The 57,671-nt window shown below is 61.3% G+C and carries 43 protein-coding genes and 1 tRNA gene (1 of these 44 running past the window's edge); 31 read left to right on the top strand and 13 right to left on the bottom strand.

The genetic code is table 11. The features are described 5' to 3' along the window. The 11 genes from BFP89_RS00815 to BFP89_RS00765 all read left to right on the top strand — a co-directional run. On the top strand, positions 1–907 hold the 3' portion of the coding sequence (locus BFP89_RS00815; RefSeq protein ID WP_065883296.1) for a thiolase family protein. It extends 278 nt beyond the left edge of the window; 907 of the gene's 1,185 nt are visible here — the last part of the coding sequence; its start codon lies beyond the left edge, outside the window; it ends in the stop codon at positions 905–907. A gap of 485 nt (positions 908–1,392) precedes the next feature. Further along, positions 1,393–1,914 carry a fimbrial protein gene (locus tag BFP89_RS00810; RefSeq protein WP_065883295.1) on the top strand — a complete coding sequence of 174 codons (522 nt, stop codon included), beginning with the start codon at positions 1,393–1,395 and terminating at the stop codon, positions 1,912–1,914. Between the two features lie 50 nt (positions 1,915–1,964). Continuing rightward, complete coding sequence (locus tag BFP89_RS00805) at positions 1,965–2,525, top strand: fimbrial protein (RefSeq protein WP_065883293.1); 561 nt, start codon at positions 1,965–1,967, stop codon at positions 2,523–2,525. Between the two features lie 20 nt (positions 2,526–2,545). Beyond that, on the top strand, positions 2,546–5,149 hold the full coding sequence (locus BFP89_RS00800; RefSeq protein WP_176718382.1) for an outer membrane usher protein: 2,604 nt from the start codon (positions 2,546–2,548) through the stop codon (positions 5,147–5,149). After that, positions 5,146–5,907 (top strand): fimbria/pilus periplasmic chaperone, encoded by a 762-nt coding sequence (locus tag BFP89_RS00795; protein WP_065883291.1) that lies wholly within the window; start codon positions 5,146–5,148, stop codon positions 5,905–5,907. Before BFP89_RS00800 ends, BFP89_RS00795 begins: the two co-directional genes overlap by 4 nt. A gap of 17 nt (positions 5,908–5,924) precedes the next feature. After that, positions 5,925–6,506, top strand: a complete 582-nt coding sequence (locus BFP89_RS00790; RefSeq protein ID WP_065883302.1) for a fimbrial protein — start codon at positions 5,925–5,927, stop codon at positions 6,504–6,506. 10 nt (positions 6,507–6,516) lie between these two features. Beyond that, a complete protein-coding gene (locus tag BFP89_RS00785) occupies positions 6,517–6,999 on the top strand; it encodes a fimbrial protein (protein ID WP_065883289.1) in 483 nt (160 codons plus the stop codon). Positions 7,000–7,027: 28 nt separating this feature from the next. Further along, complete coding sequence (locus tag BFP89_RS00780; protein ID WP_065883288.1) at positions 7,028–7,507, top strand: fimbrial protein; 480 nt, start codon at positions 7,028–7,030, stop codon at positions 7,505–7,507. Between the two features lie 11 nt (positions 7,508–7,518). Beyond that, a complete protein-coding gene (locus tag BFP89_RS00775; RefSeq protein ID WP_065883286.1) occupies positions 7,519–8,055 on the top strand; it encodes a fimbrial protein in 537 nt (178 codons plus the stop codon). Positions 8,056–8,092: 37 nt separating this feature from the next. Then, entirely contained in the window at positions 8,093–9,064 is a 972-nt protein-coding gene (locus BFP89_RS00770) for a fimbrial protein (protein WP_065883284.1), read from the top strand. Positions 9,065–9,139: 75 nt separating this feature from the next. After that, on the top strand, positions 9,140–10,093 hold the full coding sequence (locus BFP89_RS00765; protein WP_065883282.1) for a DMT family transporter: 954 nt from the start codon (positions 9,140–9,142) through the stop codon (positions 10,091–10,093). A gap of 739 nt (positions 10,094–10,832) precedes the next feature. On the opposite strand, the gene BFP89_RS00760 is transcribed toward BFP89_RS00765, so the two are convergent. Beyond that, positions 10,833–12,221 carry a class II fumarate hydratase gene (locus tag BFP89_RS00760; RefSeq protein WP_065883280.1) on the bottom strand — a complete coding sequence of 463 codons (1,389 nt, stop codon included), beginning with the start codon at positions 12,219–12,221 and terminating at the stop codon, positions 10,833–10,835. 181 nt (positions 12,222–12,402) lie between these two features. On the opposite strand from BFP89_RS00760, the gene BFP89_RS00755 reads away from it, so the two are divergent. The 3 genes from BFP89_RS00755 (at position 12,403) to BFP89_RS00745 (ending at position 16,340) form a co-directional block, all read left to right on the top strand. Beyond that, positions 12,403–12,921 (top strand): DUF2059 domain-containing protein, encoded by a 519-nt coding sequence (locus BFP89_RS00755; protein ID WP_003175221.1) that lies wholly within the window; start codon positions 12,403–12,405, stop codon positions 12,919–12,921. Positions 12,922–12,927: 6 nt separating this feature from the next. Beyond that, on the top strand, positions 12,928–13,221 hold the full coding sequence (locus tag BFP89_RS00750) for a BolA family protein (RefSeq protein WP_065883278.1): 294 nt from the start codon (positions 12,928–12,930) through the stop codon (positions 13,219–13,221). Positions 13,222–13,358: 137 nt separating this feature from the next. After that, positions 13,359–16,340, top strand: coding sequence for an RHS repeat-associated core domain-containing protein (locus BFP89_RS00745; protein ID WP_065883276.1), 2,982 nt, complete (start codon positions 13,359–13,361; stop codon positions 16,338–16,340). Between the two features lie 54 nt (positions 16,341–16,394). On the opposite strand, the gene BFP89_RS00740 is transcribed toward BFP89_RS00745, so the two are convergent. From BFP89_RS00740 to BFP89_RS00730, 3 genes are read right to left on the bottom strand one after another with little or no spacing between them, the layout of a single operon-like run. Beyond that, on the bottom strand, positions 16,395–20,951 hold the full coding sequence (locus BFP89_RS00740) for a SpvB/TcaC N-terminal domain-containing protein (protein WP_065883274.1): 4,557 nt from the start codon (positions 20,949–20,951) through the stop codon (positions 16,395–16,397). Further along, the gene (locus BFP89_RS00735) at positions 20,948–25,768 is read right to left on the bottom strand and encodes a Tc toxin subunit A-related protein (protein ID WP_065883272.1); all 4,821 of its coding nucleotides are present in this window, start codon (positions 25,766–25,768) and stop codon (positions 20,948–20,950) included. Before BFP89_RS00735 ends, BFP89_RS00740 begins: the two co-directional genes overlap by 4 nt. A 2-nt stretch (positions 25,769–25,770) precedes the next feature. After that, the gene (locus BFP89_RS00730) at positions 25,771–28,593 is read right to left on the bottom strand and encodes a Tc toxin subunit A (protein WP_065883270.1); all 2,823 of its coding nucleotides are present in this window, start codon (positions 28,591–28,593) and stop codon (positions 25,771–25,773) included. Between the two features lie 184 nt (positions 28,594–28,777). On the opposite strand from BFP89_RS00730, the gene BFP89_RS00725 reads away from it, so the two are divergent. The 6 genes from BFP89_RS00725 (at position 28,778) to BFP89_RS00700 (ending at position 38,574) form a co-directional block, all read left to right on the top strand. Then, positions 28,778–31,684 carry an RHS repeat-associated core domain-containing protein gene (locus BFP89_RS00725; protein ID WP_065883268.1) on the top strand — a complete coding sequence of 969 codons (2,907 nt, stop codon included), beginning with the start codon at positions 28,778–28,780 and terminating at the stop codon, positions 31,682–31,684. A gap of 131 nt (positions 31,685–31,815) precedes the next feature. Beyond that, the gene (locus BFP89_RS00720) at positions 31,816–32,757 is read left to right on the top strand and encodes an oxygen-dependent tRNA uridine(34) hydroxylase TrhO (RefSeq protein ID WP_065883266.1); all 942 of its coding nucleotides are present in this window, start codon (positions 31,816–31,818) and stop codon (positions 32,755–32,757) included. 3 nt (positions 32,758–32,760) lie between these two features. Then, the gene (locus BFP89_RS00715; protein ID WP_065883264.1) at positions 32,761–33,399 is read left to right on the top strand and encodes a DsbA family protein; all 639 of its coding nucleotides are present in this window, start codon (positions 32,761–32,763) and stop codon (positions 33,397–33,399) included. 7 nt (positions 33,400–33,406) lie between these two features. Then, positions 33,407–35,191 (top strand): ABC transporter ATP-binding protein, encoded by a 1,785-nt coding sequence (locus BFP89_RS00710; protein WP_163001570.1) that lies wholly within the window; start codon positions 33,407–33,409, stop codon positions 35,189–35,191. A 71-nt stretch (positions 35,192–35,262) separates the two neighbouring features. Then, positions 35,263–37,725 carry an EAL domain-containing protein gene (locus BFP89_RS00705; protein ID WP_065883262.1) on the top strand — a complete coding sequence of 821 codons (2,463 nt, stop codon included), beginning with the start codon at positions 35,263–35,265 and terminating at the stop codon, positions 37,723–37,725. Between the two features lie 75 nt (positions 37,726–37,800). Next, the gene (locus tag BFP89_RS00700; protein WP_262411909.1) at positions 37,801–38,574 is read left to right on the top strand and encodes a TenA family transcriptional regulator; all 774 of its coding nucleotides are present in this window, start codon (positions 37,801–37,803) and stop codon (positions 38,572–38,574) included. 24 nt (positions 38,575–38,598) lie between these two features. Here BFP89_RS00700 and BFP89_RS00695 read toward each other — a convergent pair whose 3' ends face one another. Then, positions 38,599–39,525: a GGDEF domain-containing protein gene (locus tag BFP89_RS00695; RefSeq protein WP_065883259.1), complete on the bottom strand. Its 927-nt coding sequence runs from the start codon at positions 39,523–39,525 to the stop codon at positions 38,599–38,601. A 305-nt stretch (positions 39,526–39,830) separates the two neighbouring features. Further along, complete coding sequence (lldD, locus tag BFP89_RS00690; RefSeq protein ID WP_065883257.1) at positions 39,831–40,967, bottom strand: FMN-dependent L-lactate dehydrogenase LldD; 1,137 nt, start codon at positions 40,965–40,967, stop codon at positions 39,831–39,833. 100 nt (positions 40,968–41,067) lie between these two features. Between lldD and BFP89_RS00685 the strand changes: the two genes are divergently transcribed. Together BFP89_RS00685 and BFP89_RS00680 are read left to right on the top strand one after the other, a co-directional pair. Next, on the top strand, positions 41,068–41,970 hold the full coding sequence (locus BFP89_RS00685; protein WP_065883255.1) for a LysR family transcriptional regulator: 903 nt from the start codon (positions 41,068–41,070) through the stop codon (positions 41,968–41,970). A gap of 54 nt (positions 41,971–42,024) precedes the next feature. After that, positions 42,025–42,100 (top strand) — tRNA-Asn (locus BFP89_RS00680). A gap of 84 nt (positions 42,101–42,184) precedes the next feature. On the opposite strand, the gene BFP89_RS00675 is transcribed toward BFP89_RS00680, so the two are convergent. Both BFP89_RS00675 and BFP89_RS00670 read right to left on the bottom strand, forming a co-directional pair. Then, positions 42,185–42,553 (bottom strand): BrnA antitoxin family protein, encoded by a 369-nt coding sequence (locus tag BFP89_RS00675; RefSeq protein WP_065883253.1) that lies wholly within the window; start codon positions 42,551–42,553, stop codon positions 42,185–42,187. Between the two features lie 3 nt (positions 42,554–42,556). Then, a complete protein-coding gene (locus BFP89_RS00670; RefSeq protein WP_065883251.1) occupies positions 42,557–42,838 on the bottom strand; it encodes a BrnT family toxin in 282 nt (93 codons plus the stop codon). Between the two features lie 836 nt (positions 42,839–43,674). Between BFP89_RS00670 and BFP89_RS00660 the strand changes: the two genes are divergently transcribed. The 3 genes from BFP89_RS00660 to BFP89_RS00650 all read left to right on the top strand — a co-directional run bounded on the left by BFP89_RS00660 (position 43,675) and on the right by BFP89_RS00650 (position 46,563). Next, the gene (locus BFP89_RS00660) at positions 43,675–44,886 is read left to right on the top strand and encodes a YeeE/YedE family protein (protein WP_065883250.1); all 1,212 of its coding nucleotides are present in this window, start codon (positions 43,675–43,677) and stop codon (positions 44,884–44,886) included. Positions 44,887–45,020: 134 nt separating this feature from the next. Beyond that, positions 45,021–45,563 carry a cysteine hydrolase family protein gene (locus tag BFP89_RS00655; protein ID WP_065883248.1) on the top strand — a complete coding sequence of 181 codons (543 nt, stop codon included), beginning with the start codon at positions 45,021–45,023 and terminating at the stop codon, positions 45,561–45,563. Positions 45,564–45,567: 4 nt separating this feature from the next. Then, entirely contained in the window at positions 45,568–46,563 is a 996-nt protein-coding gene (locus BFP89_RS00650; protein ID WP_065883246.1) for a GlxA family transcriptional regulator, read from the top strand. Here the strand turns inward: BFP89_RS00650 and BFP89_RS00645 are convergent. The 3 genes from BFP89_RS00645 to BFP89_RS00635 form a co-directional block, all read right to left on the bottom strand. After that, positions 46,535–46,705 carry a DUF2986 domain-containing protein gene (locus BFP89_RS00645; protein ID WP_065883244.1) on the bottom strand — a complete coding sequence of 57 codons (171 nt, stop codon included), beginning with the start codon at positions 46,703–46,705 and terminating at the stop codon, positions 46,535–46,537. The two genes, BFP89_RS00650 and BFP89_RS00645, sit on opposite strands and share 29 nt — an antisense overlap. A gap of 86 nt (positions 46,706–46,791) precedes the next feature. Further along, positions 46,792–47,820 (bottom strand): alpha/beta hydrolase family protein, encoded by a 1,029-nt coding sequence (locus BFP89_RS00640; RefSeq protein ID WP_065883242.1) that lies wholly within the window; start codon positions 47,818–47,820, stop codon positions 46,792–46,794. Positions 47,821–47,920: 100 nt separating this feature from the next. Continuing rightward, positions 47,921–48,532, bottom strand: coding sequence for a transferase (locus BFP89_RS00635; protein ID WP_065883241.1), 612 nt, complete (start codon positions 48,530–48,532; stop codon positions 47,921–47,923). A 700-nt stretch (positions 48,533–49,232) separates the two neighbouring features. On the opposite strand from BFP89_RS00635, the gene BFP89_RS00630 reads away from it, so the two are divergent. Together BFP89_RS00630 and BFP89_RS00625 are read left to right on the top strand one after the other, a co-directional pair. After that, positions 49,233–49,535 (top strand): type II toxin-antitoxin system RelE/ParE family toxin, encoded by a 303-nt coding sequence (locus tag BFP89_RS00630; protein ID WP_065883239.1) that lies wholly within the window; start codon positions 49,233–49,235, stop codon positions 49,533–49,535. A gap of 1 nt (position 49,536) precedes the next feature. Beyond that, positions 49,537–49,893: an addiction module antidote protein gene (locus BFP89_RS00625; RefSeq protein ID WP_065883237.1), complete on the top strand. Its 357-nt coding sequence runs from the start codon at positions 49,537–49,539 to the stop codon at positions 49,891–49,893. Between the two features lie 54 nt (positions 49,894–49,947). Here BFP89_RS00625 and gudD read toward each other — a convergent pair whose 3' ends face one another. Next, a complete protein-coding gene (gudD, locus tag BFP89_RS00620; protein WP_065883235.1) occupies positions 49,948–51,273 on the bottom strand; it encodes a glucarate dehydratase in 1,326 nt (441 codons plus the stop codon). 19 nt (positions 51,274–51,292) lie between these two features. Then, positions 51,293–52,654: an MFS transporter gene (locus BFP89_RS00615; RefSeq protein ID WP_065883301.1), complete on the bottom strand. Its 1,362-nt coding sequence runs from the start codon at positions 52,652–52,654 to the stop codon at positions 51,293–51,295. A gap of 326 nt (positions 52,655–52,980) precedes the next feature. Here BFP89_RS00615 and BFP89_RS00610 point away from each other — a divergent pair, with 326 nt between their 5' ends. From BFP89_RS00610 to BFP89_RS00595, 4 genes are all read left to right on the top strand, one after another. Continuing rightward, a complete protein-coding gene (locus tag BFP89_RS00610) occupies positions 52,981–53,691 on the top strand; it encodes a FadR/GntR family transcriptional regulator (protein ID WP_065883233.1) in 711 nt (236 codons plus the stop codon). 13 nt (positions 53,692–53,704) lie between these two features. Continuing rightward, a complete protein-coding gene (locus BFP89_RS00605; RefSeq protein WP_065883231.1) occupies positions 53,705–54,400 on the top strand; it encodes a tRNA (adenine(22)-N(1))-methyltransferase in 696 nt (231 codons plus the stop codon). 261 nt (positions 54,401–54,661) lie between these two features. Then, entirely contained in the window at positions 54,662–56,719 is a 2,058-nt protein-coding gene (locus tag BFP89_RS00600; RefSeq protein WP_065883229.1) for a methyl-accepting chemotaxis protein, read from the top strand. Positions 56,720–56,786: 67 nt separating this feature from the next. Continuing rightward, the gene (locus tag BFP89_RS00595; RefSeq protein ID WP_065883227.1) at positions 56,787–57,413 is read left to right on the top strand and encodes a glutathione S-transferase family protein; all 627 of its coding nucleotides are present in this window, start codon (positions 56,787–56,789) and stop codon (positions 57,411–57,413) included. Positions 57,414–57,671 lie beyond the last annotated feature (258 nt).

Below are 57,671 nucleotides of genomic sequence, written 5' to 3'. Positions count from 1 at the left end.
CTTGCAGGCGATTGCCATTGCCGCCAACCAGATCGCGTCGGGTTGCAGCGACATCATTGTCGCCGGCGGCGTGGAGTCCATCAGCCTGACCATGAAAAGCGTCAACACCGACCACCTGATCAACCCGCTGCTCAAGGAGCAGGTACCCGGCATTTATTTCCCCATGGGCCAGACCGCCGAAATCGTTGCGCGTCGCTATAACGTCAGCCGCGAGGATCAGGACTTGTACGCCCTGCAAAGCCAGCAGCGCACCGCGCAGGCGCAGGCGGATGGGGTGTTCAACGATGAAATCGTGCCGATGGCGGTCAAGTACAAGGTTGAAGACAAGAATACCGGTGAAGTGCAGGTGCTCGATGGCGTGGTCGACCGCGACGACTGCAACCGCCCCGACACCACCCTGGCCAGCCTCAGTGGCTTGAAGCCGGTGTTTGCCGAAGACGGTTCGGTGACGGCGGGTAATTCGTCACAGTTGTCCGACGGCGCCTCGATGACCCTGGTGATGAGCCTGGAAAAAGCCCTGGCGCTGGGGCTCAAGCCCAAGGCGTTCTTTCGCGGTTTTACCGTGGCCGGTTGTGAGCCCGACGAGATGGGCATCGGTCCGGTGTTCTCGGTACCCAGGCTGCTCAAGGCCAAAGGCTTGCAGGTAGCGGATATCGACCTGTGGGAGCTCAACGAAGCGTTTGCCTCGCAGTGCCTGTATGCGCGTAACCGCCTGCACATCGACAACGCCAGATACAACGTCAACGGCGGTTCGATCTCCATCGGCCACCCGTTCGGCATGACCGGCTCGCGGCAGGTGGGACACCTGGTGCGCGAGTTGCAGCGGCGCAACCTGCGTTACGGCATCGTCACCATGTGCGTGGGCGGTGGAATGGGCGCAACCGGGTTGTTTGAGGCCGTGCGCTAGGCCTTGCTCGACCTTGCAACACACGCTGACAGGGGGAGCTTTGCTCCCCCTTTTTTGCATCTGTCGTTCAGGGAACTCTTGGCTCGCCGGTCAAATAGTTAGTTGCAAAACCGCCGTGAAGTTTATTGTTTTAAAGTGCATGTAGCCTTATTCTTACAGCTCTCTCCGTTGTTAAATAATTCTCATCTAACTGAGATGTAGTCCTATTCCTTCAGCTGTTTTTAAAGTTTTGGCAAATGGCCATAATTTTCCCGCAAGCCTTGATATACAAGGGCTACGTCATTAAGGGAAAGAGCTGGCTTACGACTTCAAGTGTGAAGTGGATACTTGCCCGGCGTTGAACGTGATCCTGAAATGCAATACAAGAAGTTGGAAAAGCACTTCAGGAATTCCCCTCGACGCATAGGTCAAACCGCTCTTTCAATCAGCCCTGCGCCGATCGGTGGCAAGGCTCCTTAATGACACTTGTAAGTGGGAATCTGTAGATGAAAACCAAAATGAAAACTGTGCTGTTGTCTGTCGGTCTGCTGGCGGGTTCGATGTCGATGGCGCACGCGGCGGATGGAACGGTGACGTTTATCGGGTCGGTCCACTCGGGTGCCTGCTCAATCAAGCCTGACTCCGTCGACCAAACCGTTCGCCTGGGTGCGATTGCAAAGCATCAGTTGCAAGCGGGTGGCAAATCGGAAGCTCGACGCGTGCTGATCGAACTGGAAGGTTGCGACCTGGCCGGCCTCACTGACAACACCGTCACCACGACCTTCACCGGCGCGCCCTCCACGGTAGTGCCCGGTGCGATCGGTACGGTCGGCGGTGCAGGCAACCTGGGCATCATGATGACCCATGGCGGTGATCTCGTTAAGTTGGGTGTGCCTACCGCCCCGCAAGTCATCAGCGTGGGTGACAACACGCTGGAGTTTGGAGCCTACGTACAAGGCGCCGCCACTGGGGACATCATTCCCGGCGACTTCAGCGCGGTCACCAATTTCACTTTGGCTTATCAGTAAGTTTCACCCCCGCCACCCAGTGTGGCGGGGGACGCTGACGGGAGATCCAGGTGAACACATTCATACGTCTGGCTATCGCCTCTTCATTAACGACATTCATCAGCCCTTGTGCTGTCGCCCAGGCGACTGCGCAAGGCGATGGGGTCGTGCTGCTGGGAGGGGAAGTGGTTGATTCCGCCTGCGGGCTGGAGCTTGCCAGTATCGATCAAACCATCGAGATGCCGCCCGAGCCGGTGGGTCGGCTGTTGCGCAACACGCGGGGCGAAGACCATCCGTTTCAACTGCGTCTGGTCAATTGCTCGTTGAGCCGCCCGGACCCTTCGCGCCCAGGTGCAAGCCTGCCGGATTGGGAACATATGCGCGTGACGTTCGAAGGCCCTACCGACAGGGCAGGGCTCTCCTTCGCAGTGTTTGGCGACTCCCAGGGGGTGGCCTTGCACATCATCGACGCCGCAGGCCAGGAGAGCCTGCCGGGGCAACGCATGGCGCCGGTTCCGCTGGCCGAAGGTGACATGACACTCAACTACCGGTTTTTCCTGGTCGGCAACGGCTTGCCATTGGTGGTCGGGGCTCACAGTGCCGCAGTGCGGTTCAAGTTGGAATACTTTTGAACAGTGATGGACAGGCTTGCATGTTGAATACGTCGAAGATCAAAAAAACGCTGCGTCCCGGGCTGTTCGGCGGGTTGATGTCACTGGCAGGCACGGCGATGGGCGCTGGGGATATCGAGTTCAATACCGACGTTCTCGACCTGAACGATCGCGCCAATATTGACTTGTCTCAATTTGCGCGCAGTGGATTCATTCTGCCGGGCACTTACTCGATGGCCGTGCACCTCAATGCCCAGCCTATTGCTGAGCAATCGGTGGCGTTCTATCCCCCCGATAACGACCCCAAGGGCAGCCAGGCCTGTTTGTCGAGCAGTCTGGTCGAACAACTGGGGCTGAAAGTGTCCGCAGCCGGCCAACGGCTGTGGTGGAAGGACGGCGAGTGCCTGGATATAACCAGCTTGCCCGGCATGGAGGTCAGGGGTGATTTGGCCACCTCTACCCTGAGCATCAACGTGCCCCAGGCCTACCTTGAATACAACGCTATCAATTGGGACCCGCCTTCCCGATGGGATGAAGGAGTACCGGGGCTGCTGGTGGACTACAGCCTGACGGCGCAGTCCAATTACCAGCGCAACGATGGCCGGCGGCAAAACCTCAGCGGCAATGGCACCGTGGGCGCCAATGCCGGTGCCTGGCGGCTCAGGGCGGATTGGCAGGGGCGCGTGGAGAAGGGCCGGCAGGAGGCCGCCGGCCCGCAAAAGCTGGAATGGAGCCGCTACTACGCGTATCGCGCCATTCCGGCGTTGCAGGCGCGCCTGGTGGTGGGCGAGAACTATCTGTATTCGGACCTGTTCGACAGCTTCCGCTTTACCGGCGCCGCGCTCAACTCGGATCAAAGCCAACTGCCCCCCAACCTGCGCGGTTACGCGCCGGAAGTGGTCGGTGTGGCCAGGACCAACGCCAAAGTCATCGTCAGCCAGCAGGGCCGTGTGCTCTACGAAACCCTGGTTGCGGCGGGCCCCTTTCGCATTCAGGACCTCAATGATGCGGTGACCGGCAAGCTGGATGTGCGGGTGGAAGAACAGGACGGTTCGGTGCATACCTTCCAACTCAATACCGCCGGTGTGCCTTACCTGACGCGCCCGGGCCAGGTCCGTTACAAGCTGGCGAGCGGGCGACCGTCCAACCTTCAGACGGGCTCCGATGGTGCCGTCTTCGGTACCGGAGAGTTTTCCTGGGGCGTGAGCAATGGCTGGTCGTTGTTCGGTGGCGGTATCACCGATAACAACTATCGGGCGTTATCCGTGGGCGCCGGGCGGGACTTGCTGGCGTTCGGCGCCGTCTCGCTGGATGTCACGCAGTCGCGTGCCAACGTATGGAACGAGACGCTCTCGGGCAAATCCTACCGTCTTCAATATTCGAAGAACTTCGAAGAGTACGACAGCCAGGTGACCTTCGCCGGCTACCGCTTTTCCGAGAAGAACTTCCTGAGCATGAGTGAGTACCTGGATGCCCGCCATTACGGGTTGAACGGCGAACTCGGCGGGCGAGGGGATTATCGCGACCCCAACGAGGGTTGGAAGCCTATCGGCGGCAGCAAGGCGCTGTACACGGTGACGGTCAACAAGCAGTTTCGTGACCTGGGCGCCACCGTCTACGCCAGCTACAACAAGCAAACCTACTGGGACCGGCCGGACACGCATCGCTGGAACGTGTCGCTGTCGCGCTACTTCAATGTGGGCACGGTCAAGAACATGAGCCTGTCCCTGAACATGTACCGCACCCAGGAATATAACTACAAGGACAATGGCATGGCGCTGACGGTCAGCCTGCCGCTGGGGCGTACCGGCACGCTGTCGCTGGACGCCAATCGAGCCGCCGGCAAAAACGGCTTTACCTCGCGCTACAGCGATCGTCTCGATGAGCGCAACAGCTACCAGCTCAGTGCCAGCAACACCTCCGCCAGCGGATACCTGAGCCATATGGGCGACAACGTCGACCTCGATGTGAGCGCCACCAGGCAGCAAGGCGGTTCCAGCAGCCTCGGCGTCTCCGCACGCGGCGGTGCCACGCTCACGGCCCAGGGTGCGGCGCTCCATCGAACCACCAGTACAGGCGGCACCCGCCTGATGGTCGACACCGCCGGTGTGCCCGATGTGCCGGTGCGCGGTTATGGCGCGCCGACTCGCAGCAATGCCTTCGGCAAAGCCGTGATCTCGGACATCAGCAGCTATCAGCGCACTGCCGCCAGTGTCGATCTGGAGCGTTTGCCGAGCAATGTCGAAGCCACTCAATCCGTCACGCAATTGACCCTCACCGAAGGCGCGATCGGTTATCGCTCGCTGGATGTGATTGCCGGTGAAAAGGCCATGGCGGTGCTGCGCCTGGCGGATGGCAGTTCGCCGCCTTTCGGCGCGACGGTGCAGAACCTCAAGCAACAGGACACCGGCATCGTGAATGACGGCGGCGAAGTCTACTTGAGCGGCATTCAGGCCGGCGAGCAGATGACCGTCAGTTGGGGCGGAGACGCGCGGTGCCTGCTCACGCTGCCGGCCACCTTGCCTGACGACGGTTTGACCGATGCCCTGCAACTGCGCTGCCAGCCGGTAGCCGCCGATCCATCCCTGCCCGAGCCCGCCGGGCTGTCCGGCACGCCTATCGATACGGAGAACACCGCCTCATGATGCCCACTACACGTCGCCTCTTCCCAGCCTTCGCGCTGTTGGCCCTGGCCTTGAGCCAGAACGCCAACGCTGCCGTGGGCCTGGACCGTACCCGTGTGATTTTCGACGGTGGCAAAGACGCCACCAGCGTGAATATCACCAACAACAATACCCAGTTGCCCTATCTGGCCCAGGGCTGGATCGAGGATGAAACCGGCAAGAAAATCACCTCGCCGTTGATTGTGCTGCCACCGGTTCAACGCCTGGAGCCGGGTAAACAAAGCCAGGTGAAGGTCCAGGCGTTGCCGGCGGCCAAGGCGCTGCCGCAGGATCGCGAGACGGTCTACTACTTCAACTTGAGGGAAATTCCACCGCGCAGCGATAAGTCCAACACCCTGCAGATCGCACTGCAGACCCGCATCAAGTTGTTCTACCGCCCGCAAGCCATCGAGCCGAGCCAACAGGACTTGTCCAACCCGTGGCAGGAAAAACTGACCCTGACCCGTGAAGGCGATCAATACCGGGTGAATAACCCTACGCCGTATTACGTGACGCTGGTGGATGCGCGTGACAGCAAGGACGGCAAAACCGTACCGGGTTTCGTGCCACTGATGGTTCCTCCCAAAGGCACCCTGGCCTTGGGCACCACCGCCAAGGCGTTGGGCACCAGCCCCTATCTGGCCTATGTGAACGACTACGGCGGTCGCCCGCTCCTGGCCTTCACCTGCACGGGGGACACTTGCACAGTGAACCGGCAGGCCGCGCCGGCGAATGAGTAATGGTGCGGGAGAACGTCATGACGTCGCAAAAAGTGAAAGTGCTGGGCGGCCTGTTATGGGCCTTGGCCATGGGCGCACAGGCCGCGGACGAGGAGGATGTCGAAGGCATGAGCGGCATGCTCAATGTGCTCGGGTCCATGCATGAGTCGCCGTGCAGCCTGGAAATGACCTCGCTGCACCAGACCGTCGATCTGGAGGCCGTGTCGACCAGCCAGTTGCAACGGCCCGGTGACCAGGCGACGCCCAAGGCGTTTCAACTGCGCTTCACCGACTGCCTGCGCACCGCCGGTCGTATACGCAATGAGCGTACGGGCAACCTGACCTGGAGCGCTTACCAGCCGGTGCTGTCGGTCACGTTCGAGGCGCCGGCCGATGCCGACGATTCACGCCTGGTCAGAGTGCAGGGCATTACCGGCATGGGCCTGCAGTTGACCGATGCCCTCGGCCGCGACGTGCAGTTGGGCTCGAGGGGCCAGCCGCTGTTTTTGCCCGTGGGCCGCAATACCCAGACCTGGCATGTACGGCCCACGCGCACCGCTGCGCCGTTGACCAGCGGGGCATTCAGGGCGGTGGTGGATTTCAGGCTCACTTATGAGTAAGGGTGCAACGATGGCTAAATCAATCGGCTTGATCGCCACCGGCGTGTTGCTGGCGGTCAGCCAGGGCCTGCAGGCCGACACCAATTTGACCATTCGCGCGGTGATCATCGCGCCCCCGCCGTGCGTCATCAACGGTGGCAGCACGCTCGACGTACCGTTCGGCAATGACCTGCTGACGTCACGGGTCGATGGGGTCAATTACCGGCGAGGGGTGCCGTATACCGTCACCTGCAATTCGCCTTTCAACAATGCGTTGAGCCTGGAGCTCAAGGGCACGGCGGCGGCGTTTGACAACCGCGCGCTCGCCACCCGCAAGGCGGACCTGGGCGTGCGGCTGTTCGTGAATGGCGCTGACTGGCCGCTCAATACCGCGGTGAATTTTACCTACCCCAATTTTCCCGTGGTGCAGGCGGTGCCGGTCAAACGTGCGGGCAGCCAGCTGACCGGCGGGGTCTTCGACGCGACTGCGACCCTGGTGGTCGATTACCAATGACGGTTACCGATAAAGAGAGGAACGACCCATGACAGCTTGGCAGCCGCGAGCGCTACTCGCCCTGTGTGCCATCGGCCTGTGCAGTGGCGCGTCGGCCAACTTGACGTTCAGCGGAACGCTGAACGAACCGCCTCCCTGCACGATCGATGCGGGCAACACCATCGAGATCGACTTTGGCGATGTCGGGGTAAAACGCGTCGATGGGGTGAGGTATCGCAGAGGGGTCGGCTACGTCATCAATTGCGGCGCCGACACCCTGCCGTGGACATTGAAGCTGAGCGTCAACGGCACGCCCACGGCGTTCGACGTTTCAGCGGTGCAGACCAGCGTGCCGGCGCTGGGCATCCGGGTTTTTCAGAACAGCCTGCCATTTGCACTCAATACGCCCATGGACATCACCTTGTCGTCACCGCCGACCCTTGAGGTCGTGCCGGTGCAACAGCCCGGAGCAACGTTGCCTCCCGCCAGGTTCACGGCGGTGGCCACGTTGTTGGCCGAATACCAGTAGGAGCTGAATCGATGCGATATCAAAGGGTTCAACAGGCAGGCCTGGCCGTTCTGCTCGCCGTCGGCCTGACCCCCGTGGGGCAGGCGGCGGACAATCTGCGTTTCAAAGGCAATCTGGTTGAAGAGGCCTGCACCCTGCGCCCCGGCGACGAGGCCATCACGCTGGAACTCTGGGACCTCACCAGCAAGTACCTCTATATCAACACGCGCTCGGTGGGAAAGCGTTTCAAGCTGCACCTGGAAGACTGCGATACCACGATCGGCAACTCGGTGACCATCACCTTCGGCGGTACGGAGAACAGAGAGCTTCGCGGCTTGCTCGCGCTGGACGGTGGCAGCGGCGCCTCGGGCATTGGCGTCGGCATGGAAACCCTGAGCGACAAACCCTTGCCCTTGAATACCGTCAGCGACAAACAGGTGTTGAGCGACGGCAGCAATGCCATCGAACTCAAGGCGTACGTGCAGGGCGAGCCGACCGCCATCAAGGATCAAACCATCGGGCACGGTGCCTACACGGTGACCTCAACTTTTACGCTGGACTATCCATAGGCTTTGGCTGGGTAGAGCAGAGCAACGAGAAATCAAGATGAAACGACTGTTTGGCGCTATGGTGTTTCTTGTTTTACTGGCTGTGACTACAACCGCGAGAGCAACGGATTGTCGGGTGAATGGCGGCGGTTGGATATTTGTAGGGGATGGAGGAACGCTAAACCTGCAAGTCCCCGTTACAGTCCAACTGAGTTCGGACAGAACCCGCATCATGCTCGAGGGCGTGAGATTGGAGTGCCGATTCTCCGGCTTTGGCGGTAGCCAACCTTGGTGGACAGACTACTGGGCAACGTCGGCAAGAGTCGGCCCGGCTTGGGTGCCGGGTCCGAAATTCACCCGCGAAGGTACCGGTTTGCGAATAAACGGAAGCTATCAAAATTCTCCAGTTCCGAACGCTATCCGAATCTCGACCATGCCAAATAACCTCATCGGTGTGCCTGTCGATGTAACGCCTTATATTTTGCTACGCAACGATCCGTCGAACGCTATTGATGTTCGAATAGGGGACGTCCTCGGCAGATTGAATCTGGAGCAGACAAACAATTACAGTTCGGGGAGTTCAACGCTGGCGCTGACCTACACGGCGGCCAACAATTTTTCCATCTCTCCGTCCACCTGCACGATCAATAACAACAATCCGATCAATATCGACTTCGGCACCGTCAACCAGCGAGCCATCGGGACTGACCCGCTGACAACATCCATCGTCAGCAACCGCAGGCTCACGTATTCCTGCCCGCAAGGCGGTATCAATACACCCATCACCATCACGTACAAAGGCACCCGTACCGGGTTCGATTCGCGCCTGCTGCTGATGACCAATGCCGATGTGGGCACGGCCCTGGTGCGTAACGGGGCTGCCGTACCGGTCAACGGTTCGTTCCTGACCCGCATCACCAACAGCTCGGGCGCCGATGACGTGACGTTTTCCCTGGTACGTCGAGCCGGCTCGCTGCCGTCCGCCGGCGCCATCAGCGGCAGCGGGGTACTGGTGATGGGGGTGCCCTGAACACAGCGTGATACCCAAAGCGCACCGCATGCCCCTAGAATGCCGGTTCCACTTCCTCTGGCATCTGGGGCACTCATGCACATCTCTTCGGGCCGCTGGGTCTACGGTTTTCTCCTGACCCTGTTGACCGCGCTGCTCTGGGGCATTCTGCCGATCAAGCTCAAACAGGTACTGCAGGTGATGGACCCGATCACGGTGACCTGGTTTCGCCTGATCGTCGCGGGCAGTTGCCTGTTCATCTACCTGGCGTTCACGCGGCGCTTGCCCAGCCGCCGGGTACTTGGCCCCAGGGGTGGCTGGCTGGTGGCGATGGCCGTGTGCGGGCTGGTGGGCAACTACGTGTTGTATCTGGTGGGTTTGAAGATGCTCAGCCCCGGTACCGCGCAACTGGTGGTGCAGATGGGGCCGATTTTCCTGATGATCGCCAGCGTGTTTGTGTTCAAGGAGCGTTTCAGCCTTGGGCAGGGCGTGGGGTTGGTGGTGTTGATCATCGGCTTCGGGCTGTTTTTCAACCAGCGCCTGGTGGAATTGCTGACATCGATGGGTACTTACACCGCCGGGGTGCTGACGGTGCTGCTGGCGACCACCATCTGGATGTTTTACGCCTTGGGGCAGAAGCAGTTGCTGACGGTGTGGAATTCGCTGCAGGTGATGATGGTGATCTATCTCTCATGTGCCGTATTGCTGACGCCCTGGGCGCACCCGTTGGAGGCGCTGCAACTGAGCCCGCTGCAAGGCTGGCTGCTGCTGGCGTGTTGCATGAATACTCTGGTGGCCTACGGCGCTTTTGCCGAGGCGCTGGCGCATTGGGAGGCGTCGCGGGTCAGTGCGACCCTGGCCCTGACGCCATTGGTGACCTTTGTGGCGGTGGCACTGGCGGCGTGGTTGTGGCCGGAGTTTGTGCAGGCCGAAGCGATCAACGCGTTGGGGTATTTTGGCGCGCTGGTGGTGGTGATGGGCTCGGCGATGGTGGCGCTGGCGCCGTCGCTGGTGGCGGGGCTCAAGGCTCGGCGTGCGCGGTTGGTCTAGGGGTATGAAGAGCCAACTGTGGGAGGGGGCTTGCCCCCGATGGTGGCATCGGGGCTAACCCGGCGTCCTGCCGGGTTACCCACGGATTCAAGCCTGCGTTCGGCCAGCGTGGTTTAACGGGGCGCCTAAGATCAAAAGCAAAAGCGCGGCGGCCTTAGAGCCGACCGGCATCATTTGCCAGTCCGCGATCCAAATGTGGGAGGGGGCTTGCCCCCGATGGCGGCCTCGGGGCTGGCCGGGATGTTGGATTGGACCGAGTACATATCCGTTTTTGTGGTAACGGCCACTTAGGGTTCCGCCCAACGGCGGCTCACTTTTGAAAAGCGCAAAAGTAAGCAAAACGCTCTTGCCCCACCACTCGGCACCTCGCCTGGGCTCGGTGTTCCCTCTCTCCGGCTTGAATCCGTGGGCCGCCGCAATGGGCCATCCATGGCCCAGTGCGGCTAACCCGGCGTCCTGCCGGGTTACGCACGGATTCAAGCCTGCGTTCGGCCAGCGTGGTTTAACGGGGCGCCTAAGATCAAGATCAAGAGCGGCTCGCTTCGCATCGTGGAGTGGGGGCAAGCTTTAATGCCGGTCAGTTAAGCGTACACCGCCTTCTGTAGGAGCGAGCTTGCTCGCGAAAAACGTCAACGATAACGCGTGTTTTCTGGATGAACGCGGTGTCTATGCGTTTTTCGCGAGCAAGCTCGCTCCTACAATGGGGATTAGGGCAAGCCTCTCTGCCAACCTTGGGTTCTCAGTGCCCGGCCTCCAGCATGTTTTCCGGGCGTACCCACTGGTCGAACTCTGCGTCGGTGAGGTAGCCCAGTTCCAGCGCCGCTTCCCGCAGGGTCAGCCCTTCGGCATAGGCTTTCTTGGCGATCTGTGCGGATTTGTCATAGCCGATATGCGGGTTGAGGGCGGTCACCAGCATCAGCCCACGTTCCAGGTGTTCGGCCATCTGTTCGGCGTCAGGCTCCAGGCCGGCGATGCAGTGTTCCTGGAAGTTGTTGCAGCCATCAGCCAGCAGGCGGACCGATTCCAGCAGGTTGTGGATGATCACCGGCTTGTACACGTTCAACTGCAAATGCCCCTGGCTTGCGGCGATGCCGATGGTCACGTCATTGCCGAGTACCTGGCAGGCCAGCATCGACAGGGCTTCGCACTGGGTCGGGTTGACCTTGCCGGGCATGATCGAACTGCCCGGTTCGTTGGCTGGCAATTTGACTTCTGCCAACCCCGCGCGCGGGCCGGAGCCGAGCAGGCGCAGGTCGTTGGCGAGCTTCATCAGGGCCACGGCGAGGGTTTTCAGCGCGCCGTGCAAGGTTACCAGCGGTTCATGGCCGGAGAGGGCGGCGAATTTGTTCGGCGCGGTGACGAACGGCAGTCCCGACAGCGCGGCCAGTTCGGCGGCAATCGCTTCGCCAAAGCCATGGGGGGAATTGAGCCCGGTGCCCACGGCGGTGCCGCCCTGGGCCAGCTCGCACACGGCGGGCAGGGCGCTGCGGATGGCGCGTTCGGCGTAGTCGAGTTGGGCGATGAACGCCGAGAGTTCCTGGCCGAAGGTGATCGGCGTGGCATCCATCATGTGGGTGCGGCCGGTCTTGACCAGCTTCATGTGCCGCGCCGCCAGCTCCGCGAGGCCGCCGGACAGCACGGTGATGGCCGGCAACAGTTGCTCGTGCACGGCCTTGACGGTGGCAATGCTCATGGCGGTGGGGAAGCAGTCGTTGGAACTCTGGGAACGGTTGACGTGGTCGTTGGGGTGCACCGGGCTCTTGCCGCCGCGGTTGCCGCCGGCCAGTTCATTGGCGCGGCCGGCGATCACTTCGTTGGCGTTCATGTTGCTCTGGGTGCCGCTGCCGGTTTGCCATACCACCAGGGGGAACTGGTCGTCATGCTGGCCGTCGAGAATTTCGTCGGCAGCCTGTTCGATCAGGCGGGCGATATCGGCCGGCAGGTCGCCGTTGCGGTCGTTGACCCGGGCGGCAGCCTTCTTGATCAACGCCAGGGCATGCAGCACCGCCAGCGGCATGCGCTGCTCGCCGATGGCAAAATTCACCAGCGAACGTTGGGTCTGGGCGCCCCAGTAAGCGTCATCCGGGACGTGGACTTCTCCCAGGCTGTCGGTTTCGATACGGCTCATCGGGCACACTCCTTCAGGTTCGTTTGCGCAGTTTAGGCTGTGATTGGCCAAGGGGGTTCCCTAAAAGACGTTTCATCGATCAAACCACACCCGACGCGGCCCGGGGTTGAGCCGCGAGGTTTTTTAGGCGCAGAATGGGCGCCCTTGGGGTCTTACCTCGCCAGCTAGAAAAGGAAACTCGATGACTCGTCTTCGTGCCATCTGTACCGCGGTTGCTCTGGTTTGCGCCAGCGGCCAGGTTTTTGCCGATACCGCCAGCCACAACGCCAGTGCCGAAGCCTTCCTTACCCTGGCCCACGCTGACAAGCTGGGTACCCCGGTGTACATGCAAGTGCAACAAATGTTCGCCCAGCGTTTCGAGCAGACCAAGGCGCCTGCCGCCAAACAGTCCGTACTCGACAGCTACCAGGCCAAGGCCAACGCCGCCCTGGACCAGGCCATCGGCTGGCCGAAGCTGAAACCGGACATGGTCAAGCTCTACACCACCAACTTCAGCGAATCGGAGCTCAAGGACCTGGTGGCGTTCTACCAGTCGCCTCTGGGCAAGAAAGTCCTGGAAAAAATGCCGCAGTTGACCCAGCAATCGGCCCAGATGACCCAGGCCAAGCTGGAAAGCGCAGTACCGGTGGTGAACAAGCTGTTGGAAGACATGACCAACGAGCTGGCGCCAAAAGCCGCCGCACCGGCCAAGAAGAAGTAAGCAGCAATGACTATGCAACAGCGTATCGAAACGGCGCTTGCCGCCCTGACCCCGGATCACTTGAGTGTGCTGGACGAGAGCCACATGCACAGCCGTGGGTTGCAGACCCACTTCAAGGCCGTGCTGGTCAGCCAGCAGTTCGAGGGGCTTAATCGCGTCAAGCGCCACCAGAAGGTCTATGCCACCCTGGGTGACCTGATGAGCGAGTTTCATGCGCTGGCGCTGCATACCTACACGCCTGATGAATGGGCGAAGGTCGACGCGGCACCGGCTTCGCCGACCTGCGCCGGCGGGCATTGAGCGCCGCCTCGACCCGCGCGAGCGGGTCGGGGCGATGCCAGTACCCGGACACACAAAACATCCTCCAGCACCACCTCGCTACCCCCCGTATCCCTAGGCTTTCAGGACTACTTATTCAGCAATAAGGTCTTGAGGTCATGTCTTATTCCATCCATCGACACACACCGTCCCTGGCGGCCATCGACCCGCGCGGGTTGATCGTGCGCAACATCGATTACCACCGCGCCAGCGCGGAGGATCAAGCGCAGGTGCGCATTCATCGTCAGGTCTTTGGCAGTACGGGCCTGATGATTGAACAATGGGATCCCCGCCTGTTGCAGTTGTCGCATTCACAACCTGGCACTGCGCCCAATCAACGCACGGTTTACAGCCTTGGCGGGCACGCGTTGCGCACCGACAGCGTGGATGCCGGCCGGCGGCTGACGCTTATAGGGCAGGCCGGGCAGGTACTGGACGAATGGGATGGACGGGGCGCTCACCAGGCTCATCACTACGATCGATATCTGCGACCGGTTGCTGTCTTCGAGCAGGCGGCCACTGACGGGCAAGCGCTGTGCGTCGAGCGTCTTGCCTATGCTTCATCTTCCAGTGAAGAGGCGTCACGCAATCGCTGTGGCCGGGTGGTTCGCCACGATGACGGCGGCGGCTCGCTGTTCCACGAGGCCTATGGGCTGCACGCGGAGGTCACGCAGCAGGCGCGACGTTTTCGACAGGCGGGCGCTGCGCTGGATTGGCCGCAGCCCGATGCACAGCGCGAGGCGCGCCTGGAGGCCGACAGGTTCCACACCACCATTGGGTTCAATGCGCTGGGTGAGCGCCTGCATCACACGGACGCCAAGGGCAATCGCTTCGACTACACCTACGGCATTGACGGCCAACCGGCGAGTATCTTTGTAACGCCCAGGGCCGGCGTGCGTACGCAGGTGCTGGGCCAGCGCCGTTACAATGCGGCGGGCCAGGTGCTCAGCGAACGCGCCGGCAACGGCGTGGTGCGCGCCATGCAATACCGTGAGTTCGATGGTCGCCTGCGGCAAATGACGGCCCGTTTGCACGCAGGCGCAGCGCTGCAAGACCTGCGCTATGAGTATGACAACGTGGGCAACGTGGTGCGCATCGACGACCTTGCCCAGCCGACGCAATGGTCCAGCAACACGCGCATCAGTTCGGCCAGCCTCTACGCGTACGACACGTTATCGCAACTGATCACGGCCACCGGCCGCGAAACCGCCGGCAACACGGGCGGCCCGGCGTTACCGGCAACGGTGGCGTTTGGCTCGACTGACGACAGCGTATGGCGTCGCTACACCCAGCAGTTGCGCTATGACGCCGCCGGCAATTTGCTCGAGATGCAGCACGTGCCCAGCAGCGGCACAGGCTTCACGCGGCAGATGAGCGTGGCCGCGGGCAGCAATCATTTTCTGCCGCAGGCCGATGGCAAGACCGCACCGGGGTTGGGGCAGGGCTTTGACCGTAATGGCAACCTGCAAGTGTTGGCAGGCGAGCAGAAGATGCACTGGGATGTGCGCAATCAACTGGTGCGCCTGACGCAGGTGCGGCGCGAGGGGAGCAATGACGATCAAGAGCACTACGCCTACGATGCCACGGGCCAGCGCATTCTCAAGCGCCGGGTCTCCCAGGCCCGTGGCGTGATGCATACCGCCGAGGTGCGCTACCTGCCGGGACTGGAAATCCGCCATGACAGCGCAACGGGTGAGCAACTGAATGTTCTCAACCTCGATGCCGGTACGACCACCGTCCGCGTTCTGCTGTGGGATCGCCACCCTTCGGGAGTGAGTCAGGCCACGCAGATCCGTTATGGCTTGTCGGACCACTTGGGCAGCAATTGCCTGGAACTGGGCGAGCAGGCGCAATTGCTCAGTCAGGAAAGTTATTACCCCTACGGCGGGACTGCGTGGCGGGCGGCGAGAAATGCCAGCGAGGCGAGCTACAGCTTCATCCGTTATTCGGGTAAGGAGCGCGATGCCAGCGGGCTGTCCTACTACGGCTTCAGGTATTACGCAGCGTGGTTAGGCCGTTGGATCAGCCCTGACCCGATCGGCGATGCCGATGGCTTGAATCTGTACGCGATGGTCGGCGGTAACCCGGTCACCCACGTCGACGCGCAAGGGCTGGTGGGCGCATCGGCGCTGGAGGCGCCCCAGGATAAACAAATACGCAGGCTCTCCTTCAGCCGCAGGCTCGCGACGATGGGGCGGATTATCCGCCCGAGGATACAGGCCGCGTCGTCGGCCGCGATTCGCGATGGTTTATCCACCTATATCGCCAATGTCATCGCAACGGGCGTTGATCTGGCGGTATTCGGCAACCTTGAGCCCACGCCGCAGCGCAATCAGATTGTGCGCTATACCGTCGCGTCGCTGGATGCCCTGACCACGATGCATATGAGCACCGGTGTCGTCGGTAACTGGACCCGTCTTGCACCACAGATCGGGGTTATTTCGGCAGCTGTGGCGGGTATTGGTTACGCCTATCACGCTGATACGCCGAGTGCTCAAACCGGGGAACGCTGGGACCCCGTGGCGGTGCAGCGATTGAGCGGGCATATCCGCTCGCTCTCCAGGGAACTGGTGCAGCAGATCATGCGTGGGCACGGCACCGGCGCCTCCTGGGGCAGCACGCCTCTGCGGGCCAGGGTCGGACGTACCGCCGGCGCGACGGCGGCATACGCCGTTGCAACGATCGCCAACGCCGTCTACGGCGGGGAAGTGCCTGCGCTGATGCAACCCAATGTGTCACCCGCGATTGAAGCCTACGATGCAGCCATGGGAACGCTTACGCGCAGTGGTCATCTCACGGCGGTCCACGATCACCATGGGCTGACCGTGCAGACACCGGACCCTGTTGGGTTGATGCACGGCGGGCTGAGCAGAATGTTCAATCAGGTATGGACGTATTGGGCGGCAACCGGGGTCGAGGCAGTGGCCGTGGCGCTGACGGGCCTGCCCCAGGCCGCGCAAAGCCGTACCACGCGAACGATTGTGATGGTGGCCCGCGGCGTGATTGCATCATTGACCGAATGGCGCGGCTTCGTCGTGGCGTTTGCCCGGCGCGGGTACACACACCTGGCGTCGAACTGGCGCGCCGCCCCGCGATCCTGACGGGAGCACCATCAGGCAGACGATCGTTCCCACGCTCTGCGTGGGAACGATCAGTCAGTTCAGCTCTTCATAGGTGTCGTTTTCGTCCTCATTGACGGTGTACCAGGCCCAATAGGTGGTACGCCGCATGAACCCTCCTGCCGTCAATGTCCGGGTCGGGCGTCCCAGGGGGTCGTACCATTGCCGGTCGCTGTGGCCCAGTTCGCGCATGGCGTGATCATTGACATAGGTGTGGCTGTTGGTGAAGTAGGCGCGGTAGACCCGTATGACCAGGCCCTTGTTGTTGTATTCGACACGCTCGCTGACGCGCCAGCGGGGGTCGGCCTGCACATGGCGCAGCTGTTTCTTCAAAGTGCCGGCGGCATCCGGCAGGTCGTCGACCAACAGATTGCCCTTGGCGTCGACCGCGTGGGCCGGGCCCGGTTCGGTCTTCTGCCGGGTCTGCAACGAACGACCGAAGCCATCCCAGCAGGTCAGGGTCATGCGAATCTGGCGTTCGGCATCGCCGGGGTAACGGTCGGCTTGCAACATGAGCCCATGGACCGGCGTGCGGCTGGCCTTGTCGATCAACGCCTTGAGTTGTTTTTCGCTGTCGCCGAGGGTGTGGCGAGCAGCACTCAGGCGCGCCCGCGCGCCCATGCGGATATGCCCGCCGGGGAGCAGGTAGGCCTTGCTGATCCACTCGGGCTTGACCAGGGCCAGGTCGATACTGCCCATCCAACTGAACGGGGCGTAGCAGTGCGCGCTGGCCATGTCCTGCAACACGCTGTGCGCCTGTTCGATGGCCGACCCGGGCGTGACATCATGGCGCGGGCGGTCGCTTTGCAGGTCGGCGAAGCCCACCCTGAGGTTCTGTTCATGGCCGTGGAAACTGCTGGCGAGCAACTGCCCGAAACCGTCATAACGCGCCTCTTGAACAGTGCCATTGGGGTCGACGATTTTTATCGGCAGCAGCAATTGATAGTCGTATTCGGCGGTGGTCACACAGCCGTCGGGTGTTTTTACCAGCAGGGTCTGCAGTGAGTAGGGGTCATACTGGAGTGTCGTTTCGCCGTGAGCCTCGGTGGCCCGCAGCGCCCTCAACCGACAAAACCGGCTGGGCTTGTCATAGCGGGGAAAGTGGCGGCGTATCGACCACAGGCGGGTTTGCGCGGGCGCCACCTCGCCATCGAACAGGAAAAACATCGCCATGGTGTGATAGCCACTGTCGGTGAGCTTTTGCACCAGGTCCACCCTGGGTTGGTTGGGCATGCTCGGAATGTCGTTGTAGACGCTCAGGGCCTGGTCATCCAGCTCGGCGGTTTCCAGGTAGTCAGGCAATGCCTGGGCCGTGGCGACGCCGGGTTCCAGGGTTTTGCCGAAGCCACCGGCCTGCCGGTAGTGCTGGCGCGACAAGCCGCTCAGCGTGCGCCCGGCGCCTGCCGCCAACGGCCCGTCGCGGGTGTCGATGAACACCTCATAGGCGATACGCGCTGGGTCCAGCCCGCCAGGCGCCGGCGCCTTGCCGAGCACCAGGGCGTTATGTCGTTGGCGGTAGGGCAAGGCCAGGCGCCACTGCTGTGTGTGGTCCAGATGAATCGGCTCCGCCAGGGTTTCGCTCAGGTAATAGGACTGTTGCGCGTCGTCATGGGTATCGCGCCACCAGCGCTGCTGGTGCTCATCCGCCAGCACGGCGGGCGGCGGGCTGGCGGCGGTGGTGCGGCGGGCGTAATGCAGGGTCACGCCATGCACCAGGCAACCATAGGCATCCCAGCGCAGGTTGATCTGGTGCTGGCAGACCGGATCGTCCGCCACGCCTTCATATTGATAGCTGACCGACTCCAGGGCCAATGGCAGCAACCGCGCGTAGGGCGTATGGGCGCTGGGCGGCGCCAGTTCGCGCACCAGGTAGCGCTGGTGTTTGATGGAATAGGGCACTGCATCGTGCGCCCCGCCCGCCGCCATCACCTCGACCCGCAGCACCACGCCACTGAGTGCGCGGGCCGCCTCGCGTGCCAGCGCCGGCGCAGGATCGCCGACTACATCGTCATGATGATCCAGCGGCCGTGCCTGGGCCGTTCCCCTGTAGCGGCTGACCAGCGTGCGGCCGAGGGGATTGGCGTGTGGGTCGTGCGTGCTGCGGCCGAGGCAGGGCATGTCAAGGGAGCGTCCGGTATGGAACCAGGTCTTGCTGAGCAAGGGTGCGCTGGAACCCGGCGTCAGGGGGGCGTCCTTGGGGTTGTCGGTGTCGGTTTGCAGCAACAGCCCGAAGCCACGGAACTCGCGGTCCACACGGTCGTAATACGCCTGGCGGTAGCTCATGCGGCGGGTCAACTGGTTGCCGGTAATTTCATCGCGCTGGGTGTGTTGGCTGGCCAGCAGCAGTGCAAAGGGTAACTGGCTGATCGCGGGTTGGCCCTGGGCCTGCAGCTCGCGTTTTTCGTCCAGCCACTCCTGGGCACTGCTGCGATATTTGATCGACGCCTGGGCGCCCATGTTGTTGTCGGTGCGCGTGAGCAGCCAGGGCTTGTGGTTGAAAAAGTCGTAGCGCCAATGAACCGCGGTCTGATGGACAGCCGTCAGGATCAGGCTCGGACAGCCCAGGCCGAGCACATCGACGACGCTGACCTGGCAGTGATCGTCGTATTGCACGCCTTTTGGCCACGGGACTTTGATCGCCTGTGTCTCGAAACCGTTGCCGCCCTTGTTGAGGAAAATATTCAGGTGAGTGGCGCTCAGGTACAGCAAGTCTGCCGCGCCGCCGCCGTTGAGGTCGACGAGCAGTACATGCGCCGCGTTGAACGTCTGATACCGCAACGGCAATGTGGCCAATACAAACCCCTGGCCAAAACGGCCGCGCCCCAGGTTCGGCCAGCATTTGACTTCGTTGTGGCGGATTCGCACCAGATGCTGTTGACCCGTGGCGAGTACATCGCTGAACGCCACCACTTCGTTGGGCGAGGTGGAAATGACCGGCAAACTATCGTCAGGCCTGTGGGCCACTTCGGTGGGCGGGGCGAAGCCGGAAGGACGGCGATTTTCATACAGGCGCACGCTGCGCGGGCCGATCATCGCAAAGTCATGACGGCCTGCCCCCATCAGGTCGGCGAGCAGGCCCTGGGCGTGGAAGAACTCCGAAGGGAAGGCATCGAACGGCGTATAGGCTGACCAGTTGCGCTGCTCGTCCAGGCTGAAAAAACCATGCATTCCGGGCCCCGCCACCAGCCAGTCCAGACGCCCATCGCCATCCACATCGGCCAGCGCCTGGTGCACGGGCCGGGTGCTGTCGGCGACCGGCACGCGGGTCAACTCCAGGGCCGCGCCGTAGCTCACCTCGTCGCCGGTGCGTGGCTGCTGCGGTCTCAGCGGCTCATGGTAATACCAGCTTTTGTCTATGTGGTACAACACACCGGGCAGGCCTTCGCCATACAGGTCCACCAGTTGATAACGCGCGCCGTCATGCAGCCTGGGCAATGCACTGAATGCCTGGTAGCGGCTCGGATCGACCTTGAGCTGGCTCGTCTGGTAAAAGCACTCCAGCGGCGGGCGGCTCACGCTATTGCCCGCGCTGTCGTAGGCCTGCTCATGCACGGCGCTCAACAGGCTGACATGGCTGGATGTGCGGTATTCCAGGAGCAGGCGCTTGACCAGCACCGGGTCGGCGCCCATTCGCGCTTCTTTGGGGAAGTGGTGAAACATCAGGATCTGGCTGCAACGGCGCAGGGTACGTAACTCAAATCCGTAGGCAAAATCCGAGCAAGGGTCGGGTCGTACCGGCCAGTCGCGGATTTTGCGATACGTCGGCCGCTGATCCAGTTCGAGGGCGCGTTCGCCGTAATCGAACAGCAATTGAAAGTGCCAGCCCATGTCCGGTTTATCGTCGGTCTGCCAGAGGTAAAGCTGCTCCTGCTCCCTGGCGCTGAAGTTGGCATAGCAGACACTTTCCAGGTAATGCCGGGCACGGCAGTCCCTGGGGTAGCGCGTGGTGTCGGTTTCTTTGGCGTAGTGATAATAAATGTGCTCGCCGTGGGCATTCAGGCTTTCCTGCAACAACCATTGCGCCACATGGTGCGCCTGGTCCGGATCGGCAATCCGCGCCAGCGGGGTTTTTCCGTAGAAGTGCTGGCTGCCATCGGCACCGCGCAGCAACCAGAAGCCTGCCGTGTCGTCTGCCGATTGCCAGTGTTCGATAAGGTCCAGGCGGGTCTCGACCCTGGGGAAGTGGCGGGTAACCGTATACGCGCGCGGCAGTGGCAAGCCATTGAAGGATGCAAGGGGGCTGCTGATGATCGCCCCCTCCGCGTCGCGTTCCGGCAGCCAGATTTGCCCGTCGGGGCCCACCAATGCATCGTCCACCGTGTACCCCGGCACGCCATGGGCGGTGCGTCGGCTGACGGCGCCCAGGTGCACGCCCCAGCCCAGGCCGAAGGGACCGTTACCGGCGCCGCTCTGGTAGGTCAGCGACAGGGCTGGCGTGTAGCCGCGCGCGGACGAGATAGGCAACCCAATCTCAAGGCTTGCCGTACCACTGGAGCCGATATCGCCCCAGCCCTTGCCGGTGCCCTGGATAGCGGCACCGCCCTTGGGCATTGCCGGGGTATTGACCTGCAGGTTGTGAGTATCGTCGCTCATGCCTGGCCCCCGCCGGCAGCGGCCACCCTGGCGGTGTAGCGCAGGTGAATGACAATATCGTTGATCGATTCCAGCACGGCTTTCTGCCGGTCCGGGTTGGGAAAGTCCAGGGTCCAGTCGGAAATGGCCCCGGTGTATTCGAACGGCAAGTAACGCTCGTTGCTGTCGAACGTGAGGGTGAACAGGCCGTTGTCGTCCAGCCCGGTGGAAAGGGCGATTTGCTGGTGGGCACGCATGTCCGTGCGCAGCTCGCCCGTGGGCAGTTCGATGTCGTTGCGGGTCTGGGTCAGTATCGCCTTGATGTCTTCATAGGGGCCCAGCGTCGCGGGCAACGATACGCTGATGCCTTTGATCCGGCGCAGGATGTGCCGGGGGTAATCCTCCTCAAACAGGGCAGCGGGCAATTTGAAGCAGAGCCTGCCTTTGCTGACCAGTTGCAGTTTGAGACGCGTCCATTTGTCCTCAGGACCGGAGGGCGGCGTCTGGAAGGCGCCGGTTGCGGGGGAGGTGACCTCGCACTCGTTTACGCGGTGACGCAGTGAAATGGTTTTGACGATCTCCAGATCCCGCACGTTGTGGTTCAAATAGGCCGAATTCATGTTCAACAACGACAGCTTCAGCGCTTCGCCCGCCAGATAGCCACGGTAGTTGTTGTTCCAGGCGCCGGGCTGGATAAACGTGCGCTCATGGTCCGCTATCTCGTACTGCCAGCACGCCTGGGCGGTGCGGCACAGGGAGAGGCCAAGGTCATAGACCTGATAGTAGAACTTGCTCAACTGGGCATTGAGCCAGTCATACAGCTGTGCCTTGGAAAAGCGCCTGGCCAGCAATTGATAGGTCGACCAGGCCTGGGCCAGGGAGGTCTCGGCCAGTCTCAATTGCAGGCGCGTGGCTTTTTCCTGCTCGGCATAGGCTTGTAGTTGGGCATCGACCTGGGCCAGTTCGAGTCGGGCCTGATCCTGGGCATGGGCCCACTCCTGCGCCCGGCGGTTGAATTGCTCGGAGCGATCCAGGTCGGCGGCGTCGCCACGCAGCGCGGTGGCAACGCCCTGGGCCAGGGCTTGGGCGGCATAGAACGGCCCTTCCCAGCGCGAGCCGCCGACACTGGTGCCGAAGATATTCGGCGCCACCATCGCGATGCCGGCCCCTACGGCGGCGGCCGAAGCAGCGGTGTCGAACCCGTTGCTGAGCAGGTAGAGCCAGCCGGCGTGGGACTCCCCGGCGCTGATGCCTTCGGTGAGCTGGTGTGCGTAGTAGTGCATCCGCGACTCGATCATGCGGCGACTGGCGTTGAGTGCCTCCCGGTTCTTCCCGTCGATCTGCAGCGCCTGGGTCTGCTGGGTCACGACGATGTTGGCCAGGTCCCACGCTTGTTGTTGCTGCAACTCCAGATATTCGGCCTGTTCCTTGCGTTCAATCAGGCTCAGCACCGTATTGCCGAGTTGGATCACCGCTTCGGTGGCCGTGAGTGCGTGGCCCAACATGACCTGGAAGCGATAATGGCCGACCTGCGCGTCCATGAACGGCGCTGCCGCGCTTTCGCTGAAAGCCCCTTTGCCCTGGCTGGCCAATAACTTGAGAGGCGACAGCGGCGCCGCGTAGAGCGCCAGGCGCAAGGGTCTGCCGGTGATGTCAAGATTGTGCCGCAGGTTATGCAGACGGCTTTCGAGCTTGTCCCAGCGCGCCACCAGCTCGGTGTTGAAAGGCAGGCACAGGTTGTCGGTGTCTGTCAGCGAAGCCGGTGCATCGCCTTCGATCGACAGGTGGATGTCGACGGCGGGGTGGGTTTGCTCAAGTTTTTTCAGGGCTTGAGAACCCTCCGTTGCCAACGTGGCAAGGGTGATTTGCGCCCAGGGTTCAGCGGTGGTGACCCTGGGGCGTGGGCCAAGGAAATGGTGGGCTCGGGTGTACCAGAGCTTGGCTTGGGTCAGGCTGTCCGGGGTGAGCTGGCGATAGTCCGCATCGCCGCGATTGATCAGGATGTCCAGGTAAAACAGGTAGATCGCCTTGCGAAAATACACGGGGGCGCGTGTCGCCAGTTCGTGGGGATCGTGGCTGGTGTGACCGGGAAGGCGTTCTTCACGGGCGAGTTCGCGCAATCCCCAAAAGGCGGGCCGGTCGTTGGAGGCATCGGCTGCTCGCCCCGGATCGAACAGGTAGCTGATCCAGGCCTGCGCTTCGACATACTGCTGCTCCTGATTCAGGCGATGGGCGATCAGCCAGGGCACGTACAGGAACAGCTCCCAGAAGTACTTGCCGTTGGCCCCCCGGAAGTCAATGCCTTGCGCTTTACCCTCGGGTGTGAGCGGAGGTTCTTGCCAGGTTTCCGGCGTTAACGAGAATAGGTGTTCAAGGCTGACATTTGCCGCCTGCACCAGCTTTGCGGCAAAGCAGGTATTCATGCGCAGGGTGGCGGGCAGGCCGGCGGGCAGGCTTGCCCCGCTATTGGAGAAGTCGATGAATTCAGCGGTGCCGATTCTGTCCGACTCAAGCCTCCTGATCGTCGGCGCCAGTTGCGGGTTGAGCATGGGCTCAGAAGCCGATGTTGTCAGTTTCAGGACCGCCGTATTCAACGCATAGCCGAGGATTTTCGTGCCGTCTTTCTCGGGCTCAAGGGTGACCACGCCATGGATCAGGGTGAGGCCGGAGGTCATCTGCTCCTGTGTCACCGGAATGCGCGTCGTGACCCGATGCCCGGCCGGTAATTCGGCACTCGATCCGGTGAGGCTTTCGTGCGCCGTGTCCTGGAAGTTGATGATGCGATGAGAGTTGGCGTTGATGGTCTCGGTAAAGGGGTAGTCTTTGAAGTTCGCACTCATGATGACGTGTTTAAAGGCGCGCAAGTGGGGCGTGGTCACTTTTGCCTTTTTGGTCAGCAAAACATTCTGTGAATGCAGCTTGTTGATTTTATTCTCGGGCTCGGAAAAAGCGCCGTAACGGTTAAGGGTGAAATGGAAGAGTTTGTTTGTGTATAAATTGACGAAGGCGTTTTTTTCGATGAAATGATTTTCCAACAAAAGGATGTCTGGTTCTTTTGCGGTTGTTACAGGGGCAAACAGTGCGCTGTCAGCATGATGTACAGCGTTGGGGAACTCTTCCTGCGTGATCGGGTTTCTGAAATACAGGGCGTAAAAGTCGGTTTTAAACTCTGTCGAGACACCGGTGATGGTCGAGCCCTTGCTCAGTTTAAGCTGAGTCTTCGTCGGGTCATCCAGCGCATCGTGGGTAACCAGCGTGATGGTCGCACCCTGCGGTTTGGTTAATGTAACGGTGTACGGCTGCTGGAAGCGGTCACTGAGCGTCGAAGAGAACACGAGTTCATGGGTGTTTGAATCAAAAAAAACCTGAGTGCGGTCGGTGTCTTTTATTTTTGCCTGGTTGTTTTCATGGTTCCAATGCGCCTTGTCCTGGAAAATTTTCTGCGATGCTATGGAAATAGTGTAGTCGGGCGTCGGCGTTATCTTGAACTGCAAGTTGCCCTGGTTCTTGTGCGCAAAGAGCGCGAGAAAGTGTCGGGCGCTGTCAGGCAGCAGTTCGCTGTAATACCCGTTGGGACTGTGCGTCTGGCCCCTGAGTATGGCCTGCACTTTGGTCTTCTGGGACGGATCGAAGGGTTCCAGCAGTCGGTTTATTTCTTCGTCCACGTCTGAGTCGGGCAGCACGCTGTAGCGCTCGGGGCTACCGCCATCGGCGACGGTGGTGATGTTGAAAGACTGGTCGATGTGCACGGCCTGGAAGAATTTGCCGATGAAATTATCCTGCTGTTTGGGATCTTTGCGGCTGGTGGCGAGCACACTTAAAAAAAGCGCTGGGGTGCTGTTGTCATCGACGATCGCCACCGTTTGCGTAATGCTTTTGAGGAGCTCGGAGGTCGAGGCGTTGACGTCTTCTGTCGCGCAGTATTTCTCAATGCACGCCTGGGGCGCGCTCCAGCTGCCATCGTGTTTTTCATACGAGAAATTGAGCCGGAATTGGACGTAGTGGGTATTGATCCAATCGGCCAGAAGTTCCTTTTTCTCTGAATCCCATCGCGCCGGCTTGAATGAACTGCTTGGGGTGGGTTTGATGCACTCGGCCCAGATGAAAAATAGTCGGCTATTGAAATACACCGGTCGGATGCTTTGCTCGGCGGTAGCGTCGGAGACCGACAGGTTGATTTTTTTCCAGTCCGACCAGGCGTCCTGCAACAGCACCGCGCCGGCGCGCCTGGACAGGTCCAGGGAGCGCCAGTAATAGGTGTTCCCTGAGCTCGATTTGCCGATGAAGTAATAAGTGCCGCGATGCAGGTTGCTCAAGTCTGCGTCGATATAGCCGTTGATCGTGCGTATGTTGGCGGTTTCCTCAAACCTGGCCAGGTAACTCTGCACCGCCGTGACGACGGCGTCGGCTTGAATTCGGTATTGGCTGAGATCGTTTTCCAACTGTTGAAAACTGTCGGTCTTGTCACGCCGTAACGTCGGGTCCAGATAGTTGGCCGGGTGGTAGCGCAATTGCTGGCTGGCATTCCAGAGCGGGTAGCTGTGCAATTGTTCGCGCCAGGCCTTGCTCTGTTGCGCGGTCATACCTTGATGTTCATAACCCGGCTCAAGGCCCAGTTGAATACGGGTGATGTATTGCTGCAGGCTGGAAACGGCACAGGCGACCGGGCTGGTCGGCACGGCCTGGCTGACTTGCACGTCGAGTAACCAATACGCGTAAAGGTCATCGGCCGTGCTGATTCTGGCTTTGAGGGCGCGAGGTACTTTATGGGCAAGGTAGTACGCGAGCATGGCGTCGCGCAGGCTTTCATTAAGCTGGTGGTCAAGCGAATGCGACATGATCAGTCCTTGAGCAGGTCAAAAGGGGACAGGGTGTCAACGGCAGAGGCATGCGTACTGGTGAGCGCCTCGCCGACGGCCTTCCATTGAGCGAACGTCGAGTCGGTTTTAAGTTGGCTGGCGGCAATCAGCTGCGTGGCGGACAGTCCGGTGGCGCTGCTGGCGTGGCGGCAGCGCAGCAACCAGTCCAGGCGATCCATTGAGGTAATGCGGGGCGGGCTCAGCTGGCCGCTGAAAACGCCTATTTCGCTGGCACTCCAGCCACAGAGTCGGGCGAGATGCTCGTTGGTTTCGTCACTGGTGTTCAGTGCCGTGCTACCGGGCGGTGTATTGGCCAGTCTGAAGTAATCGAGAATCTGTCCTTCGGTCAGGCCGAAGCGGTCGATGCAATGGTTGAACTGCTGCATGAGGTAGAGGGTGTGCGGCGTCAGTTCCAGTAACGAGGACGGTTGATGATCGCTGTCCAGCCAGTGCGGGTTTATCAGGAATTGATCCAGCGCCTGGCGGCTGATCGGCCATTGCAGAACATCGACGGCGTGAGGGAGCAGCAAGATCAGATAGCCGAGGGTTTGCAGCGGTGGGGCGCCGGGCGCGTACAAACGCAGGAAATGCCCATGATGGTCATATTTCTGATGCCCGTTGGCGTTGCCTGGCAGTTGGGGGACGGCGTGGATGATATCTTTGAGGCGCCCGTACAGCGCCCAGAATTCGTCACGTATCGTGCTCACCAGGTTACGAAGCATGGGTTTGGTTTGTTCGATGAAGAAGGCTGTGCGTGTGGCGTTCGTGCTGATCGCAACGCCAGCCAGCACTTGGTCGAGCGCCACCTCGATGGTCGTGTTCGAGCGCATCCGTTGCAGTACCTGATGGGTCAGGGATCGCCAGTCAACGGCGGGCAAGCGAGGTGTTTCGTCAGTGGGTTGTTGAGGCAGTTCAAGCAGGTTCAACTTTGTGGAGACGGAAGCCTGATCATAGGCGACGAACTCTTTCAACAGCAGGTTGATGGCGGGGTCCAGGACCTGCTGATCAAGCAATAGCTGATGCCTGAACAGTGACAGGCTGTTGCCGTTTTCCTTGAGCCAGCGGCTGGCCCATTCCAGGTGCATGAGCACGTCGAGAAAGTCAGTCGCGCCCTTGGGCTTGCGACGCAGCGTCGGGTTGCGCAGTTGCGTGAGAACGTTGGCTCTGCCGAGCAACTGCGCCAGTTGCTGGCATTCCATGACCGACAAGCCGAACAGGCGGGCGATTCGCGCTTGTCGATACAGTGCGCTGACGGTCTCGATCGTACGCGTTGCAGGCCCACCGGCGATCAGCAGTTGCAGCGAATCCTGGGTGTCTTGCAGGCCCAGCCCGGCGCAGAGTTGTTGCGCAGTGGTTGCGTCGAACGCCTTGCCGTCCAGATACAGGGGCGGCAAGGCGGAACCTGCACGGTTGAATACCTGGTCGAACAGTGACACGCGCTCCCCCGAGGCGTGAACGGGCAACTGATGGAGCCAGGCGGCAAACTCTTCGGCTTGCAAGTTGTAGCGCTTGTTCAGATGGCAAAACACCCCCAGCGCTCGCAGGGTGTTATGGGTGATCAGCAGCGCGCGGTTGCTGGTGCCTTCGCAGCGCATGGCGCTGACCAGTAACGTGTCCAATTGTGCGAACGGCAGGCCCAGCCAGCGCTGCAGGCGAATCATCCGTTGCAGCCTGTCGAAGCGCTCTATGCTCACGTTGACCAGCCTGGCGGGGGCCTTGTTGTCCAGGCTGATCGCGGGTGTGGAGGCCGTCGCGCCATTGATGTAACAGGCCCCGTAAGTGAGCCCGGTGTCCTGCTTGCAGTAAGGCGATTTGCGCGGTGTCTGTGTCTGTTGTGCCAGCAGCGCTTGGAGTTGTTCGGCGTCCAGTTGCGTAGGGTGCAGAAAGTCAGTGACGTTTTCCGGGCCCTGTGCGGCCGTCCAGTTGAAGTACGTCCGATAGAACGTCTGGGCATCCTGCGCCGAGGCCAAGTCACTTTTGAGCAGCGCCTGTTGTTCAGGGCTCAGCCCCGATAACAGACATTGAACCTCGTGATTGTGGGTAACGACTTGCCCGTAAGTGCTGGTTTCTGCGGCCAGGGGCAACTGGCGACTGATGCGATAGTTCAACTCACCCAACATTGGCCTGTCGCCCGACAAGCCCAGCCGGCATTGCTGGTGGTGAAAATGATACGGCAATGAAAAGGGATACCAGGTTTTGCTCAGTCGTGTGTAGGTGTCGTTGTCGTTGGCACCGGCGATATTGCGCAGCAAGGTGTGATTGATGATCGACAGCATGGGCACCTGGCCTGCGACGCTGTGTGGGTCGATCAACAGATCCTTCAGGTCCGCACGGCGCTCGGCCAGCTTGACCGCGTCCGCCCCCTTGGCATTCTGTTCCAGTTGCAGGGCGAACAGATAAAGCGCGCGCAGGTAGGCGGCCGGCGAATCGATGGCTGCAATGGATGAGCTGGCGCAGAACTGTCCGCGGTTTTCCTTGAACAACGCCTGGTAGGTGGCACCGTCTTGAGCGGCGACATCGCGTTTATCGCGCCGGGAAGGGCGGTCCGACGAGACTTGCTGTTCGCGAAACACGCTTTCCAGTTGCGCAGCAGCGCTGCGAGCCTTGAGGTACACCGTGTGGGCATCGTCGTCGTTGCAGGTGGCCAGTTGCTCTGCAAAGGCCTTTTCGCCGAGTCGCACAATGTCGAATACCGAGTGAATGGCGAGGCGCTGCAGCGCGGTGTTGAAATCGTCCCGACCGGGGGCGGGAGGGCGTGAGTGATCAATCAATTGAGCGAGCAAGGAGCTGCTGTCGGCTTGCATATTCGTACGTTCCTTCACGCCCGCCGATGGGTCCGGCGGGCAATGAAAAACGCTATCACGCAGATTTACGGGGCCAGGCATAGGTATTTACAGGCGTCGCCGGCACCCATACGCCGATACCACCTTTATCCACCGCATCAAGCCCAGGCTTGGCCGACCTTTGTGCCATTGAGGTCATGTGATCATGTCTGCTTCGCTTCATCGAAATACGCCCTCCCTCGCGGCATTCGACCCCCGTGGGTTGACCGTGCGCAACGTCGCTTACCTGCGCGCCACCCCCGAGGCGGCGCCAACGGCCCGTGTCATGCGCCAGGTGTTTGGGGCCAGCGGCCTGCTGCTGCAGCAGTGGGACGCGCGCCTGCATGCGCTTAAATTGGGCGAGCCCGCCACCGAGGCCAACCAGGTGTCGGTGTACAGCCTGTCCGGTGCGCTGGTGCGCCGCAACGATGTGGACGCCGGTATGCGGCTGTTGCTGGCAGCGCCATCCGGGCAACTGTTGCATGCCTGGGATGGGCGGGGTGCCTACCAGCGCCACGACTACGACGCCTTGCAGCGTCCGGTGGCAGTGTTCGAACAAGCGGCCAACGAAGCGCGGCCCCGCTGTGTCGAAAGCCTGGCGTATGCCCCGCCAACCTCCGAACACCGCGCGCTTAACCGCTGCGGCCAGTTGGTACGGCATGCCGACCCGGCGGGTACGCAGGTGTACGACGCGTACGGGGTTACCGGGCAAGTGCTGCAGCAAACGCGGCGGTTTCGCGACGCGCCCGGTGAGGTGGACTGGCCGCTTGCCCTGGCCGAGCAGAACCAGCAGCTGGAAAGCGCGGTTTACACCACGCGCTGGATGTTTGATGCCCTTGGCGGCACCCTGGAACAGATCGATGCCAAGGGAAACGGTCGGCACTTTGCCTATGGTCTGGACGGACAGGCCACGCATATTCACCTCACCTTGAAAAGTGGCGCGCGCAAGACCGTCATCGAACGCTACGACTACAATGCCGCCGGCCAGGTGGAGAAGGCCCTGTTGGGCAATGGCGTGAGCAGCCTGGCCACCTATCGGCCCGAGGACGGCCGCATGCGCCGGCTGATGGCGTACCGCAAAAACGCGCTGGCGGCCCCCTTGCAGGACCTGAGCTACGCCTATGATCCCGTGGGCAATGTTTCAAACCTGCTCGATCAGGCGCAACCGACGAAATGGAGCCACAACACGCAAGTGCAGTCTGCCTGCCGCTATGAATACGACTCGCTGTACCAACTGACCCAGGCGACGGGGCGGGAAAGTGCCGGCGCCACCATTGGCCCGGCGCTGCCTGCGCGTATTTCGTTCGGTTCGACCGATGCCGCTCTATGGCGCAACTACACCCAGCACTATGCCTATGACGAGGGGGGTAACCTGACCCGGCTGCGCCATGTGCCGTCCAGTGGTGTCGGCTACACCCGCGCCATGCAGGTGGCGAGGGGCAGTAACCGTGCGTTGTCGAGCGAGCTTGCGCTAACCGAAGGCGCGCAAGGCTTTGACGCCAATGGCAATCAGAAACAGCTCGGGCGCGGCCAGCCAATGGTGTGGAACCTGCGTAATCAACTGGCCAGGGTCACCTCCATCGAGCGTGACGGGGAGGATGCCGACGAAGAGACCTATGTGTATGCCGGCGACGGCCAGCGTGCGCTCAAACTCACTCATCAGCAGGTCGCCGGTAGCCGGCAAACGGCGCGGGTGTATTACCTGCCAGGCCTGGAGCTGCGCCACCGGCCGATGCGTCGGCTGAATGTCGTGCGCCTAGAGGTGGCGCGTTGCACGGTTGAGGTCCTGCAATGGGAGCTGGGACTCGATGACGGCGCTGCGCAGGAGACCCTGCGTTACTGCCTGAAGGATCAGCAATCGAGTCATGGACTGGAGCTGGGCGAAGAGGCCGAGTTATTGAGCCAGGAGAGCTATTTTCCGTACGGGGGCACCGCGTGGTGGGCGTCGCGCAACGCGGTGCAGGGTCGCGACAAAACCCGCCGGTATTCAGGCAAGGAGCGTGACGTCAGCGGTTTGTATTACTACGGCTTTCGCTATTACGCCCCGTGGTTGCAGCGCTGGATAAGCCCGGACCCCGCAGGCGGCGGGGCGCAGTTGAATGCTTATCTGATGACGTCCAACAACCCGCTCACGTTCGTTGATTCAATGGGGTTGCAGCCTGCCGACGTGGAAAATACTCGGATACAGGGCGGAATCATCATCATGCTGCTTCTGGTCGTGCTGGGCCTGGGAGCGGGAGCACTGCTGGGCAATGCGCGGTTGGGGGCCTCCGTGGGCGCTCTGGTGGGAGGCGTGTTGTTTGGTGCCAGCCGCCTCAGTGCCTATCGATATATGCAACCCCAGGCGGTGGCCGGGGCCGCGGAAGGAATCGAAGAACAGTTCGCCAGGAATATCTCGGAATTGGCGATCAATTTGGCACAGCAGGCGCAATTGAGCCACGAAGAAACGGAGCGGCTGGTGAATTTCGCCTATGGGCGCCGTCCTGCTGAAGGCGGCATGTCGCTTTATGTTTATACAACTCAGGGGGCCATCTACGGCTATGCGGGGCCGGTGGACCAACCGGGGGAAGTCGAAAGCGTACTCGCGGGGCAGCGTAACCCGATGCCGGAGCTCAAGCGCATGGGCTACGGCGCGATTTTGCTGCGAAGTCCGAGCCGTGATCCGGCTGGCGCGAGTGGCCAGCAGGCAGGGGTGAGCGAGTTCGAGGTGGGGGAGACGACACAGGTTGTCGGCACAAGCCGCGCACGCCGTGCCCGGCGAGCACAGGCGCAGGTACCGTTGGTGGCGTCGTCTGCGGCGAGAGCCGCTGCCCCGCAGGTGGAGTTGGACACCACAGCGCTGGTGGATACCCAACTCTCGGGCCGGGAACGCCGCAGCATTGCCCTTACCCTCAGCCACTTGCGTCAAGGGCGTTTCGGCGCGGTTCATTGGCATGTTCATCGCGACCAACTGTGGTCCGCTGACTTGCACGGTTATGCCGCTGCTCGCGGACGCGGTGCCTATCGCTTGATGTTCAGCCATCTCGGCGGCCAGCGGTACCGAGTGGAGGGCGTACGCAACCCACACCGCTGAGGGCACATCAGCGGCGGCGTGTCGATGCGGTGGCGGCATGGTTTTGCTAGAATGCCCGCCGCGTCGCCTGGTCGGCGTCATTTTGCATCCGGTTCACCCCTTACGAGGGTAGCCACCTGGAGAGATTACCCATGACTCAACCTATCGTCGTGGCGGCACTGTACAAGTTCGTCACCCTTGAAGATTACGTCGCCCTGCGTGAGCCACTGTTGCAGGCGATGGTCGACAACGGCATCAAAGGCACCCTGCTGATCGCCGAAGAAGGCATCAATGGCACCGTTTCCGGCAGCCGCGAGGGCATCGACGGCCTGATGGCGTGGCTCAAGCAAGACCCGCGCATGGTCGACATTGACCACAAGGAGTCGTACTGCGACGACCAGCCGTTCTACCGCACCAAGGTCAAGCTCAAGAAAGAGATCGTGACCCTGGGCGTGGAAGGCGTGGACCCGAACAAAAAAGTCGGTACCTACGTCGACCCCAAGGATTGGAACGCGCTGATCAGCGACCCCGAAGTGCTGCTGATCGACACGCGCAACGACTACGAAGTGTCGATCGGCACCTTTGAAGGCGCGATCGACCCGAAGACCACCAGTTTTCGCGAATTCCCCGACTACATCAAAGCCAACTTCGACCCGGCCAGGCACAAGAAGGTCGCCATGTTCTGCACCGGCGGCATTCGTTGCGAGAAAGCCTCGAGCTATATGCTCAGCGAAGGCTTCGGCGAGGTCTATCATCTCAAGGGCGGTATCCTTAAATACCTCGAAGAGGTGCCGCAGGAGGAGACCAAGTGGCAGGGCGACTGCTTCGTGTTCGACAATCGCGTCACCGTGCGCCACGATTTGAGCGAAGGCGACTACGATCAATGCCATGCCTGCCGCACACCGGTCAGCGTAGAAGACCGCGCGTCCGAGCACTACGTGGCCGGCATCAGTTGCCCCCATTGCTGGGATAAGCTGCCGGAGAAAACCCGTCGCAGCGCCATCGACCGGCAGAAGCAGATCGAACTGGCGAAGGCCCGTAACATGCCGCACCCGATTGGTTTCAACTACAAGCAAACCCCTTCCGAGGCTTGAACCATGTCCGCGCGCCTGCTCTATGTAATGGACCCGATGTGTTCCTGGTGCTGGGGCTTTGCCCCGGTGGCGCAGGCGATGGTTGAGCAGGCCCGGGCGGCCGGCGTGGAGTTGCACCTGGTGGTGGGCGGCTTGCGCACCGGCAGTGGCGCGGCGCTGGAACCGACTACGCGGCGCTATATCCTGGAGCACTGGCAGGCGGTGACCGACGCCACCGGCCAGCCGTTCAAGCGCGAGGGTGCGTTGCCCGAGGGGTTTGTCTATGACACCGAGCCTGCGTGCCGCGCCCTTGTCACTGCGCGCAGCCTGGCGCCCGATTGCGCCTGGACGCTGCTGGGGCTGATCCAGCATGCATTTTATGTAGAAGGCCGCGACGTCACCTCTGCCCACGTGCTGGTGGAACTGGCCGAGCAGGCCGGTATTCCGCGGATCGAGTTTGCCGGCGAGTTCGACCGCGCCGAGCAGCACGCGGCCACGGCAGCGGATTTCACCTGGGTGCAGGATTTGGGCATTGCCGGTTTCCCGACCTTGCTGGCCGAGCGCAACGGCCAATTGGCGCTGCTCACCAATGGCTACCAGCCGCTGGACGAGCTGTCACCGTTGCTCGCCCGATGGCTGGAGCGCGCTACCTGTGCGGGATGAGTCAACCATCAGCGACCGCCTGACCTGGGCGGAAATCCGCCGCCTGGCCCTGCGTCACCGCAAATCCCTGTGGATCGCCAACAGCGTCGCCGTGCTGGCGACCTTATGCAGCGTACCCATCCCGTTGCTGTTGCCGCTGCTGGTCGACGAAGTGCTGCTGGGCCATGGCGATGCCGCGCTCAAGGTGATGAACCACGCGCTGCCCCTGGGCTGGCAGAAAGCCGCCGGTTATATCGGCCTGATGCTCTTGATGACCCTGGCCCTGCGCTGCGGCGCACTGGTGTTCAACGTGGTGCAGGCGCGGCTGTTTGCGCGGCTGGCCAAAGACATTGTCTACCGCATCCGCGTGCGCCTGATCGAGCGGCTCAAGCGCATCTCCCTGGGCGAATATGAAAGCCTGGGCAGCGGCACGGTGACGACCCACCTGGTCACCGACCTGGACACCCTGGACAAATTCGTCGGCGAAACCCTCAGCCGCTTCCTGGTGGCGATGCTCACCCTGGTCGGCACTTCGGCGATTCTGGTGTGGATGCACTGGCAGCTGGCGCTGCTGATCCTGCTGTTTAACCCCTTGGTGATCTACGCCACGGTGCAGTTGGGCAAGCGCGTCAAGCACCTGAAAAAACTCGAAAACGACAGTACCTCGCGGTTTACCCAGGCGCTCACCGAAACCCTGGATGCCATCCAGGAAGTGCGCGCCGGCAACCGCCAGGGCTTTTTCCTCGGGCGGCTGGGCCAGCGTGCAAGGGAAGTGCGGGACTACGCCATTCACTCGCAATGGAAAACCGACGCGTCCAGCCGCGCCAGTGGTTTGCTGTTCCAGTTCGGTATCGACATCTTCCGCGCCGCTGCCATGTTGACCGTGCTGTTTTCCGACCTGTCCATCGGCCAGATGCTCGCGGTGTTCAGTTACCTGTGGTTCATGATCGGCCCGGTGGAGCAGTTGCTCAACCTGCAATACGCCTACTACGCGGCAGGCGGCGCGCTGACGCGCATCAACGAGCTGCTGGCCCGCGCCGACGAGCCGCAATACGCCGGAGGTGCCGATCCCTTCAGCGGGCGTGCGACCGTCGGTATCGAAGTGCGCGGCCTGGACTTCGGCTACGGTGACGACCTGGTGCTCGACCAACTGAACCTGGCCATCGCACCGGGGGAGAAAGTCGCGATTGTCGGCGCCAGCGGCGGCGGCAAAAGTACCCTGGTGCAACTGTTGCTGGGCCTCTATACACCGCAGGCCGGCAGCATTCGTTTTGGCGGCGCGAGCCAGCAGGAAATCGGCCTGGCGACCATCCGTGAAAACGTCGCGGTGGTGCTGCAGCACCCGGCGCTGTTCAACGATACCGTGCGCGCCAACCTGACGATGGGCCGCGAGCGCACGGACCAGGCCTGCTGGCAGGCACTGGAAATCGCCCAGCTGGATGCTACCGTCAAGGCATTGCCGTTGGGCCTGGACAGCGTAGTGGGGCGTTCCGGCGTGCGTTTTTCCGGTGGTCAACGGCAACGCCTGGCCATTGCGCGCATGGTCCTGGCCGAGCCCAAGGTGGTGATTCTGGATGAAGCCACCTCGGCGCTGGACGCGGCCACCGAGTACAACCTGCATCAGGCGCTGGCGCGTTTTCTCAGTGGGCGTACTACACTGATCATCGCCCACCGGCTCTCGGCAGTGAAACAGGCTGACCGTGTATTGGTGTTCGATGGCGGGCATATCGCCGAGGATGGCGACCATCAGCAGTTGATTGCCGATGGCGGGTTGTACGCCAAATTGTATGGACACCTGCAACAAGTGCGTTGATTTAGCTTAGGCTGTGCTATCGGGAGCGGATTTTCGCGTGCGTATTGAGCTGTGCATGTGCAAGGGACTTCATGAAGCAAAAGCGGACTCTCGGAACGCCACGGCTGCTGGGCATTGTCTGGCCCTTTATTGCCGTTGTGCTGTTCCAGGCATTGTTAGGCTGCGTCAGTCTCTACGTGCTCTCGGCGGTGCGTGGCTATGTGGCAGGTGAAAGTCTGTGGTCCAAGGGCCAGAAAGACGCCATCTACTACCTGACCCTCTACGCCGATAATCGCGAAGCCGCCACCTACCTCAAGTATCAGCAAGCCATTGCGGTGCCTCAGGGCGGGCATGAGTTGCGCATCGCCCTGGACAGCCCCACCCCTGATATTCCGGCTGCGCGCCTGGGTATCATCAAGGGCGGCAACCACCCGGACGACGTCTCCAGCCTGATCTGGCTGTACCTCAACTTTCGTCATTTCAGCTACCTGGAAAAGGCCATCGAACTCTGGACGGTGGGCGACGGCTACCTGTTGCAACTGGACGAGCTTGCTCGCCAGATGCATGACGCCATTGCTGCCGATCGGGTCGATGCCGACGATGTGCGGCTGTGGAAGGCGCGTATCACGGCGATCAACGAAGGTGTGACACCGGCGGCCAAGGCGTTCAGCGATGCCTTGGGCGAAGGTTCGCGGATGATCCTGCGCCTGCTGTTGATCACCAACCTGGCCACGGCCCTGGGCCTGATCGTCCTGGCGCTGCTGCGCACGCACAAGTTGCTGGCCCAGCGCCATGCGTTTGCCGACGCCCTGCAGGCGGAGAAAGAGCGGGCGCAGATCACTCTGGAGTCGATTGGTGACGGGGTCATCACCACCGACGTGGACGGTGCGATTGCCTATATGAACCCCGCCGCCGAAGCGCTGACCCACTGGAATTCGGCCCAGGCCCAGGGCCTGCCGCTGGCGGCGTTGTTCAAATTGCTGGATGAGAACGCCGAGCCGGACGGCTTCACCCTGATCGAGCACATCATCAAGGGCGAACTCAGTGGCGGCAGTGACCATTCCAAGCTGATCCAGCGCCTGGACGGCAGCACCGTTTCCGTGACCCTGGTGGGCGCGCCGATTCGCAGCGCAGGCAAGGTCAGTGGCGCGGTGCTGGTGCTGCATGACATGACCCAGGAGCGCCAGTACATCGCCAATCTTTCCTGGCAGGCGACCCACGATGCCTTGACCGGCCTGGCCAACCGGCGTGAATTCGAATACCGCCTGGAGCAAGTGCTGCAGCAGGTGGCACGTCAGCCAAACGGCCGGCATGCCTTGATGTTCCTCGACCTGGACCAGTTCAAGCTGGTCAATGACACTTGCGGCCACGCCGCGGGCGACGAGTTGCTGCGGCACATTTGCGCGCTGCTGCAATCGGACTTGCGCGAAGGCGATACCCTGGCGCGCCTGGGCGGCGATGAATTTGGCATCCTCCTGGAAAACTGCCCGGCAGCGGTAGCCGAAAAGATCGCCGAGAGCCTGCGCCACACCGTGCAAAGCCTGCACTTTGTATGGAAGGGCCGGCCGTTCATGACCACCGTCAGCATCGGCCTGGTGCATATCTCGCAAACGCCCACCACCCTGGAAACGTCGCTGCGCGCCGCCGACATGGCGTGCTACATGGCCAAGGAGAAGGGGCGTAATCGGGTGCAGGTGTATCACGCCGATGACTCGGAGCTGTCCATACGCTTTGGCGAGATGGCGTGGGTGCAACGCCTGCACATGGCCCTTGAAGAAGACCGCTTTTGCCTTTATTCCCAGGAAATTTCCCCTCTGGGCCATACCGAAGCGGGCACCGGTCACATTGAAATACTCTTGCGCCTGCATGACGAATCAGGCCGAACCATCCTGCCCGACAGTTTTATTCCGGCGGCCGAACGTTACGGCTTGATGACGTCCCTGGACCGTTGGGTGGTGGAAAACGTATTCAAGATCATCGCCCGTTGCATGCATGAGCATCCGGGCCGACCCATGGCCATGTGTGCGATTAATCTGTCAGGCATAACCATTGGCGATGATGATTTTCTCGGGTTTTTGCGTGAGAAATTCGACACTTACAGCATTCCCCCGGAAATGATTTGTTTTGAAATAACTGAGACCAGCGCTATCGCCAATTTAGGCAGTGCAATTCGTTTTATTAATGAACTCAAGGCGTTAGGTTGCCACTTTTCACTTGATGATTTTTGCGCCGGAATGTCCTCATTCGCCTATCTCAAACATTTACCTGTAGACTTCTTGAAGATCGATGGAAGTTTCGTAAAGGATATGCTGGACGACCCGATTAACCGCGCCATGGTCGAAGTGATCAATCACATCGGCCATGTCATGGGTAAACGCACAATTGCCGAGTTTGTTGAAACGTCGCAGATAGAACAGGCGTTACTTGAGATAGGTGTGGACTACGCTCAAGGCTATCTGATCGAACGCCCGCAATTGTTTACCTGTGACCGCCTGCAATGCCGACCCGTGCGGCCGCAGCCTCTGTTATTCAAGGCGCCCGGCACCTTCCGCTGAAACTTGCCGGTCTGTACATCACACTTAAAAAGGAGCCCTACAGTGATCGACACATTCAACAGAACCGGCCCGCTTATGGAAGCCTCAAGTTACCCCGCCTGGGCCCAGCAATTGATCCAGGACTGTAGCGAGAGCAAGCGTCGGGTTGTCGAACACGAACTGTACCACCGCATGCGTGATAACACGCTCAGCGCCAGGACCATGCGCCACTACCTGATCGGCGGCTGGCCTGTGGTGGAGCAGTTTGCCTTGTACATGGCACAGAACCTCACCAAGACCAAGTTTGCCCGCCATCCCGGGGAGGACATGGCGCGACGCTGGCTGATGCGCAATATTCGCGTGGAACTGAACCACGCCGATTATTGGGTGAATTGGGCGCGTGCCCATGGCGTCAGTCTTGAAGACCTGCAGGCCCAGGACGTGCCACCGGAGTTGCACGCACTGAGCCATTGGTGCTGGCACACCAGCTCGGCTGACTCGTTGATCGTCGCGATTGCCGCCACCAACTACGCCATCGAGGGCGCGACGGGGGAGTGGTCCGCCGTGGTCTGTTCCACCGGCGTGTATGCCGCCGCCTTCCCCGAGGAAGAACGCAAGCGCGCGATGAAGTGGCTGAAGATGCACGCCCAGTATGACGACGCGCACCCTTGGGAAGCCCTGGAAATCATCTGCACCCTCGCCGGCACGAACCCGAGCAAAGCCCTGCAGGTTGAGTTGCGACAGGCCGTGTGCAAGAGCTACGACTACATGTATCTGTTCCTGGAAAGTTGCATGCACCTGGAACAAGAGAAGGAAAAGGCGCCGGCGCTCGTGCGTGAGCGCCATGCCCGAGTCGCCAGCGAGGCGTGATGCACAGGCAATGGCGGGGGGGTATTACCCCGCCATTGCCAGACGATTACGGCCTGCGCGCTTGGCCACGTACAAGGCATTGTCGGCTCGGCGCAGCAGGCTTTCAGCCGACTCAGCCGCCAGTAACGTCGAGCAGCCGAGGCTTACCGTCAATTCGATTCGCGTCCCTTCTACCCAGTAGTCCTGGGCTTGCGCCGCCTGGCGCAGGCGTTCGCCGACCATCCGCGCCGCATCACGGCCGGTGTTGGACAGCAGGATCAGAAATTCTTCCCCGCCAAACCGAAACACCATGTCCACGTTGCGCAGCTGGCCCTTGATCGCCGCCGCCACGGCGCGCAATACGCTGTCGCCGGCGGTATGGCCATGGGTGTCATTGATGCGCTTGAAGTGGTCGATGTCCAGCATCAACAGAGACAGTGGGTGCATGTGCCGCCGCGCCATGTCGATTTCCCGTTGCAGCGTCTGGTCCATGGCGATGCGGTTGCCGGTTTCGGTCAACGGATCGCGCAAGGCGCTGCGGGTGGCGGCGCGGTAGAGCAGGGCATTGCGCATCGGATACAGCAGGGCCGCCAACAGGGATTCGAGTTGGCCCAGCTCCTCTTCCATAAAACGCTGGTTGCGGCGGAACACCAACTCGCCCAGGTGCTCGCCATCATGGCTCAAGGTGTAGCTCATCGAATGATGGCCGCGTTGGCCGAACTCCAGGCGCAGGTCCGTGGTGACGTGGCGGTATTGCAAGGCATCCAGCGGCACCAGGCGCTGGGTTTCGCGAAAGAACAGGCCAAGGATGCGTTCCGGCTCGAGGCTGGTTTGCAATTGCTGGTTAAGTTGCTGGCGGAGCTGGCCGAGGGTGGCGGGGCGAGGTGAACGCAGGGATGGCTGACCAAATCCCAGGCGTTGCAATTTGGCACTGTCAAAGTCAATTGCGTTGGTCTGGGTGGGTGTTTTCATAGGTGCGCGGCCTCTAAGCACATGACTGTCTTACAGGCGGATGAGAGTGGCAAGTGCCAGGCGTCTTACTGGTCCTTCAGTTCCGTAAAACAGTAAGGATCAGTTTAAATCGCTTTACGCCGGGTTATAAGCCCGGGGCACTGCCACACGTCTTGTCATCGCTTGACCTGCTTGAAGGGTGTTAGAGCCAGATTCGTGCCAAATCGTTTTATTTAATAAATAGCTATATGAATCAATTGACTGCCCTGGCTCGAAAAACAGCCAGCAGCACATGGCGTCATTTATCTGGCTGGGCAGTCAAAGGATTACGGGGCTACCAGCGTGGAACCGTCGATTTGTTCGATCGACGTGACACCGGTCAGCGTCATCGCCACGCGCATTTCCCTGGCGAAGATATCCAGCAGGTTTTCCACACCGTTCTGCCCGTCGGCGGCCAACGCATACACGCTGGCGCGCCCGAGCAGGCAGGCCTTGGCCCCCAGGGCAAGCATGCGCACCACGTCGAGCCCGGAACGAATGCCGGAATCCACCAGCACGGTGAGGTCATCGCCGACGGCCTCGGCAATCGGTGGCAACGCCTTGGCGGTAGACAACACGCCATCCAGCTGGCGGCCGCCATGGTTGGAGACCACGATGCCGTCGGCTCCGAAGCTCACGGCATCCTTGGCATCCTGTGGGTCAAGGATGCCCTTGATGATCATCGGGCCCTTCCAGAAGTCGCGAATCCACTCCAGATCTTTCCAACTGATCGAGGGATCGAAGTTATTGGCCAGCCAGCCGATGTAGTCCTCCAGATGCGTGGGTTTGCCCAGGTACGTGGAAATATTGCCCAGATCATGGGGACGGCCCATCAACCCCACATCGAACGCCCATTGCGGCTTGGTCACCGCTTGCAGCATCCGCCGTTGCGCCGCATAGGGGCCGGACATGCCGGAGTGGGCATCACGATAACGGGCGCCCGGGGTCGGCATATCGACGGTAAACACCAGTGTCGTCACCCCCGCCGCCTGCGCGCGCTCCAGCGCATTGCGCATGAAGCCGCGATCCTTGAGAACGTACAACTGAAACCATATCGACTGCGGACTTTGCGATGCCACCTCTTCAATCGAGCACACCGACACCGTCGACAAACAGAACGGCACACCTTTGTTCGCCGCCGCCTTGGCCGCTTGCACTTCACCGCGCCGGGCATACATGCCCGTCAAGCCGACCGGGCTGAGGATGACCGGCATGGCCTGCTCCTGGCCGAACAACGAGGTTTTCAGGCTCAGGTTGTCGACATTGCGCAAGATGCGCTGGCGCAGGCTTATCTCGGCCAGGTCCGAACTGTTGGCGCGCAGCGTGTGCTCGGCGTAGGCGCCGCCATCGATATAGTCGAACAGAAAACGCGGCAACTTGCGCTTGGCGGCAGCGCGGTAATCGGATGCGGACGAAATGATCATGTAGAGGGGCTCCACTCGGCGAAGCGCTCCACGATAAGCAAAATTCTGGCATGATAAAAACAACTTTTATCGCTGCAATCGAGTCGCAAAGGGAATACTGATGAATCTGCGAACCCTGCGGGCGTTTGTTGAAGTGGTGCGCCAGGGCGGGTTTTCCCAGGCGGCTGACGTGGTGTCCCTGACCCAGTCCACGGTCAGCAAAGCGGTCAGGACGCTGGAGGAGGAACTGGGCACCCCACTGCTTAATCGTCTTGGCCACCGGAACGAACTCACCGCCGCTGGCGAAATTGCCTACCGTCGGGCCTTGGTGATGCTGGCTGAACGCAACGACCTGATAGCCGAGATCAACGACCTGCGCGGCCTCAAGCGCGGCGTGCTGCGCATCGGCCTGCCGCCGGTGGGTTGCGGCGTACTGTTTGCCGCAATGTTTGCCACCTACCGCACGCGTTACCCCGACATCGACATCGAACTCACCGAGTACGGCAGCAAAAAACTGCGCGAATGCCTGGAAGCGGGGGAGGTCGACCTGGCGGCATTGCTGCTACCGGTGGATGAGTGTTTCGACTACCAGCCGGTGCGCAATGAGCCGCTGATCGCCGTGCTGCCCATCCACCACCCGCTGGCACGCCGCGAACGCATCGACTTCACCGACCTGGCGGACTCTGCGTTCATCCTGTTCGAAGCCGGTTTCGCCCTCAACGCGAAAATCCTCGCGGCCTGCGAACGCAAGGGCGTCGTGCCAAAGGTGACGGCCCGCAGTGGGCAGATCGACTTTATCGTCGACCTGGTCGCCGCCGGCCTGGGCGTGGCCTTCCTGCCGCGGATGCTGGCGCACAAACACCAGCACGCCGGCATTGCCCTGATCCCCCTGGACGAACCCCACACCGACTGGCACATCGCCCTGGCCTGGCGCGCCAGCGCCCACTTGCCACCGGCAGCCCGGGCGTGGCTGGAACTGGCCAGGGAGCAGGCGGTTTCGACCGGTCAGCCTTTGCAGTCGTGAAAAATGTTAGAGGAGGCTTGACTTCTTCTTTTTAATCAGTAACATACGGCGCATTCCGCGATAGCTCAGTTGGTAGAGCAAATGACTGTTAATCATTGGGTCCCTGGTTCGAGTCCAGGTCGTGGAGCCAGATAGAGAAAAGCCTGCAGCGATGCAGGCTTTTTTTTGCGTGGGATTTGACGAATTAACCGGCGTTAAAGCAGGGCGATGATGGTTATGGGACAGATTTGCCTTTTGGCTTGGTTGGCTTTGGGGTAGCAAGCATTCGATTCAATTCACCGGCGAGCGCTATCAGCTGTTGCTCCAGTGCTTCGACCTCTGAGACGCTGATGCCATTGCTGATGACTTGCAGGGTTTTGGCTTGTTTGTTCGAAACAGGCGCGAGGTCATGTGCGTCCGGGCAAACCAACGCCTGTCGCAGCAGGTTGTTGATCACAGTCTGATAGCCGGTGCCGGCATTTTCCGCACGCGCACGCGCGGCTTCGATCACCGCATCGTCCAGCATAATCGTGATGCGGGTCTTTCCTTTATTGCTGGCGATGGCGCCGCGTTTGGCGCTGCTGAAGTCGTATTCGTCTTTCATGGTTCAAACTTCCAGGTACTGGCGCCGTTCATTTTTGGATGCAAGCCGTGCACTGATAATGCGTACGCAGTTGGGGTCGCGATAGGTGTAGGCCACCACCAATACGCGCCCCTTTGCATCTGTGCCCATAATCACCCAGCGTTCTTCTGCGTGATCGCGGTCTTGCATGGTCAGGGCTGCCTCGTCATAAAACACCGGCTCTGCATCAGCAAGGCTTATGCCTCTGTGCTTGCGCTCGTTGGAGAGGCTTTTTGCATTGTCGAATTGAACCATGAATGTTTTCATTATGCATATTTTATATGTATAAAAAAAGTGGATAAATGGATCGGCCATCAAGGAACGGCACAGCCCGGATGGGTCGTGTTTGGAGGCGCTATCTCCCACTCGATCAGTTGAAGTTTGATCTTGCAGAAATCGTTCAGGTATTTCCGTAAGCGGCGGGCGACCCCTTACGTAGCCACATTCAGTTCCGATTGTCGGAAGGCATGATTGGATTGACCCGCAGGCTCAGGCAGAGGGTTTTTAAAGGCGGTTTGGGGGGGGTGTAACGTTTTGCGTTGGTGGCGTTGGCAAATAACTGGTAATCATTGGGTCCCTGGTTCGAGTCCAGGTCGTGGAGCCAGATAGAGAAAAGCCTGCAGAGATGCAGGCTTTTTTTTGCGTGGGATTTGCCGCGGCAAGCAAGTGCACGGCGACGATCATCAATTTGATCCAGTGCTAATGCACCCTCACTTAACCCCAGCCATCAGCCTCGACGATTGCCTCTTTGGGAGCACCCTATCGCCATGAAGACACAACCGGGTATCCAAAAGGCAGGGTTTGCGGTGCCCAGGCCTACGGCGATCATTGTCACGCCTACTGCAAACATGATGCGTTCTCCATAACCGAAATATCCATTAACCACTGGGCTGAATTTAACATAGGCCCTTAACGACTCAATAACAACTCGCGCTCGGCCGGTAATTTCGGTTCAGCGTGCAGGCTGGGCTTTCCTGTGCACCGCGTCGCCACGCCTATATCCCAGATCAGCGCATCCGCCACGCGGGCGTTCTCGGGGCTTATCGCCCGACCGCTATCCCGTCGGGTTTATACTGACCACCTTCAAACACGTCGAGATTCCCATGAGCACCTCTGTTTCCCTGACGCCGGCACGCAAGCCGGTCGCGCCCCTGGTGGCCTTTCTCATCCTGGTGGCAGGCGCCCTGTTCCTGCAAAGCGCGGTGGGCATGCGCCAGGTTGTGTTGCTGATCGTCGGCGCCGCCTTGGGCCTGACGCTGTATCACGCCGCGTTCGGTTTCACCTCGGCCTGGCGTGTGTTTATCAAGGATCGGCGTGGCGCCGGGTTGCGCGCGCAGATGGTGATGCTGGCGGTGGCGGTGGTGCTGTTTTTCCCGGCGCTGGGCGCGGGGACCTTGTTCGGCCAGCCGGTGGTCGGGCTGGTGGCGCCGGCCGGGGTGTCGGTGGTCTTTGGCGCGTTTATCTTCGGCATCGGCATGCAGCTGGGCGGCGGTTGCGCGTCGGGCACCCTGTTCACCGTAGGTGGCGGCAATGCGCGGATGCTCGTGACCCTGTTGTTCTTTATCTGCGGTTCGTTGATTGCCACCCATCACGTCGACTGGTGGTTTGCCTTGCCGTCGTTTGCGCCGGTTTCAATCGTCAAAAGTTTCGGCGTACTGCCGGCGTTGCTCCTGAGCCTGGCGGTGTTCGCGGTCATCGCGCTGGTCAGCGTGCGCCTGGAGAAGGCCCGCCATGGCCAACTTGAAACCGGCGTCACCAGCGAGCATCAAGGGCTGCGCCGCTTCCTGCGTGGGCCTTGGCCGTTGGTGTGGGGGGCGATCGGCCTGGCCTTGCTCAACTATGCCACGCTGGCGCTGGCCGGGCGGCCGTGGGGGATTACTTCAGCGTTTGCGCTGTGGGGCGCCAAGGTGGCGAGTGGGCTGGGGGTAGACGTGGCCAGTTGGGCGTTCTGGCAGATGCCGGCCAACGCCAAGGCCCTGGCGGCACCGGTCTGGGAAGACATCACCAGCGTCATGGACATCGGCATCGTGCTTGGCGCGCTGCTGGCCGCGGGTCTTGCCGGACGGTTTGCGCCGAGCTTGAAGATACCGGCGCGCTCGTTGATCGCGGCGGTCATCGGTGGCCTGTTGCTCGGCTATGGCTCGCGCCTGGCGTATGGCTGCAATATCGGCGCCTATTTCAGCGGCATCGCTTCGGGCAGCCTGCATGGCTGGCTGTGGCTGGTGGCTGCGTTCATCGGCAACAGCGTGGGCGTGCGGCTGCGACCGTTTTTCTTCGCCGGCGAACGGCCTCAAGTGGCCTTGAACGGTTGCTGAGCGAGCGGCTCCAGGTTTGCCTGGCATGTCCGAATCCGTCCCGAGACGGTCCGCCTTGCGCCTGTTGCGATCCTGAAGAGGGCTTTACCATGATTTGCAGCATCAGCCCCTAACCCAAGCCTGAAGGACCTACCATGAGCCGCACAGCCCTGATCGTAATCGATGCCCAGCATTCATTCCGGCATGCACCCTACTGGTCCGAAAACGACCTGTCGAGCTACCTGGAAAACCAGCAGGCGCTTATTGATGGCTGCGTTCAACAAGGCATCCCGGTGGTGCAGGTGTTTCATGTGGAGGACCAGGGCGCCTTTTCGCCGGCATCGGGTAACGTCAGGGTATTGAGCGAGCTTTCGATCGATCCGCAGCTGGTCATCCATAAGCACTACCACAGCGCCTTCGCCGGTACGCCGCTGGGCGCGCGTCTCATCGAGATGGGCGTCACCCGTTTGATCATCAGTGGTATTCGTACCGAACAGTGCTGCGAGACCACCACGCGGCAGGCCTCGGACAGCGGGTTCAACGTCGACTTCGTCAGTGAGGCCACGCTGACGTTCCCGATGACCCACGCCCGCAGCGGCCGGGTGTACACCCCGGCCGAGATTCGCGAGCGTACGGAGCTGGTGCTGGAAGGCCGGTTTGCGCGCATCGTCACCGTCGCCCAGGCATTGGCGGGGTGAATCAATGAGCGTGCCGGTGCTGTTCGTGTTGTTGCCCAATGTGCTGATGCTGGATCTGGCCGGGCCTGCCGAAGTATTGCGCCTGGCCGCGCAGATGGATGACCCGGCGGCGGTGGATTTCGAGCTGCACTACGTCAGCCCGGTGCCGTCCCTGCACACCTCCATCGGCTTGCCGTTGACGGGCCTGGCACCTTTGCCGGCCAGTTTGGCGCCCGGCACCCTGGTGGTGTTGGTGGGCTCGAGCATGAAGGCAGACGAAGCCGGCCTGCGCGTTTTCGAGTCCGCCAGCGACAGCCTGGTGCAGTGGCTGCAAACGGTGTTTGCGCCCTCTGCCGAGCATTTGATATGCGTGTGCGCCGGCGCACTGACGGCCGCCCGCGCCGGGCTGCTTGACGGGCGCCAATGCACCACCCACCACGCGCTGTGCGCTACCCTCCAGGCCCTGGCACCCAAGGCACGGGTCCTGGAAAACCGCCTGTACGTCACCGATGGCCCGGTCAGCTGCAGCGCCGGGATCACCGCCGGTATCGATATGATGCTGCACCTGGTCGCCGAGCGTGCCGGGCCCAGACTGGCATGCGCCGTCGCGCGGGATATGGTGGTGTACCTGCGCCGCAGCGGCGCTGACCCGCAGCTATCGCCGTGGATCACCGGGCGCAACCACCTGCACCCGGCCGTCCATCGCGTACAGGACGCCATTGCCGCCGCCCCGTGTGACGCCTGGACCGTGACCCGCATGGCGAACCTGGCCTGCACCGGCAGCCGCCATCTGGCGCGCCTGTTCCACGAGCATGTCGGCATCAGCCCGCTGGATTACCTGCACCGTCTGCGCCTGGCCGTGGCCCGCGAGCTGCTGGTGGCGTCGAGCCTGGACATCGAAACGGTGGCCGAGCGCGCAGGCTTTGGTTCGGCGCGTCATCTGCGGCGTATCTGGGGCAAATATGAAGCGGGCACGCCATCGGCAATGCGCCTTATTGAACAGGCGCCTCGACAGGCGTGATTGGGGCTTGGGCCGCCTCGGCTTCCAGCTTCAAACGGTCCGCCTTGCTGATGTATTTATCTTTGCTTTTCGGCGCCAGTTTGGCGTTGGCCTTTTTGGCCTTGGCCTTGAAAAGCTGCTGGAGTTTTTTCTGGCGGTTCATGTGCGTGGGCCTGGCAGGTAAAGGCGCGAATGATACCAGTTAAAAAACCGTGGATTGAAAGGTTTACCTGCCGAGGAGGCCAACGATCAATGCGCGAGGAACGCGCTGATCAGCGTGATCACCTGTTGCTGAATCTGCGCCCTGGTCCGCCCGGCCTCGCCGTCTCGGCAAATCATGCTGTCACCGGGCATATCCTCGTCGAGTATCGCCGCCGCGCCGGGTTTGCACTGCGCCATAAAGCTGAAGTGGCTCGCGTCGCTGATCTCCACGTACTGCGTGGAGGCTTTCGGCAGCCGTCTGGCCAAGTCGGCAGACTCCAGCCCCACAGCCATGTCCTCCGAGGGCACACCTCCAGCAATCACCAGTGCCGGCACGGGCAGCGCGGCCAGGCTGGCATCGGTCATGCCCCGCGACAGGCCCAGGTCCAAAGACACCACGGCGGCGACGCGCTTGTCGATCAAGTCAGCGGCCAGTTGGGCTTTGCCATCGGCAACGCCGGTAGGGTTCATCTGCGCGTAGCCGATGCAACCGCCCAACTTGGGATGGGCCAGGCAGTCCCGGGCGAACAGATCCGCATCGAAACGCGCACCGGCGATTTCCAGCACCGTCCAGCCACCGAGAGAATGGCCCACCGCCGCAATCCGGTGTTGCGCCACCGCGCCAAATTGCGTTGGCTGCGCAAGCACCGCATCGATGGCGCGGCTCAGGTCTTTGGGCCGTTGCCATAACTGCGCCGCTGCGTCTGCACTGCGATCCTTGGTGGTGGTGCCCGGATGATTCACCGCCGCCACAATATAACCCCGCCGAGCCAGCGCACTCGCCAGCCACATCTGATTGCCCCAATTGCCGCGATAGCCGTGGGAGAGCACCACCAACGGGTACTCACCACCGGTCGGCGGCGCATCGGGCACGGCGAGGGCGCCGAAGAACACCGCGTCGTCTCGGATCAACCGGGGAGCGGTCCTGATTGCCGTGGGGTACCAGACGGCCATTTCCAGCGCGCGCTGGTTGCGTGCGTCGGGCAGGGTGGTGGTTTTGAAACCGATGGGGTTGTCGTTGGCGAATGCGGGAGTGATCAGACCAATCAGGAGCAAGGCGGCGAGGGTGATTTTCACTGGTTTTTATCGTCCTTGAAGTGAGAGGCGCAGCATGATCTGAAACGGGTGGTTTGGGTAGCGCGCAAGTGGCGTGATCACTGTTCCGCGCTGCCGCTGCTTAGTCGTAGGCGAACTGATCAATCAACCCCAAGCGCGGGATACGGCTGTTGGGCTGCAAGAGTGCGCCGGGAGCTATCACTGCGTTTGCGCCAATCTTGCAGCCATCGCCTACCAGGGCGCCGAATTTGTTCACGCCCGTCTCAATGACGGCATCGGCATAGCGGATTCTGATATGCGCGCCATCCAGTTCGTTACGGTAGTTGGCGATGATTGCACCGGCTTCAATATTGACGCCTGCGCCGATCAGCGAATCGCCGACAAAGTTGAAATGCGCCAGCTTGCTTGCATCAAGCATGAAGCTGCTTTTCAACTCGCAGCTTGGGCCCACGATGCAGTGTTTGCCCAGATAAACGCCGCCACGCAGGTAGGCGCCTGCGGCGACGAACGAGCCTTCACCGATGATGATCGGCCCCTTCAGCACAGCGCCTTCTTCGACGGTGGCGCTTTCATGGATGGCGCAGTTTGCGTGACGGCGGTAGCCTGCGCCGAGGCGTGAAAGCAACGTCAGGACGTGGTTTTCGCAGTCCTGGGCCACCTGCCAGGCGGCGGCTGTGCCCAGTCCAAGCGAGGGCCATTGAGTGATGAATGTGCTGATCTCGGGAAGCTTCATGGAGAATTTTTCCGGTGCGTGAGAAGGCGGGCTCAGGCCATATCTTATAATGGTCTGCCCCGGATTTGGCTAATGGCGCGCGGTGTGGGAGGGGGCTTGCCCCCGATGGCGGCCTCTGGGCTGGCCGGGATGTTGGATTGGACCGAGTACATATCCGTTTCTGCGGTAAACGGCTGCTAATGGTTCCGCTTTTACAGCGGCTCACTTTTGAAAAGCGCAAAAGTAAGCAAAACGCTCTTGCCCCACCACTCGGCACCTCGCCTAGGCTCGGTGTGCCCTCTCTCCGGCTTGAATCCGTGGGCCGCCGCAATGGGCCATCCCTGGCCCAGTGCGGCTAACCCGGCGTCCTGCCGGGTTACCCACGGATTCAAGCCTGCGTTCGGCCAGCGTGGTTTAACGGGGCGCCTGAGATCAAAAGCAGATCAAGATCAAGAGCGACTCGCTGCGCATCGTGGTTAGCGGGTTAGCGGGTTAGCGTTGGGCGCTACAACGTTGTGTAGATTCCTATGGCCCTATCGCGATGCGTCGCCTGATTGGGCTTCAGGTCGGATTGTTTGGAGGGAGCGCAGCGAAACAAGCGCTAATAGTATCGTCCGGCTGCCTGCGCGGATGCTGGTCTAGGATTTTTTCTTGCGGTTCTCAACGGAATAAAAATTCACTGGCATCTACAAGGAGTAGCCAGTAGGCTACATTTGAATCTGTGACCAATACGATCGGCAGGACGCCTGAGTTCGATGCATGGCTCGACGGCATGAAGGATATTTGCGGGAAAACGGCGGTGCTGGCGCGTCTGGATCGAGCCGAAGAGAACAATTTTGGCGATTGCGCGCCTGTCGGCGACGGCCTGAGCGAAATGCGTGTTTTTATCGGGCCAGGCTACAGGATTTATTTTGTACGCACGGGCATCACCGCTTACCTGATGTTATGGGGCGGCGATAAAACCGATCAAAAAAGAGCAATCAAACGGGCAAAAGAAATCCTTGATGCCCTGAGAGGTAGATGAAATGAGCGAATCGACATTCAAACCCGAGGACATGCCAATCCTCGACCTTGATACATCCGGTACACGCGTCTACGAAGCTTCGCGCTTTCTCGACAGCCCGGAGACCATCAGTGCCTATCTTGCGCAGAGCATGAAGGCCCAAGACCCGCAGATCCTTATGAAAGCACTGGCTGAAGTCGCCAAGGCCCAGGGTGTGAACAAAGTGGCCGAAGCGGCGGGGGTTAATCGGGAAAGTCTTTATAAAACCCTTAAGGGCGGGTCCAAGACGCGCTATGAGACGATCCAGAAGTTGATGGTGGCGTTGGGGGTGGAGCTGACGGTGCAGCCGATTGTGAGCAAAAAGGCCCACAGACCTTGATGCCAGACATGCCATTGGCAGGAACGAGCACGCTCGCTCCTGCATAAAGCCGTTTCACCGCACCAGGCAAGGCTGCTTGTTGTTGAAGCGCCATCCCGGAATCAGGAACTGCATCGCCACGCTGTCATCCCGCGCGCCCAGGCCCATGCCTTTGTACAGTTCGTGGGCCTTGGCCACGGCGTCCATGTCGATATCCACCCCGAGGCCAGGCTTGGCCGGCACTTTCACGTAGCCGCCTTCGATCTTCAGCGGCTCCCGGGTCAGGCGTTGGCCGTCCTGCCAGATCCAGTGGGTGTCGATCGCGGTGATTTCGCCCGGCGCCGCTGCCGCCACCTGGGTGAACATGGCCAGGGAAATATCGAAGTGGTTGTTGGAGTGCGAGCCCCAGGTCAGGCCCCACTCATGGCACATCTGCGCCACGCGCACCGAGCCTTGCATGGTCCAGAAGTGCGGGTCGGCGAGGGGAGTGTCCACCGATTGCAACTGAATGGCGTGACCCATTTCGCGCCAGTCGGTGGCGATCATGTTGGTGGCGGTTTTCAGGCCGGTGGCGCGGCGGAATTCGGCCATGACTTCGCGGCCCGAATAGCCGTTTTCCGCGCCGCAGGGGTCTTCGGCGTAGGCCAGGACGTGATGCTGGTCGCGGCACAGGCGGATGGCTTCCTTGAGTGACCAGGCGCCGTTCGGGTCGAGGGTGATGCGCGCCTCCGGGAAGCGCTCGGCCAGGGCGGTGACGGCTTCGATCTCGGCATCGCCACTCAAAACACCGCCTTTGAGCTTGAAGTCGTTGAAGCCGTATCGGGCCTTGGCGGCTTCGGCCAGGCGCACCACGGCGTCGGCCGTCAGGGCTTTTTCATGGCGCAGGCGCAACCAGTCGTCGTCGGATTGCGCCTCGTTGCGGTAGGCCAGGTCCGTGGTAGTGCGGTCACCGACGTAGAACAGGTAACCGAGCATCTTCACCGCATTGCGTTGCTGCCCCTCACCCAGCAGAGCGGCCACCGGCACCTCGAGGAACTGACCGAGCAAGTCGAGCAGCGCCGCCTCCATCGCGGTAACGGCGTGAATGGTGATGCGCAGGTCGAAGGTTTGCAGCCCACGGCCGGCCGCGTCGCGAGAGGCAAAGGTGCTGCGCATCCGGTTGAGGATGCGCTGGTACTGACCGATCGGTTGGCCGATCACCAGGCTGCGCGCGTCTTCCAGGGTTTCGCGGATGCGCTCGCCGCCGGGTACTTCACCCACGCCGGTGTTGCCGCTGCTGTCCTTGAGGATCACGATATTGCGCGTGAAGTAAGGGCCGTGGGCGCCGCTCAAGTTCAGCAGCATGCTGTCGTGACCGGCGACCGGGATGACGTCGAAATGGGTGATGACGGGAGTATTCATGGCAAGGTCCTTAATACGCTCAAAGAGGTTTGCTGATGGCGTTGGCGGTGGGCGCAATGCCCGGCGACATGAACCCCGTGGAAGGTGAGGTCCTGGCGAAAAACACCAGGATGGCCGCGAGCACCGAGGTGCCGGCCAGGCCGTAAAGCCCGCCCTGGATCGAACCGGTGGTTTGCTCCAGAAAGCCAAAGGTGGTCGGTGCGACGAAGCCGCCCAGGTTGCCGATGGAATTGATCAGCGCGATCACCGCAGCGGCGATGCGCACGTCCAGGTAGCCCTGGGGAATCGGCCAGAACAACGAAGACGCGGATTTGAAACCGATGGCCGCAAAGCAGATCGCCACGAACGCGAAGATCGGCCCGCCCGTGGTGGACATGAACATCCCGGCCGCTGCGATCAACAAGGCTGCCGCGACCCACGCCTGCTGGAACTTGAACTTGCCGGACAGCGTTGCGAAGGCGTACATGGCGATGATCGAGATCAGCCACGGAATCGAGTTGAAGAAGCCGACTTGTATATCACTCAGGTCACCCATCTTTTTGATGATGCTCGGCAGCCAGAACGTCGCTGCATAAATCGTCAGTTGGATGCAGAAATACAACACGCAGAACAGCAGAATCTGTCGGTCCTTGAGCAGCTTGCCGAGGGTCGGCTTGACCGTGGTCAGGGCTTCGCGGTCACGCTGTTCCTGATCGATGGCCGCAACCAGCGCGTCCTGTTCTTCGCGGCTCAGCCACTGGGCGTCATGGGGCTTGGAGTCCAGCCAGAACCACACAAAGAAGCCCAGCGCCACCGAGGCCAGGCCTTCGATGGCGAACATCCATTGCCAGCCGTGCAAGCCGAAGCCTTCGATCTGCAACAGCGCACCCGACAGCGGGCCGGAGATCAAGGACGCCACCGCCGAACCGCTGAGGAAGATCGCGATGGCTTTGCCGCGTTCAACCCCGGGCAACCAGCGCGTGAAGTAGTAGATCACCCCGGGAAAGAAGCCCGCTTCAGCCACGCCGAGCAAAAAACGCAGGATGTAGAAGTGGGTTTCGTTCTGGATGAACGCCATCAGCGTGGCGACGATGCCCCAGGTGAACATGATGCGGGTCAGCCAGATGCGTGCGCCGACCTTTTGCAGCAGCATGTTGGACGGCACTTCAAACAGCGCGTAGCCGATGAAGAACAGCCCGGCGCCGAAGCCATAGGCCGCCGCGCCGATGCCCAGGTCGTGCTCCATGTGCGTACGCACGAAGCCGATATTGACCCGGTCGATGTAGTTGAGGATGAACATGACCACGAACAGCGGGAGCACATGGCCCTTCACTTTGCTCACGGCGCGGGTGAGCACCGAGTCGGTTTCTGGTGCAGCGGATGTATGGCTGGAATGGTTCACGATGGAAAACGCCCCCTGATTTGTTTTTATGCGGGTTGTGGTTTTGTTGCCAGACATCATACAAGTTGTTCTTTGAAAATCGCAATGCGTCGCAATGAGTATTTGTTCTCATAAAAGCGCTGATGGAATGATATTTTGGTTATTTGCTCGCGCTATAGGGGGTTTTGTATCAGCGGAGCACGGTTCGCTCCGCAGGATGTTTCGGGGCGGAATAGCGGTCTGTCAGATTGGTTGTCATACAAGTAAGCTGTCTCGTGAATCAACTCGGCGTCGTCGGTGAACGGGATGTTAAGCTCCCTCCAGCCCAACCCCGTGGACCCTTAGCGATGCCCATTGAAAACGCACCTCCCGTGCGCAGACGCTCCACCAACCTGGCCCAGGGCGTGGTCGACGCGCTGACTCAGCGCATCCTGCTCGGCCAGCTCAAGCCGGGCGAAAAACTGCCGTCCGAATCCACCATCGTGCTTGAGCATGGGGTGAGCCGCACGGTGGTACGCGAAGCCATCTCCAAGCTGCAGGCGTCGGGGCTGGTGGAGACGCGCCACGGCATCGGCACGTTCGTGCTGGAGCAACACGCCCGGCAGGGCCTGCGCCTGCACGTCGACACCGTCGCCAGCGTGCGCAACATGCTGGAACTGCGCCTGGGTCTGGAGGTGCAGGCGGTGGCGTTAGCCGCGTTGCGCCGTACCGACGCGCAACTGGCCCATATGCGCCAGGCGCTGGACGACTATCAGGCCTGCCTGGCCAACAACGACAGCTGCGTGGAAGACGACAAACGCTTCCACCAACTGATCGCCGAAGCCACCGGCAACACGTTTTTCACTGAAATCATGCAGCACCTGGGCAGCGCGATGATCCCCCGCACCCAGGTCAAGGCTGACGAGCGCGGCGGGGCGGATTTTGCCAGGCTGGGTCAACTGGCGAGCCTGGAGCATGAGGCGATCTTCAATGCAATCAAGCGCCAGGACCCGGATGCGGCGCGGGCGGCAATGGTGCTGCATTTGACCAATAGCCGGGATCGATTTTCCGGCGAATGAAAAGGAACCCGCGTTGAACCCACAGATATTGTCCCTGCGCCTGGAGCGCGTGGCGGCGCACGTGCCGGCCGGCGCGCGCCTGGCCGATATCGGCTCGGACCATGGCTACTTGCCGGTGGCGCTGATGCGGCGTGGCGTGATTGCCGGCGCGGTGGCGGGGGAGGCTGCAACCACGCCCTTTCATGCGGCCCGGCGCACCGTGCGTGACAACGGCCTTGAAGCGCACGTCAGCGTGCGCCTGGCTGACGGTCTGGCGGCCATCGAGCCCGGCGACGCCATCACGGCCGTCAGTCTGTGCGGCATGGGCGGCGAGACCATTCGTGACATTCTCGACAACGGCAAGGCGCGGTTGAATGGCCAGGAGCGGCTGGTCCTGCAACCCAATGGCGGCGAGTATCCGTTGCGCCACTGGTTGATGCACAACGGCTACCGCATCGTGGGCGAAGAGCTGCTGCACGAGAACCGCTTCTACTACGAAATCATCGTCGCCGAGCCGACCGGGCCTGTGCCCTACACCGAACAACAGCTGTATTTCGGACCGCTGCAGTTGCTGGCGCGCAGTCCCGCGTTCGTGGCGAAGTGGCAGCGCTTGCTGCAGCAGAAACAAAAGACCCTGGCCAGTTTCGAGAAGGCCAGGCAGTCGGTGCCGGAAGAGAAAGTCCACGGGATCGCCCGGGAAATTCAGTGGATCACTCAACTGCTGACCTGAGGACCGTTCGTGATTGTCAGCGCTCGACCTCTCCCGTGTCGGGCCGTGTCCCCGGCGGTTACAGGCGCGCGCCCGATAATGAGTGCTTTCGCCCCATTTTCGCGCACCGATAAAGGTTTTTTTAGCGCCATGGCACGTGCCGTCACGCTTGTATCCCACGGCCCAGATCTTGCTTGAGCCAGAAGAATCAATGACATGGCATTTTGCCGTTAGTCATTCCCGGCTGTGAAGTATGGGGTTGTTCAGGGGAGTGTGTAGGGCATGCAAAGATTTTTATCACCCGGTATCCGTCTGCTCGGGCGGTTCGGCTTCGCGCGTAAGTTCCAGGTGCTGTTCCTGCTGTTCATGCTGCCGCTCGCCGGCAGCCTGTGGATGATCGGCCAGGACTACCACGACAAACTCGCGGTGATTTCCAGCGAACAGTCCGGCGTGCGCCAGCTGTTGGCGCTGGACCTGCTCGATGGGCAACTGAGCGCCCAGCGCAACCTGGCCGCCCGTTGGAAGGCCCTGGATATCCTGCATACGCCGACCCCTGCCGCCCAGGCCGCGATGGCCAGGGTGGATGCGGGCAGCCCGCTGATTCAGCAAGGCCTGCAAACCCTGGGGGACGCCCTCAAGACCCATCATGCCAGCGCCGCTACCCAGGCGCGCTTCGACACGCTGCAGGCCGCAGTCAAGGGCATGGACACCCAGGCCCTGCGCACCGTCGGCTGGTGGCCGGATGGCTACGACCGTTTCACCGCCGCCCTGACCGCGATGCAGTCGCTGCGCGAACAGATCACCCTTGACGCCGGCCTGATCCTCGATCCCTGGCTGGAAACCTATCTGCTGATGCAGATTTCCAGCCAGCACACGCCGGACCTGATCGAGCGTATCGGCCGTACGGCCAGCGTCGGCCAATCCTCCATTGCCTCGGGCCAGTTCACCCTGCAAAGCCGCTTGCAGATGCGTGACCTGCGCGGCCGCATCGGTGATGCGCGGGACCAGTTGGTCAAGGCTGCCACTGCGCTGAAGGCCAAGCAATACCCCGGCCTTGAACCCTGGACCGAACAATACGACGCCAGCCTGCAACGCCTGGACAGCGAACTCAAAACCCTGGACGACGGCGTATTCGGCGGCACCATCAAGCTCGACAGCGCTGCGTTCGATCAAAGTGTCGACGCCATGCTTGCAGCGTTGGGCGCGCTGCGCAGCCAGTCGCTGCATTCGCTCGATGCACGCTTGAGTTACTACCGTGAGCGATCGTTGCAGCACTTCATTCCCGTGGCGGCCACGTTCAGCCTGTTGGCGTTGGCGGCGCTGTACCTGTTCATCTGCCTGCAAGCCTCGATCCGTCGCAGCGCCAGTGGCATCACCACGCTCGCCGAGTCCCTGCGTGACGGTAACCTGCACGTTGAAGTGGCGGTGCAGGGGCGCGACGAACTCGCCGCCATCAGCGCGGCGCTCAATGTGGCCGTAGTGCAACTGCGCACCAGCCTGCTCGGGGTCAATCACGAGACCGAGCAACTGGGCGCCACCGTGCTGACCCTCAGCGCGCAATCGGGCAGCACCCTCACCGACGTCGAAGACCAGCGCCACCAGATCAGCCAGATTGCCGCGGCCGCCACCCAATTGGCCGCCACCTCCCTGGGCGTTGCCAAAAGCTGCGAGCAGGCGGCCGACAGCGCCCGGCACACCCGCCGTATCGCCGAAGACAGCAGTCGCGACAGCCAGCGCACCACCGCCAGTATCCAGCAACTCAACCAACGCCTGAGTGACACCGCCAATGCCCTGGAACAGGTCAGCCAGCAGGGCCAGCAGATTCAATCGGTGGTCGACACCATTCGCGGCATTGCCGAGCAGACCAACCTGCTGGCCCTTAATGCTGCCATCGAAGCCGCCCGCGCCGGCGAGCAAGGGCGAGGCTTTGCTGTGGTCGCCGATGAGGTGCGCAGCCTGTCGCAACGCACCCAGGCGTCCACCGCGCAGATCGCCGGCACGGTGGACAGCCTGCGCGCCACGGTCAGCCAGGCTGTCAGCCTGATGGGCGCCGCGTGCGAGCAGGCGCTCACCGATGCCGAATCCGTCACCGGCCTGGGCACGCGCCTGGGGGAAATTGCCGGTGCGGTGCAGCACGTCACCGACACCTTGGCGCACATCGCCGCCGCCGTGGAAGAACAGGCTGCGACGGCGGACGAAGTGAGCGGCAATATCCAGCAGGTCGACCAGGCGGCCGGGCGCCTGCTCGACGGCGCGCGGGCGGTCAATCAGGCTGCCGACAGCCTGAGCCAGGGCAGCCGGGCGTTGAGCGACAACACGGCGCGGTTTCGATTGGGATGACGCCCATTAAGGGCACTCCATCGCCGTGTTGTAGTCTTCTCCTTAACCCCAATGGAGCTGCTTGCCTATGATTACCGTCCATCACCTCAACAATTCCCGCTCCCAGCGCATCCTCTGGCTGCTGGAGGAGTTGGGCCTGCCTTACCAAATCAAGCGCTACCAACGCGACCCGAAAACCAACCTCGCGCCACCCGAGCTCAAGGCGATTCATCCCTTGGGCAAATCGCCGGTGATCGAGGACGGGGCCCGCGTATTGATTGAGTCGGCGGCCATTATCGATTACCTGATTCGTCGTCACGGCAAGGGACGGCTGCAACCCGATCCGGCCAGCGCCACCTACGACGATTATGTGCAATGGCTGCATTTTGCCGAAGGCTCGGCCATGCTGCCGCTGATGCTCAACCTCTACGTCGGGCGCCTGGGTGAAGCCGGCGCGCCGCTGCACCCGCGCATTGAATCGGAGTTGGGCAACTACCTCGGCTACCTTAATGACGTGCTTGGGCGAACGCCGTATCTGGTGGGTGACGAACTGACGGGTGCGGACATTCAGATGAGCTTTATCGGCGAAATCGCCAGGGCCCAGGGCAAGTTGCAGGCGTATCCGAACCTTGCGGCGTGGGTGGACAGGCTTCAGCAGCGACCGGCTTATCGCAAGGCGGTGGAGCAGGGCGGCGAGTACGCGTTTGCTAAATGAACGTGTGTGAATGAACGGTTGAAGACTGGATGCGGATTCAGTGTGGGAGGGGGCTTGCCCCCGATGGCGGCCTGTCAACCAACGGTTATCCATCTGGTACACCTCGGTCCAAATGTGGGAGGGGGCTTGCCCCCGATGGCGGCCTCTGGGCCGACCAGGATGCCGGATCAGACCGAGTACATATCCGTTTCTGCGGTAACGGCTGCTATGGGTTCCGCTTTTACAGCGGCTCACTTTTGAAAAGCGCAAAAGTAAGCA

It is taken from the genome of Pseudomonas sp. 31 R 17 (assembly GCF_900004915.1).
In the GTDB taxonomy this organism is placed as follows: Bacteria; Pseudomonadota; Gammaproteobacteria; order Pseudomonadales; family Pseudomonadaceae; genus Aquipseudomonas; species Aquipseudomonas orientalis_A.
This window is presented reverse-complemented; position numbering and strand designations above follow the sequence as displayed.

Excerpts from the sequence above, each read along its gene's own strand:
- gudD (WP_065883235.1), bottom strand. The coding sequence starts at position 51,273 with ATGAATACTCCCGTCATCACCCATTTCGACGTCATCCCGGTCGCCGGT.
- BFP89_RS00720 (WP_065883266.1), top strand. The coding sequence starts at position 31,816 with ATGACTCAACCTATCGTCGTGGCGGCACTGTACAAGTTCGTCACCCTT.
- BFP89_RS00775 (WP_065883286.1), top strand. The coding sequence starts at position 7,519 with ATGCGATATCAAAGGGTTCAACAGGCAGGCCTGGCCGTTCTGCTCGCC.
- BFP89_RS00760 (WP_065883280.1), bottom strand. The coding sequence starts at position 12,221 with ATGAGCCGTATCGAAACCGACAGCCTGGGAGAAGTCCACGTCCCGGAT.
- BFP89_RS00770 (WP_065883284.1), top strand. The coding sequence starts at position 8,093 with ATGAAACGACTGTTTGGCGCTATGGTGTTTCTTGTTTTACTGGCTGTG.
- BFP89_RS00670 (WP_065883251.1), bottom strand. The coding sequence starts at position 42,838 with ATGAAAACATTCATGGTTCAATTCGACAATGCAAAAAGCCTCTCCAAC.
- BFP89_RS00650 (WP_065883246.1), top strand. The coding sequence starts at position 45,568 with ATGAGCGTGCCGGTGCTGTTCGTGTTGTTGCCCAATGTGCTGATGCTG.
- BFP89_RS00645 (WP_065883244.1), bottom strand. The coding sequence starts at position 46,705 with ATGAACCGCCAGAAAAAACTCCAGCAGCTTTTCAAGGCCAAGGCCAAA.
- BFP89_RS00675 (WP_065883253.1), bottom strand. The coding sequence starts at position 42,553 with ATGAAAGACGAATACGACTTCAGCAGCGCCAAACGCGGCGCCATCGCC.
- BFP89_RS00735 (WP_065883272.1), bottom strand. The coding sequence starts at position 25,768 with ATGTCGCATTCGCTTGACCACCAGCTTAATGAAAGCCTGCGCGACGCC.
- BFP89_RS00700 (WP_262411909.1), top strand. The coding sequence starts at position 37,801 with ATGGAAGCCTCAAGTTACCCCGCCTGGGCCCAGCAATTGATCCAGGAC.
- BFP89_RS00725 (WP_065883268.1), top strand. The coding sequence starts at position 28,778 with ATGTCTGCTTCGCTTCATCGAAATACGCCCTCCCTCGCGGCATTCGAC.
- BFP89_RS00780 (WP_065883288.1), top strand. The coding sequence starts at position 7,028 with ATGACAGCTTGGCAGCCGCGAGCGCTACTCGCCCTGTGTGCCATCGGC.
- BFP89_RS00750 (WP_065883278.1), top strand. The coding sequence starts at position 12,928 with ATGACTATGCAACAGCGTATCGAAACGGCGCTTGCCGCCCTGACCCCG.
- lldD (WP_065883257.1), bottom strand. The coding sequence starts at position 40,967 with ATGATCATTTCGTCCGCATCCGATTACCGCGCTGCCGCCAAGCGCAAG.
- BFP89_RS00790 (WP_065883302.1), top strand. The coding sequence starts at position 5,925 with ATGACGTCGCAAAAAGTGAAAGTGCTGGGCGGCCTGTTATGGGCCTTG.
- BFP89_RS00765 (WP_065883282.1), top strand. The coding sequence starts at position 9,140 with ATGCACATCTCTTCGGGCCGCTGGGTCTACGGTTTTCTCCTGACCCTG.
- BFP89_RS00610 (WP_065883233.1), top strand. The coding sequence starts at position 52,981 with ATGCCCATTGAAAACGCACCTCCCGTGCGCAGACGCTCCACCAACCTG.
- BFP89_RS00635 (WP_065883241.1), bottom strand. The coding sequence starts at position 48,532 with ATGAAGCTTCCCGAGATCAGCACATTCATCACTCAATGGCCCTCGCTT.
- BFP89_RS00800 (WP_176718382.1), top strand. The coding sequence starts at position 2,546 with ATGTTGAATACGTCGAAGATCAAAAAAACGCTGCGTCCCGGGCTGTTC.
- BFP89_RS00740 (WP_065883274.1), bottom strand. The coding sequence starts at position 20,951 with ATGAGCGACGATACTCACAACCTGCAGGTCAATACCCCGGCAATGCCC.
- BFP89_RS00785 (WP_065883289.1), top strand. The coding sequence starts at position 6,517 with ATGGCTAAATCAATCGGCTTGATCGCCACCGGCGTGTTGCTGGCGGTC.
- BFP89_RS00655 (WP_065883248.1), top strand. The coding sequence starts at position 45,021 with ATGAGCCGCACAGCCCTGATCGTAATCGATGCCCAGCATTCATTCCGG.
- BFP89_RS00745 (WP_065883276.1), top strand. The coding sequence starts at position 13,359 with ATGTCTTATTCCATCCATCGACACACACCGTCCCTGGCGGCCATCGAC.
- BFP89_RS00730 (WP_065883270.1), bottom strand. The coding sequence starts at position 28,593 with ATGCAAGCCGACAGCAGCTCCTTGCTCGCTCAATTGATTGATCACTCA.
- BFP89_RS00695 (WP_065883259.1), bottom strand. The coding sequence starts at position 39,525 with ATGAAAACACCCACCCAGACCAACGCAATTGACTTTGACAGTGCCAAA.
- BFP89_RS00685 (WP_065883255.1), top strand. The coding sequence starts at position 41,068 with ATGAATCTGCGAACCCTGCGGGCGTTTGTTGAAGTGGTGCGCCAGGGC.
- BFP89_RS00755 (WP_003175221.1), top strand. The coding sequence starts at position 12,403 with ATGACTCGTCTTCGTGCCATCTGTACCGCGGTTGCTCTGGTTTGCGCC.
- BFP89_RS00715 (WP_065883264.1), top strand. The coding sequence starts at position 32,761 with ATGTCCGCGCGCCTGCTCTATGTAATGGACCCGATGTGTTCCTGGTGC.
- BFP89_RS00600 (WP_065883229.1), top strand. The coding sequence starts at position 54,662 with ATGCAAAGATTTTTATCACCCGGTATCCGTCTGCTCGGGCGGTTCGGC.
- BFP89_RS00595 (WP_065883227.1), top strand. The coding sequence starts at position 56,787 with ATGATTACCGTCCATCACCTCAACAATTCCCGCTCCCAGCGCATCCTC.
- BFP89_RS00795 (WP_065883291.1), top strand. The coding sequence starts at position 5,146 with ATGATGCCCACTACACGTCGCCTCTTCCCAGCCTTCGCGCTGTTGGCC.
- BFP89_RS00810 (WP_065883295.1), top strand. The coding sequence starts at position 1,393 with ATGAAAACCAAAATGAAAACTGTGCTGTTGTCTGTCGGTCTGCTGGCG.
- BFP89_RS00660 (WP_065883250.1), top strand. The coding sequence starts at position 43,675 with ATGAGCACCTCTGTTTCCCTGACGCCGGCACGCAAGCCGGTCGCGCCC.
- BFP89_RS00625 (WP_065883237.1), top strand. The coding sequence starts at position 49,537 with ATGAGCGAATCGACATTCAAACCCGAGGACATGCCAATCCTCGACCTT.
- BFP89_RS00705 (WP_065883262.1), top strand. The coding sequence starts at position 35,263 with ATGAAGCAAAAGCGGACTCTCGGAACGCCACGGCTGCTGGGCATTGTC.